This window comes from Pseudomonas sp. SCB32 (genome assembly GCF_009189165.1).
Lineage (GTDB): Bacteria > Pseudomonadota > Gammaproteobacteria > Pseudomonadales > Pseudomonadaceae > Pseudomonas.
On record NZ_CP045118.1, the window covers coordinates 5037689 to 5093632 of the forward strand.

Below are 55944 nucleotides of genomic sequence, written 5' to 3' on the forward strand. Positions count from 1 at the left end.
AGCTGATCACCACCTGGCTGATCTGCGCGCCTTTGTTCAGCGCCTTGCCCTTGAGGCGCAGCAGCGACGGCGTGGTAATCGGGATCGGCTGCTGGTTCGACTGGCGCTGGTTACCCAGTACCACGCTGTATTCGGTGACCTGCAGCAGCTGTTGCTGCTCCGGCTCGCCCTGGCGCAGGCCGGCGTCGTCCGGAGGCAGGAACTGGCTGTGCATCGGCGGCGCGGCGAATGCCACGAGGGGTAGACAGAGCGCCAGCGCCAATGCGGCGCCCGGAATGCGAATGGACATCATCACCTCCGCAGGACAAGGCGCAGCACTCTAGCACGGGCACAAAGCGCCACGACAGGCGCACATGGCATGCCCGCCGATACATTGATAGTCTTCAACACAAATAGCCCCTTGCATCGACAGAGACCGATCACACCATGCTGCACAACGTCTCCGATCTCGACCTGCGCCTGCTCCGCATCTTCGCCTGCGTGGTGCGCTGCGGCGGCTTCTCCGCAGCGCAGGGTGAACTGGGCATGGGGCAGTCGACCATCAGCACGCACATCGCCAGCCTGGAAACGCGCCTGGGCTATCGCCTTTGCGAACGCGGCAAGAGTGGCTTCCGCCTGACCGAGAAAGGCGAGCGGGTGCTGGATTACGCACAGAACCTGTTCGCCGCCCTGGGTGAGTTCCGCGACCAGGTGCAGTCATTGGCGGGGCGTCTTGTGGGTGAACTCCATATCGGAATCGCCGACAACGTTGCCACCCTGCCCGGTGCGCGCATCCATCACACCCTCGCGCGCTTCAACCGCCGCGACCAGGACGTGCGCCTGCATTTCCTCATCGAATCCTCCACCGAACTGGAGCGCATGCTGCTCAACGGACGCCTGAACCTGGCCATCGCCTGCTTCAGCCGGCCCCTGCCGAACCTGCGTTACGAGCCGCTGTACCACGAACGGGTGGCAGTGTTCTGCGGGCGCGAGCATCCGTTGTTCGCCAAGGACGTGACGGATGTCGCGGAGCTGGAGCGCTGCAACTGGATTCAGCACGGCTATGCGGTGGCCGACGTGCAGCTCCCGGCCGATCCGCAGCGCAGCACGGCCTTCACCCAGCACATGGAGGCGGTGCTTCACGCGGTGCGCGCCGGCACCCACCTGGGCTACCTGCCGACCCACTATGCCGAGCGCTGGGTCGACCAGGGCGACATGCGCGCCCTGCTGCCGGACAGCCTCGGCTACGGCATCACCCATAGCCTGGTGGTGCGCGACGAGCCGGGGCACAACGAAGCGCTCCAGGCGCTGGTGGAGGACCTGCGCCTGGAGCACGGGGTAACGCCGGTCAGCGCGGCGCGGTGATGTGCTTGATGTCGAAGAATGCCGACAGGCCCCACGGGCCCAGCTCACGGCCGATGCCGCTGCGCTTGCCGCCACCCCAGGAGGTCTGCGGGAATACCACTTGCGGCGAGTTCAGCCAGACGTTGCCGGCCTCCAGGTTCTCGGCGACGCGCTGGGCGCGCTCCAGGTCGGCACTGCAGACGGTGGCCGCAAGGGCGAAGTCGTTGTCGTTGGCCTGACGCAGGGCATCCGTTTCATCGCTGAAGGTGCGCACGCACAGAACCGGGCCGAAGACTTCCTCGCGCCACAGGCGGCTGTCCGCCGGAACGTCGGTGTAGACGGTCGGCTGGATGAACCAGCCCTCACCCGCTTCGCCGCCGGTCAGGCAGGCCAGTCCCTCGTCGCGGGCAACGGCGAAGTAGTCGAGCACCTTGCGGTACTGCGCTTCGCTGGTCATCGGGCCCATGTCGGTCTCGCCCTGCAGCGGGTTACCCACGCGCAGGCCTTCCACCGCGACCTTCAGCTTCGCCAGCAGCGGCTCGGCGATGGACGCCTGCACCAGCAGGCGCGAGGTAGCCGAGCACATCTGGCCGGCGTTCCAGTAGACGCCGGCGATGATCCACTGCACGGCCTCGTCCAGGTCGCAATCTTCGAATACCAGGATCGGCGACTTGCCGCCCAGCTCCAGGCCCACCGGCAGGGTGCGCGCAGCGGCGGCTTCCATGACCTTGCGGCCCACAGCGTTGCTGCCGGTGAAGGACAGCTTGGCGATGGTCGGATGGCTGCACAGCGCGGCGCCGGCATCGGCCAGGCCCGGCACCAGGTTCAGCACGCCCGCGGGCAGGCCGATGGCGTCGGCGATCTCACCCAGCACCAGCTCGATCAGTGGGGTGATCTCCGAGGGCTTGAGCACCACGGTGCAACCCGCCGCCAGGGCCGGCGCGACTTTCCAGGCGCTGGTCACCAGCGGGAAGTTCCACGGGACGATCAGGCCGACCACGCCGATGGGCTCGAAGCGGGTCTGCGAACGGTAGCCGGCGTCCGGCAGGGCGACTTCGGCGTTCTGCCGGGCGTCGAGCTGGTCAGCCAGTTCGGCGTAGTAGGCGAAGGTGGCGATGGCGTCGCCGATATCGATTTCCGCTTCCAGGCGCGGCTTGCCGCTGGCCTGCATCTGCAGGGCGATCAGGGTTTCGCGGCGGGCTTCCAGTTGCTCGGCGAAGGCACGCAGGTAACCGGCGCGCTGGGCAGCGGTGGTCTGGCGCCAGTCGGCGAAGGCTCGCTTGGCCGCGGCGACGGCACGCTCGACGTCGGATGCGCCGGCACAGGCGACTTCCGGCAGCGCCACACGGGTGGACGGATCGATCGGGCGCAGGACAGCGCCGTTGTCGGCGGCCTGCCATTGGCCATCGATATAGAGAAGACGGGACATGCGAACCTCAGGCGGTTTTCAACGAGGGTCGCAGGATAGGCGGGGCATGCATCGGCAAAAATGCGAGTCAGCCCATGCATGCATCGATATTTCTCAATGCATGACTTGGCGTAGGAGCGGACTCCGTCCGCGACCGATTTACCACCGCTCCGTTAGGCCACAGAGTTGGGCGAAGCTATCGCGGACGGAGTCCGCTCCTACGCGCGTGCAGAATCAGGCAGGAAAGTGCGAGCGCATCCAGGCCAGGTACTCGGCAGCACCCGCCTCACCCTCGCGCGGCGCCCACTGCCCGCGCTCGTCCTCGCCCAGCGGCACGAAGGGGCCGGCCTTGGCTTCGAACATCACGCTGTCGGGCTCCAGTGCGACGATGGCATGGAAGGTGCCCGGCGGCAGGTCGGCACCGACGCACTCGCCACCGGCGCGCAGCTCGCGGGTAGTGAGCAGTTCACCGGAGTCGGAGAAGATCAGCAGGCCCAGCGCACCCTTCACCACCAGCAGGCTCTCGGCCTTGTCCGGGTGGCGATGGCAATGCGGCGGGATATAGCTGTCCGGCTGCAGCGCATTGAGCAGCCGATGGCAGGGTTCGGTCTGCTCATGGAAGTTGTGGTTCTGCCGACGCCGAGGGCTGACAGCGGCCTTGCCCGCGACCTCGTCGAACAACGCGCTGTCGAGAAAACGCGGTCCAGTCATCTCAGAGCCCCTTGACCGCGAAGATGCCGGCGGCGTTGCGCCAGTAACCCTTGTAGTCCATGCCGTAGCCGAAGATGTAGCGGTCGACGCAGGACAGGCCCACGTAGTCGGCCTTCAGGTCCGGACGGGCCTTGCGGTCGTGGTCCTTGTCGATCAGCACGGCGGTGTGCACGCGCTTGGCGCCAGCGTGCTTGCAGAAGTCCATGATCGCCGTGAGGGTGTGCCCCTCGTCGAGGATGTCATCGACGATCAGTACTTCACGATCGATGAAGGAGATTTCCGGCTTGGCCTTCCAGAACAGCTCGCCACCGGTGGTTTCATTGCGGTAACGGGTCGCATGCAGGTAGGAGGCTTCGAGTGGGAAGTTCAGCAGCGGGAGCAGCTTGCCGGAGAAGATCAGGCCACCGTTCATCACGCAGAACACCACCGGGTTGGTCTCGGCGAGAGAACCATTGATGGCCTCGGCCACGCGGGCGATGGCAGCCTCGACCTCGGCGTTGGTGTACAGGCAGTCGGCTTCGGCCATGACTTGGCGGATGTGCGCGAGATCGACGGACATGGGGGGTCTCCGGTGAAAAAGTGCGCAAAGGTACCTATCAGCGTGCCATGGAGCAAGGGTCAGCGGACGAAAGTCCCCGACAATCGTGGCCCAAGATAGCTAGGATGCATTACGCTACCGCAATTTTTTTGCCAGCCCGCCCGGAGACCCCGTCCATGCCCGTCCTCGAGATTCGTCATCCCCTGATCCGCCACAAGATCGGACTGATGCGCCGTCACGATATCAGTACCAAGAACTTCCGCGAGCTGGCCCAGGAAGTGGGCGCCCTGCTGACCTACGAGGCGACCAAGGACCTGCCGCTGGAGAACTACGAGATCGAAGGCTGGGCCGGCCCGGTTCAGGTCGAAAAGATCGCCGGCAAGAAGATCACCGTGGTGCCGATCCTGCGCGCCGGCATCGGCATGCTGGACGGCGTGCTCAGCCTGATCCCCGGCGCCAAGGTCAGCGCCGTGGGCGTTGCGCGCAACGAGGAAACCCTCGAGGCGCACACCTACCTGGAAAAGCTGGCGCCGGACATCGCCGAGCGCCGCTCGCTGATCATCGACCCGATGCTGGCTACCGGTGGCTCCATGGTCGCCACCATCAACCTGCTGAAGAAGGCCGGCAGCAAGGACATCCGTGCCATGGTGCTGGTGGCGGCACCGGAAGGGATCAAGGCGGTCAACGATGCGCATCCGGACGTGCTCATCTATACCGCCTCGATCGACCAGTGCCTGAACGAGCACGGTTACATCATGCCGGGCCTGGGCGACGCCGGTGACAAGATCTTCGGCACCAAGCAGAAGGAAACCTGATTCATGGCCGATGAATACAACGACCCGCTGTGGCGCCAGGTCATCTCGGGCGCGCAGATGCTCTTCGTGGCCTTCGGCGCACTGGTGCTGATGCCGCTGATCACCGGCCTGGACCCGAACGTCGCACTGTTCACCGCCGGCTTCGGCACCCTGATGTTCCAGATCGTCACTGGCCGCCAGGTGCCGGTGTTCCTGGCGTCGAGCTTCGCCTTCATCACCCCGATCATCCTCGCCAAGGGCCAGTTCGGCCTGGCCGCGACCATGGGCGGCGTGGTGGCGGCGGGCTTCGTCTACACCTTCCTGGGCCTGGCGGTGAAGATCAAGGGCACCGGCTTCATCGACCGCCTGCTGCCACCGGTGGTGATAGGCCCGGTGATCATCTCCATCGGCCTGGCCATGGCGCCGATCGCCGCCAACATGGCGATGGGCAAGGCCGGTGACGGCAGCGAGCTGATCCCCTACAAGACCGCCATGTTTATCTCCATGCCGGCGCTGGTCACCACCCTGATCGTCGCGGTGTTCGGCAAGGGCATGCTGCGCCTGGTGCCGATCATCTCCGGCGTGCTGGTGGGCTACGGCCTGTCCTTCGCGTTCGGCGTAGTCGATGTGGCCAAGATCGTCGCCGCGCCCTGGCTGGAACTGCCGAAGTTCACCGCCCCGGAATTCAACTGGCAGGCCATCCTGTTCATTGTGCCGGTGGCACTGGCCCCGGCCATCGAGCACATCGGCGGGGTCATCGCCGTAGGTGGCGTGACCGGCAAGAACTACCTGAAGACTCCGGGCCTGCACCGCACCCTGCTGGGCGACGGTATCGCCACCTCCGCTGCCGGCCTGTTCGGCGGTCCGCCGAACACTACCTATGCGGAAGTAACCGGCGCGGTGATGCTGACCAAGAACTACAACCCGAAGATCATGACCTGGGCGGCGGTATTCGCCATCAGCCTGGCCTTCGTCGGCAAGTTCGGCGCCATCCTGCAGAGCATCCCGGTACCGGTCATGGGCGGCATTCTCTGCCTGCTGTTCGGCACCATCGCCTCGGTGGGCATGAACACCCTGATCCGTCACAAGGTCGACCTGTCCCAGGCGCGTAACCTGTGCATCGTCTCGGTGACCCTGGTATTCGGCATCGGCGGTGTGCTGATCGGCACCGGCACCGGCCCGGACGACTTCGGCCTGAAGGGCATCGCCCTGTGCGCCATCGTCGCCATTCTCCTCAACCTGATCCTCCCGGGCGAGGACGGCTGGGAGAACAAGGCGCTGGAAGAAGGCGCCTCTTCAGCCGAGAAATCCGCCGAGTGAGGCAAGGCGCCGCCATTGGCGGCGCCTTTTCCCGCGCACAGCTCAGCGAATGCAGCATGCCGAAGGCAGTCCACTGCGCATGAATGCCCGCCCCCGACTGGAGACCCGTCTCATCCACCTCGCCTCACCCACCCCGTCGTCATCGCCGCAGGTGCGCCCATGAGCCGCGCCTGGTGGTTGCTGCTGGGCCTGATCGGCGCCTCGCTGATCCCCCTGGCCCTGGGCGGCCGGGAAATGCTCACCCAGGTCCTCGCCTTCCCCCTCGACAGCCTGCTGATCATGTTCGGCATGATCCTGCTGTGCTGGCTGATCAACGCCCAGAAACTACGGGTGCTGCTCAATGGCCGCGCCGGCGATATCGGCCAGGTCCAGTCGGTGGGCATCATCATGGCCTCGGAGTTCGCCTTCTACGCCACTCCGGGTGGCACCGGCGCGCCGCTGACGCTGATGGCCCTGCTGTCACGCCACGGCATGCGCCCGGCGCACAGCAGCGCGATCTTCGCCGTGGACCAGCTGAGCGACCTGATGTTCTTCATCTGCGCCCTGGCGGCGGTGCTGGTCTGGGCCCTGTCCCATAGCGTCAGCCCGAACCTGGAGACGTCGCTGATCACCAGCGGCGTGCTGCTGGGCGGCATATTCTTCGGTGTCGTGCTGCTGGCACGCTTCCAGCGCCGGGTGATCAAGGCCAACGGGCGCCTGCTCACACGTCTGGGCATGAAGCCACTCAAGCGTCTGCACTGGGCACGCAAGTGCCTGCACTTCCGCGACACCCTGGTCAGCAGCCTGCGCCAGCCGAAACGGCGCCTTGCACTGATCTTTTTCCTCACCTGCTGCCACTGGACCCTGCGCTTCTCGGTGCTCTACCTCATCCTGCGCGCAATGGGCGTGGAGCTGCACTGGGCCTGGACCTTCCTGATCCAGTTGCTGTCACTGGCGGCAGGCCTCGCCACGCTGCTTCCGGGTGGCGCCGGAGGCACCGAGCTGACCTCCGCGGCGCTGCTCGCCCCGCTGGTGGGCAAATCCACGGCAGCCGCGGCCATCCTGATCTGGCGCGTGGTGACCTACTACTTCTACCTGGTGATGGGCGCACCGGTATTCGCCCTGATGGCGGGGCGACCGTTGCTGCGCAAATTGATCGGGCTGCGGGAAAAAGCCTGAGACTCAGGCTTCGGAAGGCTTCTCGCCTTCGGAGGGAGTTTTCGGCTTGAGCGAATCCCAGAGTTCAGCGGCGCCGGGAAACTCGGTGCCATCTTCTTCGCTCAGGGCTTCGGGGTCGTAGCGGCGGACACAGCCTTCGCCCAGGGTAGGCGGCGGAGTGGCGGTGCCGGGGTTCTTCGGGTCGCTCATGGTGGCACTCTCCGGTTGGGCGCAGCGCCCGCCGTCAGAAGATGGCAGGCGCATGCGGAGTACCCAGTGTAGCGAACGACCGACTGCGGATCAGTCGAACACCACGGTCTTGTTGTCGTGCACCAACACGCGGTCTTCCAGGTGGGAGCGCAGGCCGCGCGACAGCACCATCTTCTCCACGTCCTTGCCCAGGCGCACCAGGTCCTCGACGCTGTCGCGGTGGCTGATGCGCACCACGTCCTGCTCGATGATCGGGCCGGCGTCCAGTTCCTCGGTCACGTAGTGGCAGGTCGCGCCGATCAGCTTCACACCGCGCAGCGAGGCCTGGTGGTATGGCTTGGCGCCGACGAAGGACGGCAGGAAGCTGTGATGGATGTTGATCACCTGGTGGCGGTACTTCTGGCACAGGTCCGGCGGCAGGATCTGCATGTAGCGCGCCAGCACCACGTTGTCGGCCTGGTGCTCGTCGATCAGGCGCGACACTTCCTCGAAGGCCGGCTGCTTGTTCTTCGGGTCAACCGGTACGTGGAAGTACGGAATGCCGTGCCACTCCACCATGCTGCGCAGGTCGTCGTGGTTGGCGATCACGCAGGGAATCTCGCAGTCCAGCTCGCCGCTGTGCCAGCGGTGCAGCAGGTCGGCCAGGCAGTGCGATTCGCGACTGGCCATCAGCACCACGCGCTTCTTCACCGAAGAGTCGGTGATACGCCATTCCATGGAGAACTCGCGCGCGATGGGCGCGAAGGCCTGGCGGAAGCCGTCGAGGTCGAACGGCAGGGAGTCGGCACGGATTTCATGCCGCATGAAGAACCAGCCGTTGTCATTATCGGAATGGTGACTGGCCTCGGTGATCCAGCCGTTGTAAGTGGCCAGGAAATTACTCACCTTGGCGACGATGCCGACCCCGTCGGGGCAGGCGATCACCAGTCGAAAAGTGCGCATGGGTGTACTCCAGATACATCGCGAAGGCCGCCATTCTAGCGGCTGGAGGGGAAAAGTTCAGCACTGGGCGGGAGTGGCCGACGAGAGCCAATTAGGGCCTGCGCGAATGCTTCGATTAAATCCGCTGGGCTAATAACTTAAATACTTGACTAGTTACCCACGAAAGTTTTCTCCGGAGTTTACTTGAGCAACTCGGCTGACTATTATGTGTGCTACAAACTATCCGCCACCGCTGGACCTCAAGAATAAGGTACCCAACATGTCGCTGATCAACGAGTACCGCGCCACCGAAGAAGCCATCAAGGAACTTCAAGAGCGCCTGAAATCCCTCGAGCAGGACGACAAGCTGAAAAAAGAGCTTGAGTTCGAAGAGAAACTCCGCGCACTGATGGGCAGCTATGGCAAATCCCTGCGCGATATCATCGCCCTGCTCGATCCGGACGCGAAGCTGAGCAAATCGCCGCGTGCCGCGAAGAGCACCGTGAGCAAGCGCGCTCGCAAGGTCAAGCAATACAAGAACCCGCACACTGGTGAAGTCATCGAGACCAAGGGCGGCAACCACAAGACCCTCAAGGAATGGAAGGCCAAGTGGGGCGCCGAGGCCGTCGAGGGCTGGGCTACCCTGCTGGGCTAAGCGCTACGGGCAATAAAGAACGCCAGCCTTGCGCTGGCGTTTTTTATTACCTGTCGAACGCTAGAGGCCATAGCGCTCGCGCAATGCGCGCGCATATTTCGCCCAGGCCTCAAGCACTGCGCGGTTTGCCGCACCGGCATTACTCATCTGTTCGGCCATTGCGCTATCGAAGTTCTCCAGAGTATTCGGCGCCCCCCACTCCGCCGCACTCAGGCGCAGGCGGCAGAAGTCCTGCCATTGTTGCTGTTCGCTGGCCGACAAAGTTTCCGGGAAATTACGTGCCCGGTATCGGAACAAAAGTTCTGGAAGTCGCGGATCATCGAACGGCCATTGCTCATTGGCCAATCGGGCAGGATCTGCCTGACGCACCTGCTCGCACAATCGGCGGTCCCGGTCACCGATAAATCCGTCATACAACTGCTGCTCCGGATCTTCGGTTGCCGTGAAACTTTCCTCGGCATAGATCGGCGCCAGTTTTTCCTGCCAGAGAGCCTTGGCCTGTACCAGTGTCTGCGCGGCCTCCAGGCATCCGTCCAGATCCAGACCGATGCGTTCGCGATCCTGCGGGCGGAGCACGCTCAAGGGCGCCACCACCGGGCAACGGTTGATGTGCAGAAGCTTCAGCGGCACCGGCAGTTCGCCTTCGGCGAGCGCGTCCCGGCGCGTATACAGACGCTGGCGCAGGGTCTCGGCATCCAGCTCCAGCAGCGGCGACGGATCGGCGGCCAGGTCGCAGACGATCAGGGCATTGCGATTGCGCGGGTGCCAGCCCAGCGGCAACACCACCGACAGATAGTGGCGCGCCCCGGAGAAGCGCCCGGACACGTGCACCAACGGCTCGTGCAGGCGGATCTGGTCCAGTACGCCCTGCTTGCTGCGCAGGCGGTAGAGGTAATCGTAGAGCTTGGGCTGACGATTTCGGATCAGCCGTGCCAGGGCGATGGTCGCCCGCACGTCCGACAACGCGTCGTGAGCCTGGCCGTGGTCGATGCCGTTGGCGGCGGTGAGGCGTTCCAGCTTCAGGCTGACTACGCCGTCCTGCTCCGGCCAGACGATACCTTCCGGGCGCAGTGCGTAGCAGGTGCGCACCATGTCGATCAGGTCCCAGCGGCTGTTGCCGCCCTGCCACTCACGGGCATAGGGATCGAAGAAGTTCCGATAGAGGCTGTAGCGCGTCACTTCATCGTCGAAGCGCAGGGTGTTGTAGCCGGCGACGCAAGTGCCCGGCTGCGCCAGCTCGGCATGCAGGCGGGTCATGAACTCGGCCTCGCCAAGACCCTGGGCCTCCAGTCGTTCCGGGATGATCCCGGTGACCAGGCAGGCAGCCGGATGGGGGAGGATGTCGTCACTGGGACGGCAATAGAGATTCAGCGACGGTCCGATCTCATTGAGCGCTTCGTCCGTGCGGATGCCGGCGACCTGCAGAGGCCGGTCGCGGCGCGGGTCGATGCCGGTGGTTTCGTAGTCGTACCAGAAGATGCTGGCGGTCATGGCGCGTTTCCTTGCCTGCGTGCGATTGCGCCGCAGTCTAACAGTGCACCCTGCCGCACTTCCAAGCCGCGGTATTGGCTCGTGGCCAGCTGCCATCCTATGCTTCACCCCGAACGGACTCGTCTGAAGGAAAGGAACTTCCATGCAAGAGATATCCGCGCAGAATCCCTACAGCCCTCCGCAAAGCAACCTGCAACCCAGCTCGTCCGCACTGGCCGTCCCTTCCGTGGAGGAAGCCCTCGCCCGTGGCTATGACTTCTCAATTGGCGAAGTGATCAGCGAGGCCTGGAAGCGGGTCAAGGGCATGAAAGGCCTGATGATCGCAGCCACACTGGTCTACATCGTGGCAATCCAGGCGATCAGCTTCGCCTTCGGCCTCGCACTGGGGCTCGGATTCGGCGTGACGGAATCCCAAACGCCAATGGGACAAGTCGCACAGATAATCGCGAGCATTCTCGCTGGAGCCGTCTGCTATCCCCTGGCCGCTGGCGTCGCCATGCTCGGCATCCGCCGCGCCGCCGACCAGAAGGTCTCCTTCGACGAGATGTTCAGCCACTTCGGACTGTTCGTCCCGCTGCTCGTCACCGGCCTGCTGATGACCCTGCTGATGTACATCGGGCTGTTGCTGCTGATCATTCCCGGCATCTACCTGAGCCTTGCCTATCAGTTGGCGATCCCGCTGGCGGTCGAGCGCAAGCTCAGCCCCTGGCAGGCGCTGGAAGCCTCGCGCAAGGCGATCACCCGGCACTGGTTCAAGATTCTCGGCCTGTACCTGGCGCTGGGCCTGATCACGTTCCTCAGCATGCTGCCGCTGGGCATCGGCCTGGTCTGGACGGTGCCGCTGCTGATCATTTCCGGGGGCGTGCTGTACCGAAGGATCTTCGGCGTACTGCCACCCGCCCAGTGATACCCATTCACCAATTGCCGCCAGCGCGGTTGCCTCGCCGCAGCGCGCTGGCTAGCATCTGCCTTTCAGCCATCGATAGCGACTCCCCTTGACCGCAGCCGCCGTTCCACGCCTGGACGCACGTCCACTCAGCCCCGCGCTGGATACCCGCTACCACGTGGAGACGCCGGAAGGGATCGACCTGCTGCTGCGTCCCGCTGGCGTGATTCCACGGGCGATCGCCTACCTGGTCGACCTGGGCATCCGCGCCCTGCTGATGTTCGCCCTGTTCATGGCGCTGGCCTTCCTCGGCCAACTCGGCACCGGCCTGGGCCTGTTGCTCACCTTCGTCATGACCTGGTGGTACATGGTGCTCTTCGAAGTACTCAACCAGGGCCGCTCGCCGGGCAAGCAGATGATGGGGCTGCGCGTGGTCCACGATGACGGCACGCCGATCGGCTGGTCCGCCTCGCTGCTGCGCAACCTGCTGCGCTTCGCCGACATCCTGCCCTTCGGCTACACCCTGGGCCTGCTCAGCTGCCTGTCCAATCCGGCATTCAAACGCCTGGGCGACCTGGCTGCCGGCACCCTGGTGATCTACCGCGACCCGCTACCGGGCCGCCCGCAACCGCCGCAGGTTGCGCCAGAGCTGGCACCCTGGCCGCTGAACCTGGAGGAGCAGCGCGCGATGATGGGCTTTGCCGAGCGCGCCGGGCAGCTGTCCGCGGCGCGCCGTGAAGAGCTGGCCAGTATCCTCGCCGAACCGCTGGGCGTAACGCCCGAACACGCGGAGGCTCGCCTCAACGCCATCGCCAGCGGCCTGCTTGGCAGCGGTAGGGAGCCCCAATGAAGCAGGCACTCTTCGAGCAACGCCACCAGGGGGCGTGGAAGCGCTTCGGCAAGCGTCTGGAGCAACTGGAGAACGGCAAGCGCAAGGAAGGCTCCGAGCGCCCCGACGAATTCGCCGCGGACTACCGGCGCATCTGCCAGCAACTGGCGCTGGCGCAGGAACGCGGTTACAGCAGCCACCTGATCGATCATCTGCAGCAGCTGGCGATGCGCGGGCACCAGCAGTTCTACCGGCACCGCAGCCACCTCGGCGCGCGCATCCTCGGCTTCGTCACCGCCGGTTTCCCGCGTCTGGTACGCGAGGAGTGGCGCTTCATCCTGGTCGCCAGCCTGCTGCTCTATGGCAGCGTGCTGCTCATGGGGCTGCTGACCTATCACTTCCCCGACCTCACCTACAGCGTGATGGCGCCCGACCGTGTCGCGGAGATGGAGACCATGTACTCGCCCGAGGCACGGCGCCTCGGCCCGATGAGCACACGGGACACCGGCGACGACTGGAAGATGTTCGCCTTCTACATCATGAACAACATCGGCATCGCCTTTCAGACCTTCGCCAGCGGCCTGCTGTTCTGCCTGGGCAGCCTGTTCTTCCTGCTGTTCAACGGCCTGATGATCGGCGCGGCCGCCGGGCATCTGACCCAGATCGGCTACATCGAGACCTTCTGGTCCTTCGTCATCGGCCACGGCGCCTTCGAGCTGACCGCCATCACCTTCGCCGGCGCCGCCGGCCTGAAGCTCGGCTGGGCTCTGCTGGCGCCTGGACGCCTGAGCCGTCTCGATGCGCTGCGCCAGGCCGCCGCCCGGGCCGTGCAATTGGTGGGCGGGGTGATCCTGTTGCTGCTGATCGCGGCCTTCATCGAAGGCTACTGGTCCTCGATCACCCAGTTCCCGGCGACCGTGAAGTACATCGTCGGCGCCTGCCTCTGGCTGTTGGTGGGCGGTTATTTCGTGTTTGCCGGACGGAGCCGTCATGCGCCTGACTGACGCCAGCGTCGCCATCCGCCCGCGCAGCCCGTGGGAAGCCCTGGACCTGGGAATACTCCTGGCGCGCCGCCATGCCGGCCTGCTGATGGCCAGTTGGGCGCTGGTAACCCTGCCGGTGTTCGCCCTGCTCAGCGTACTGCTGTGGAATCACTCGGGCTGGGCGGTCCTGCTGTTCTGGTGGCTCAAGCCAGCCTTTGAACGCCTGCCGCTGTACATCCTGTCGCGCGCCCTGTTCGACGATACTCCCAGCCTCAAGCAGGCCCTGCGGGCCTTCCCAGGCCTGCTCAGGAACCAGTTGCTACCCAGTCTGCTGTGGCGCCGCTTCAGCCCGACGCGCAGTTTCGACCTGCCGGTACTGCAACTGGAAGGGCTCAAAGGCCAGGCACGCAGCCAGCGCCTGGTGGTCCTGGGCCAGCGCAATGCCGGTGGCGCCACCTGGCTGACCATGATCGGCATGCACTTCGAACTGGCCCTCTGGCTCGGGCTTTCCGTGCTGCTCTACCTGCTGCTGCCGCAGCAGTGGGTCACGGACTGGAAATGGCAATCGCTGCTCAGCCTCGCCAACGGCGAATGGGCCTGGATGGAGCACCTGAGCAACCTGATCTACGCACTGCTGCTGATAGTCTGGGAGCCGGTCTATGTGGCCTGCGGCTTCACCCTCTACCTGAACCGTCGTACCGAGCTGGAAGCCTGGGACATCGAGCTGGTGCTGCGCCGCCTGCGCCAGCGCCTGATCGGCAGTGCCTACGCCCTGCTGCTGGTGGCGGCCGCCTGCCTGGCGCCGCTGCCCGGTTCCAGCACCTGGGCGGCGGAACAACCGGGCAACAGCTGCCCACTGCCCGACCAGAACCCCAACGGCCCCCAGGCGTCGCGGCTGCAGAATCAGCGGCTGAACAGCGACCAGTCGCGACATGCCGCCGAGGCCATCCTGGCGGCGCCGCCATTCCGTAACAGCGAGACAGTGACCCGCTGGCGGCTGGGCGATCCTGCCAAGGACAAGACCAAGTCGAGCAAGGACGACGAACAAAGCCTGAAGCGCTTCTTCGAAGCCCTGGAACACTGGCAGGCATTCAAGTACGTCGCACAGATCATCGAAGTGCTGCTGTGGGGTGCGCTGCTCAGCGTTGTCGCCCTGCTGATCTGGCGCTATCGCGAGTGGCTGCGGCTGTTCGCCGGGCGCATCGGCCTGCCGCAGCGCCCGCGCCGGGAAGTGCCGAGCGTCCTGTTCGGCCTGGAGCTGGCTCCGGAAACCCTGCCCGACGATGTCGCCAGCGAGGCCGAGCGCCTGTGGGACGAGCAACCCCGCGCCGCGCTGGGTCTGCTCTACCGCGCCCTGCTCAGCCGCCTGCTGCATGACTTCCGCGTACCGTTGCGCGACTCCACCACCGAAGGCGAGGTAATGGCGCGCGTCGAAACCCTCGACAATCCGCCGCTGGACAGCTTCACCCGCACCCTGACCCTGCACTGGCAGGCGCTTGCCTATGGCCATCGCACGCCCCAGGACGACCTCAAGCAGCAGCTGTGCGAGCAATGGCGCAGCCTGTTCGGCAACGAGGTGCGCGCATGAAACGGCCCGTCGCCCTGCTGGTCACCCTGGCCGTCCTGCTGGTGCTGGCGGCCGTCGGGTACTACCTCTACACCCACCTCACCCCCTATTCCGAGACCATCGAGCATGGCCCCGCGCCGGAAGTCCGCGCCAATCCCTACCTGGCCGCCGAAACCTACCTGCGCGGGCGTGGCTTGAAGGTCAGCGCCGCCAGGGGGCTGGAAGTGCTCGACCAGTTGCCGAGCAAGGGCAACACGCTGATCCTGCTCGGCAGTCGCGAGAACCTCACGCCGAAGCAGACCACCCGCCTGCTCGACTGGACCTCGCGCGGCGGCCATCTGGTGGTCACTGCCGAACGCCTGTGGGACGAAGAGGAAGGCAAGAGCGGCGACCTGCTGCTCGATCGCCTGGGCGTCCAGCAGTTCCTCACCGAGGACCTCGACAAGGACAAAGGCACCGCCAAGCCGGAAGACAAATCCAGCGCGGAACCCTCCACGCAGGAAGAAGCGGCCGAACAACCGACCACGCCCGCCGCCGAAAACGCCGAAACCACTGAATCGGCCGAAGAAGAAGACCCGTACCCGAAGCTGACCAAGCTCTACCTGGAAAACGAGAAGGCGCCGGCCTACATCGACTTCGATACCGAATACCACCTGTTCGACTCGAAGAACCTCGCCTACGCCTGGGCCAACAGCTCGAACGCCACCCACCTGCTGCAACTGCAACAGGGCCAAGGCCTGGTCACCGTACTGACCGATAACTGGATCTGGCAGAACAACCAGCTGAGCGACTACGACAACGCCTGGCTGCTCTGGTACCTGACCCAGGACAACAGCGTGACCCTGGTCTACCGCGCCGACGGCGAAAGCCTCTTCACCCTGCTGGCGCGCTACTTCCCGCAAGCCCTGGTCGCCTGTGCCCTGCTGCTGGCGCTCGCGCTGTGGCGCCAGGGCCTGCGCCAGGGCCCGCTGCAACCCAGCCCGGCACGCGGACGCCGGCAACTGGAAGAGCACCTGCGCGCCGGTGCCGACTTCGTCCTCCGCCAACGTGGCCAGATCGCCCTGCTGCAGGGGCTGCAACGCGACATCCTGCGCCGCGCGCGGCAGCGCCAGCCGGGCTTCGAGCGCCTGCCCGTCGCCGAACAATGGCAAACCCTGGGCCGCATGACGCGGCAGCCGATCAGCGCCATCAGCCAGGCCATGCGCCCCTATCCACAGCAACGCATGACCATCGCCGAATTCACCCGTCAGGTCGCCCACCTGCAAAGCCTCAGGAATTCCCTATGAGCGAACAGATACCTGAACAAGCCAGCCCCTCCTCCAATCCGGTCGCCCAGCGTCAGCGCGCCAGCCAGTTGGCCCAGGCGCTGCGCCATGAGCTGCAGAAGGCGCTGATCGGCCAGCAGGGCGTGATCGACGATGTGCTGACCGCGCTGCTCGCTGGCGGCCACGTGCTCATCGAGGGCGTCCCCGGCCTGGGCAAGACCCTGCTGGTGCGCGCCCTCGCCCGCTGCTTCGACGGCGGCTTCGCGCGCATCCAGTTCACCCCCGACCTGATGCCCAGCGACGTCACCGGCCATGCGGTCTACGACCTCGCCACCGAGCAGTTCAAGCTGCGCAAGGGGCCGGTGTTCACCCACCTGCTGCTGGCCGACGAGATCAACCGCGCGCCGGCCAAGACCCAGGCGGCGCTGCTGGAAGTCATGCAGGAACGCCAGGTCACCCTTGAAGGCCGCGCCCTGCCGGTGCCGCAACCCTTCATGGTGCTGGCCACCCAGAACCCCATCGAGCAGGAAGGCACCTACCCGCTGCCCGAGGCGGAGCTGGACCGCTTCATGCTCAAGCTGCGCATCGACTACCCGCAGGAAGCCGAGGAGCAGAACCTGGTGCGCCAGGTGACCCGCTCGGCGCGCAGCGACATGCTCGACGTCGCGCCGATCCGTCCCCTGCTCAAGGAAAAGGACGTCATGGCGCTGCAGAAGATCGCGTCCGACCTGCCGATCGACGACCAGGTGCTGGACTACGCCGTGCGCATCGCCCGTACCACCCGCAACTGGCCGGGCCTGGCGCTGGGCGCCGGCCCGCGTGCGTCCATCGCCCTGGTCCGCTGCGCACGGGCGCGGGCGCTGCTGCGCGGCGGCGACTTCGTGCTGCCGGACGACGTCAAGGGCAGCGCCCTGGCGGTCCTGCGCCACCGCGTGCGCCTGTCGCCGGAACTGGACATCGAGGGACTGTCGGTGGACCAGGTACTGCAACAGCTGCTCGACCAGGTACCGGCGCCGCGCCTATGAAGCCATCGCGCGCCCTTCTCGCGCTGCTCGGCGTGTTGCTGGCCGCGGCCATTGCCCTCGGCTCGGCGACGGCCCTGGACACGCCGCCGCCGGCATGGCTCGGTCGCCTCTGGTGGGGTGCGCTGTGCGCCCTGACGCTGCTGGCGCTGGTCGATGCCCTGTGGCTGCGCCGCCTGCCCTCGCCGCGCCTGGAAAGGCAGCTGAGCGGCAACCTGCCACTGGGCCGCTGGAGCGAGGTGCGCCTGCACCTGCACCATCGCTACGGGCAGGTGCAGCGCGTGACCCTGTTCGACCACCTGCCCGGCGCCATGGAGGTCGAGCATCTGCCGCAAGTCGTCGAACTGCGTCCGGGCGAGCAGACCGAGCTGGGCTACCGCGTGCGTCCGCTGTCGCGCGGGCATTTCGTCTTCCCACGCTGCGAGATTGAACTATCCAGCCCGCTGCGCCTGTGGAGGGGCCGGCGCTACCTGGAAGAACGCAGCGAAGCCCGCGTCTACCCCGACTTCGCGCGCATGTACGGCGCCGAACTGATGGCGGTCGACCACTGGCTGAACCGCATCGGTGTACGCGCCGGACAGCGCCGTGGCCTGGGCCTGGAATTCCATCAGCTGCGCGAGTTCCGCGACGGCGACACCCTGCGGCAGATCGACTGGAAAGCCACCGCGCGCAAGCGCACGCCGATTGCCCGCGAATACCAGGACGAGCGCGACCAGCAGATTCTCTTCCTGCTCGATTGCGGCCGACGCATGCGCAGCCACGATGGCGACCTCTCGCATTTCGACCACGCGCTCAACTCCAGCCTGCTGCTGGCCTATGTCGCACTGCGCCAGGGAGATGCCGTGGGCCTGATGACCTTCGCCGGGGAGCAGACACGGCACCTGCCGCCGGGCAAGGGCAGCGCGCAGTTAAGCGTGCTGCTCAATGGCGTCTACGACCTCGCCAGCAGCCAGCGCGCGGCGGACTACACGGCAGCGGTGCAGGCCGTGCTCACCCGCCAGCGGCGGCGGGCCCTGGTGGTGATCATCACCAACCTGCGCGATGAGGACGACGAAGACCTGGTGGCCGCGGTGAAGCGCCTGGGACGGCAGCACAGGGTACTGGTGGCCAGCCTGCGCGAGGAAGTGCTCGATCGCCTGCGACAAGCCCCGGTGGAGGGCTATGAAGAAGCGCTGGCCTACTGCGGCACCGTGGAATACCTGAACGCCCGTGCCGGGCTGCACGAGAAGCTGATCGCCCATGGCGTGCCGGTGCTGGACACGCGGCCCAGCCAGCTCGGCCCGGAACTGGTCAGCCGCTATCTGGGCTGGAAGAAGGCAGGTGCGCTGTAGGGCGTATGACGCTGTGCGTCATACGCCGATTGGCCGGGATTTCAGGGCCCATCGAGTTCAGCGACGAGCTCGCCAACACGTGAGGAGTAATGGCGTACAAGTCCGAGCGCTTGTAGGCCTTGTGGTGTTCCGACGGCGGGAACTACCCGGCGTCCTGCCTTCCGCTACCGCCAGATCGGTTCAGCGCGTAATGCGCTTCAGACCGACTCCACCTGGCGGCGAAAACTGAAATAACGGCGTAGTGCATCGACCAGCTCGACGTACTCCGCCGGCGGCGCCACCAGGCTGAAGCCGGAGTCGTAATTGCCCGGATTGACGTCCTCGCGGCACCACTGGCACGTCGCGGAGAACTCGATCAGCTGCAGCTTGCCGTCGTGGCCGGGGATCTTCAGGCGCATGTCGAAACGGCCGCCCACCAGCATCGGCAGCTGGCTGATCAGCAACATCCCGTCCAGCGAGACGTTTCCCAGGTAGCCCATCGGTTTGTCGGTGATGCTGTTGAACACCTTCAGGTAGTAGGGCAGCTGATGGCGCTCGATATGTCGTGAATGGCGCATAATGGCGTTTCGCTATGAGATATCGTCCAGTATGACGATGCCGCCCCCTCGGGGCCAGTCCTAACGACAACCTTCCGCCAGGCGCGCTTCGAGCTCGCGACGGGCGGCGTCGATCTGTGCATCGCTGTAGTAGGTGCGTTTGCCGTCGCTATCCTGCGTGAAGTAGCGACCGCCCAGACTGAGCCCATCCAGGTCACTGCGCCAACGTGCGCACTGGGCGCTCAGGTCGGCCTGTTGCTGGGCCGCCTTGGCCTGCGCGGCGGCCTGCTCGTCACGACGGGCATCATAGAAGCGGGCGGTGCGCTCCTCCCGCTCACGGGTCGCCGCGTCACGCTCGACGACCTGGGGCTTCACTTCAATGCGCTGCGCCCCCGGCGGTGGGGTTTCGCTGAAATGCACCTTGCCCTGCGCGTCGGTCCAGCGATAGATGTCGGCGTTAACCAACAGGGGAAAACACCAGACGCAGAGCCACAGGGCACGCATTTCTTCCTCCTCCGTGAAGTCACTCCATGAGATTAGCCAGCGATCCGGAGCGCTCAAGTTCGCCACCGACCGGCGGTCAGGGCGTGACCGGGTAGCTACGCGCGGTATCGCCAGGCAGACGGCCATTCAGGCGCAGCGTGTCCAGCCGGGCCTTGGCGCGGTAAGCATACTCGCTGGTCGGGTAGCGGGCGATGATGAACTGGTAGGTCTGCGCGGCATCGACGAAGAACTTCTGCCGCTCCAGGCATTGCCCGCGCAGCATGGAAATCTCCGGCTGCAGCCAGGGCCGCGCGCGGCTGTTGCGCTCGGTTTCCGAGAGTTCGAGCATGACCCGCTCGCAATCGCCACTCTTGTACGAGCGGTAGGCATTGTTCAGGTGGTAATTCATCGACCAGCTGGTGCATCCGGTAACACTCAGGAGCAGCAGCAAGGTGGCCAGGGTTCGCATGGGCATATCCTCCGTTGGGAAGTGTATCGGCCTGTCTTGGCCGTACTGAAGCCCACCACTAGACTGGCGCGGATCACGCCCTGGCGCCAAGGAGATGCCATGCGTTCAGCTTTCGCCCTGCCCTTCGCCGTGCTCCTCCCCCTGCTCGCCGCCTGCGCCCCGACCACGCCGCTGTTCGTCGCCCAGGTCACCACCGGCGAAGTCGCCGAATACAAGCAACTGCAGAACAAGCGCATGACCGCCGCGGTGGAAGAGGAAGGCGACCTGCTGACCTACAGCGCCCAGGCCATCCGCGACAACAAGAGCGCCGAAGCCGAGAAGCTCTACCTGACCGGCTACGACAACACCCGCTACAGCCCGGAAGTGCGCGCCATCGCGCTGTACCAGATCGGCCTGATCTACATGAGCCGCTTCAACGACCAGCGCGACGATGCGAAGGCGCTGCAGTACTTCGAGCGCATCGACCGCGAATTCCCCGGCACCCAGGCCGCCGCCCACGCCGACGCGCGCATCCTGGTGATCCGCCAGCGTGCCAAGGACCCGGTGCAGAAGAGCGCCCGCGAGCTGCTGGCGGACTGGAAACCGCAGAACAACCTGGACCTGAACAGGCCCAGCCTCGACCCGGACATGACCCTGCTGTCACGCCGCGCGGTGCTCAAGGACCGCGTCGACGAAGCCGCGCAGCTCTACCTGCTGGGCGCCAACGACCCGGCCATCCCGCCGGAGATCCGCGAGAAGGCGCTGTACCAGCTCGGCCTGATGTACATGGCAAAGGACAACCCGCACGCCAACCGCGACCAGGCCATCGCCTACCTGCGCCGGCAACTGGCCGAGTACCCCAACGGCGATCTTGCCGACAAGGCGGCGCGCCACCTCGATCAGGCACTGAACAGCCAGCGCAATTGAAGGCGGCTTCCCGCGCGCAGCGCTGCCCCAGGTCAAGCGCAACGCGCTAGGCTTGGTCTGCAATGGTCGCAGCCCGCGCGAGGAAGCCGACATGAAACTCCAGCACCTGCTCGTCGTCATCGACCCCACCCGCGAAGACCAGCCCGCGCTCACCCGCGCCCAGTGGATCGCCGAACGCAGCGGCGCGCACCTGGAACTGCTGGCCTGCGAGTTCAACCCGGCCCTGGACAACAACCTGCTGCTGGACCAGGGCGACCTCGAACGCGGCCGGCAGAGCCTGCTCGAGCAGCGCCTGGTGTGGCTGGAACAACTCGCCGCGCCCCTGCGCCAGGCCGGCACCGAGGTGAAGTGCCAGGTGCGCTGGGGCAAGCCGCTGCACCGGCAGGTCGTCCTGCACTGCGAGCAGAGCCAGCCCGACCTGGTGCTCAAGTCCGCGCAACACCACAGTCTGCTCAAGCGCCTGGTGCTGACCAATCACGACTGGCAGTTGATCCGCCATTGCCCGCAGCCGCTTTGGCTGGTGCAGCACGGCCAGTGGCGTGGTGAACGCCTGTGCGCGGCGCTCGACCCGCTGCACGACAGCGACAAGCCGGCGGCACTGGACCATCGCCTGATCGGCGTGGCCCGCGAGTTCGAGCAGCGCCTGAAACTGCAGGCGCACTACCTGCATGCCTACGTCGCCCTGCCGCACACCCTGGCCTTCAATGCCGAACTGCTGGCCGACTACGACAACTATGTGCAGCGCACCGAATGGCACCACCGCGACGCCTTCGACGCCCTGCTGGCGCAATACCCGGCCATCGACCGCGAACGCACCCAGCTGGGTCAGGGCTTTGCTGAAGAGGTGATCCCCGCCTATGTGCGCGACAACGGCATCGACCTGCTGCTGATGGGCGCGGTCGCCCGCGGGCAGTTCGACAACGCGCTGATCGGCCAGACCGCCGAACGGGTGCTCGAAGAAGTGGAATGCGATTTGCTGGTGATCAGACCTGTCACCTGAAACCCTGTCACATGAAACAGAGTAATATGGCGCCCTGGCTGCCTCGGAACCTGTTCAGGTTCGCCCGGCAGCCTGACCGCTGCTTGCTTTCCCCTAGGAGTCCCGCATGTCCCTTCGCCGCACCAAGATCGTCGCCACCCTCGGCCCAGCCAGCAACTCCCCCGAAGTGCTGGAACAGCTGATCCTCGCCGGGATCGACGTCGCCCGCCTGAACTTCTCCCACGGCACTCCCGACGAACACCGCGCCCGCGCCAAGCTGGTCCGCGACATCGCCGCCAAGCACGGTCGCTTCGTGGCGCTGCTGGGCGACCTGCAGGGTCCGAAGATCCGCATCGCCAAGTTCGCCAACAAGCGCATCGAACTGGCGGTCGGCGACATCTTCCGCTTCTCCACCAGCCACCCCCGCACCGAAGGCAACCAGCAAGTGGTCGGCATCGACTACCCGGACCTGGTCAAGGACTGCGGCGTAGGCGACGAGCTGCTGCTGGACGACGGCCGCGTGGTCATGGCGGTCAAGGAAGTGAAAGCGGATGAGCTGGTCTGCGAAGTGCTGATCGGCGGCCCGCTGTCCGACCACAAGGGCATCAACCGCCGTGGCGGCGGCCTCACCGCGCCGGCCCTGACCGAGAAGGACAAGGCAGACATCAAGCTGGCCGCGAGCATGGACCTGGACTACGTCGCCGTGTCCTTCCCGCGTGACGCCAAGGACATGGAATACGCCCGCAGCCTGCTCACCGAAGCCGGCGGCACCGCCTGGCTGGTAGCGAAGATCGAGCGCGCCGAAGCCGTGGCCGACGACGAAGCCCTGGACGGCCTGATCCGCGCCAGCGACGCGGTGATGGTGGCCCGTGGCGACCTCGGCGTGGAAATCGGCGACGCCGAGCTGGTGGGCATCCAGAAGAAGATCATTCTGCACGCGCGCCGCTACAACAAGGCCGTGATCACCGCGACCCAGATGATGGAGTCGATGATCCACAACCCGATGCCGACCCGCGCGGAAGTCTCCGACGTGGCCAACGCCGTGCTCGACTACACCGACGCCGTGATGCTTTCGGCCGAGAGCGCCGCCGGCGAATATCCAGTGGAAGCGGTCCAGGCCATGGCGCGCATCTGCGCTGGCGCCGAGAAGCATCCGACCACCAAGAAGTCCAGCCACCGCCTGGGCCAGACCTTCGAGCGCTGCGACGAGAGCATCGCCCTGGCGGCCATGTACACCGCCAACCACTTCCCGGGCATCAAGGCGATCATCTGCCTGACCGAAAGCGGCTACACCCCGCTGATCATGTCGCGCATCCGTTCCTCGGTACCGATCTTCGCCTACTCCCCGCACCGCGAAACCCAGGCCCGCGTGGCGCTGTTCCGTGGCGTGGAGACCATCCCCTTCGACCCGGCCGCGCTGCCGCCGGAGCGGGTCAGCCAGGAAGCCGTCGACGCGCTGCTGCAGCGCGGCGTGGTGACCAAGGGTGACTGGGTGATCCTGACCAAGGGTGACAGCTACACCACCCAGGGCGGCACCAACACCATGAAGGTGCTGCACGTGGGTGACCTGCTCGTCTGATCCTGCTGTGCCAATGAAAAAGGCCGCCCGAGGGCGGCCTTTTTCATTCCGGGTTGCTCAAAGGGCAACCAATGCGCTGAAAGCCAGGAACTGCGCGGGTTCGGCACCTTGGCCCCAAGCTTATCCACAGCACCTTCCACACCTTATGTGGGCAACCTGCCAGGCGTCGCTCAAATACCGCTCAATTCCCTGCAGGCCGCGAATGCCGTGGGTTCGCCGGGTTACCCCAGAGCTTATCCACAGCGCGTTCCACAGATTGTGTGGGCAATCTGTCCGTCGGAGCGAACTTGCTCGCGAACCCGTCCCGCTCGGTATTCCCCTGTAGGAGCGGGCCGCTTTTTAGAATGGCGATGTGGGCTCGATCGCGCGCATGGCGCGCTCCTACAACGGCCGCTGCACCACTGTTCGCGAACAGTGCGCGGCTGCAGCGCCCTTGTCGTTGGCGACATGGCGAACCCCGGAGTGCATTGAGACCAAGGTCAAACGACGGATAACGTCGAACGTTATCCGCCCTGCATTCTTTGCGTCATCCCCGCGAACGCGGGGACCCAGAAAACAATGCAGGAGCGGACACGGCTCTTACATGAACTTCGAGAAATCCGGCTGACGGCGCTGGGTGAAGGCGCTCAGCGCTTCCTGGGCTTCCGGCGAGTGCAGGCGCTCGACGAAGAGTTGCCCCTCCTCCGCCACCACCTGGCGCAACTGCTCGATGTAGGGCTCCTTGAGCAGGCGCTTGCTCAGCGCCACCGCTGCCGGCGGGAGCTGTTGCAGCGTCTGGCAGACCTCGCGGGCACGCTCGATCGCGGCGGCACCATCGGCCAGCGCTTCGTTGGCGATGCCATAAGCCACCGCCTGCTCACCGGTGAAACCTTCGCCACGCATCAGCAGGCTGGCGGCCTTCACCGGGCCGACCAGGCGCGGCACCAGGAAGCTGGAGCCGAATTCCGGACACAGGCCCAGATTGACGAAAGGCATCTTGAACTTGCTGGCCTGGGCGACGAATACCTGGTCGCAGTGCAGCAGCAGGGTGGTGCCGATGCCCACGGCAGGGCCGGCCACCGCCGCAACAACCGGCTTGGTGAAGTCCATCAGCGCGCGCATGAAGCGGAATACCGGGCTGTCCGGGCTACTGGGTGGCTGCTGGAGGAAGTCGACGATGTCATTGCCACTGGTGAAGCATTCGGCGCCGCCGGTGATCAGTACCACGCGCACGGTACGATCCGTCTGCGCCGCTTCCAGGGCCTCGGCCAGGGCGGAATACATAGTGCGGGTCAGCGCATTCATCTTGTCCGGACGGCTCAGGCGCAGGGTCAGCAGGCCCTGTTCGCGTTCGACGAGAATCTGTTCGCTCATGGCAAATCCTTCTTCTTGGAATTCTATCTGGTGGGGCCGCGCGCCCGCTTCAGGCGTGGGGCAGGAACAGGTCGGCCAGCGTCTGGCCGCGCGGTACGCCACAGAGGTAGAGGCGGCGGGCGAAGGCATCGACGCTGTCGGGGTGGCCGCAGAGTAAGGCGAGGGTCCGTCGCGAAACAAGCCGGAGTTGTGCCATAACGGCGGCCGACTCGGCCGTCGTCATCAGCGTCACCTCCAGCTCCGGGTGTGCTGCGGCAAGCGCTCGCAGCGGTTCGGCCAGGTAGTGACCGGCCTGGTCATGGGCCTGGTGAATGACGCGGATCGGCCCCGCATGACGCTGGCGCAGCGCCTCGCGCAGAACGCCCCAGAGCGGCGCCAGACCGGTGCCGGAGGCCATCAGCAGCAACGGCCGCTCGTGCCATTCGGGGTCATAGTGCAAAGCGCCGCCGCGCAGCTCGCCCAGGCGTACGTTGTCGCCCACCTTCAACTGGCGGGCGAAGTCGCTGAATGCGCCCGGCAGTCGGCAATCGATGTGGAACTCCAGCCAGGGATCGATACCCGGGACGCTGGCCAGCGAGTACGGCCGCGCCACACCTTCTGCACTCCAGAGAATCAGGTGTTGCCCGGCGCGATAGCGCAGAGGACGCTGCGGCATGAGTCGAAGACGCAGCACGTCAGGCGCCGGCCAATCCAGTTCGGCCACGCTGGCAGGCAGGCCATCGCGCTGCGGGTCGAAGACTTCCACGGCCAGGTCTTCGATGACCCGGCACTGGCAGGACAACCGCCAGCCCTCGTCGCGCCGGACTGCGTCGAGGGCTTCGGGCTGTGCGTCCAGCACCTCGCCCCGGGTGCAGCGCACCAGGCAGGCGTGACAACTGCCGGCGCGGCAGCTGTAGGGCACGGCGACGCCGGCCCCGCGCAGGGCATCGAGCAAGTTGACTCCGGGGGCTACCGAAAAGCGTTGCGATCCGGCCTGTATCTCAGGCACGCGTCCACTCCCATGCGGCATCGCAGCGGTTACGTCCGCTGCGTTTCGCACGGTAGAGCGCCTGGTCGGCCCGTTGCAAGGCTTCGTCGAGATCGTCGGTCGGCTCCAGCAGGGTCATCCCCGCCGACAGGCTCAGCACTTCGATGTTCACTCCCACCGGCTCCGCGGCGGCGAAGGCCATGCGCAAGCGCTCGCAGCAGGTGGCCAGCCGGTCGGCGTCGGCATTGGGCAGCAGCAGGACGAACTCCTCGCCACCGTAACGCGCCAGGACATCACCCTCGCGCAGGCAGGCCCGCGCCACCGCGGCGAAGGTCTGCAGCACGCGGTCACCGGCGGCATGGCCGTGGATATCGTTGATGCGTTTGAAGTGATCCAGGTCGATCAGCGCCAGGCCATGCCGCTGGCTGAATTGCATCTCTTCCAGCGCGCGGCCGGCCAGGCGCAGGAAATGGCGACGGTTGAACAGGCCGGTCAGCTCATCGGTGGCCACCAGGTCCTCCAGCTGACGCATCATCCCGCGCAATGTGTCCTGGTGCGCCTGCAGCGCATAGCGGCGTTGACGCATACGCTGGCGCAGCGCCTGGACATAGCCGGCGAACAGGCTGAGCCAGACCAGTACGATGAACAGAACCAGAAGTTGCAGGATCGCCTGGGCGGGCAGCTCGAGGCGCTGCTGGAAGGCCTCCCACAGGTTCAGGCCGGCGAAGGCGATGAACGCCAGCGCCGCGCACCGTGCGAAAACCCTGGGCTGCAGCTGGAATACGCCGAACAGCAGGATCAGCACATAGAACACCATCAGGGTGCCGCGCGCGGTGTCGACATTGGCGAGGAACAGCGTGTGCCAGAGGAGTGCGACCAGAACCTGCGGCTCGGTCATGCTGGGGTCGGAAAAGCGCTGGTTGCGTCCGGTGATGAACAACCAGAAGAAGATCAGCTGGCTCGCCACCACCAGTGAGGTGCAACCCAGCGCGAAGATGATAGTGCCGCGAAAGAAGTCGCCGAAGACCGCCATCCAGAGCAGTAGCTGCACCAGCGCGTAGGTCCCGACGGCCATGCCGAATCGCCTGATGAGTAGTTTTTGTAAGGCGCGCTGTTTCAGCAGTGTGCTCATGGGGCTCCGTCCCGTAATGGCACCTGGCCTTCACTCTACTATCAAAGCGCCCCAGTGCCTAGCCGATCGGAATGTGGGCGATGACAGGCCACCTGGGACCAAGGTCGGATCACTGGCGCGTGCGCGGCAAGCGGCCGCAACGGTATACTACGGCGCCTTTTTTCGCCGCAGCCGTGTCGGCGAACCCCTGATGTAACAGGCGAGAGCCTGTATTACCCGCCTGACTTTCCTGCCTGAAGAGGACCGTGCTCCATGGCCGTGATCAAGCAAGACGACCTGATCCAGAGCGTCGCCGATGCCCTGCAGTTCATCTCCTACTACCACCCGGTTGATTTCATCCAGGCCATGCATGAGGCCTATCTGCGTGAAGAATCGCCGGCCGCCCGGGACTCGATGGCGCAGATCCTGATCAACTCGCGCATGTGCGCCACCGGCCACCGCCCGATCTGCCAGGACACCGGCATCGTCACCGTGTTCGTCCGCGTCGGCATGGAAGTGAGCTGGGCCGGCGCCACCATGAGCGTCGACGACATGATCAACGAAGGCGTACGTCGCGCCTACAACCTGCCGGAGAATGTCCTGCGCGCCTCCATCCTGGCCGACCCGGCCGGTGCGCGTAAGAACACCAAGGACAACACCCCGGCGGTGATCCACTACTCCATCGTCCCCGGCAACACCGTGGAAGTGGACGTCGCGGCCAAGGGCGGCGGCTCCGAGAACAAGTCGAAGATGGCCATGCTCAACCCGTCCGACTCCATCGTCGACTGGGTCCTGAAGACCGTTCCAACCATGGGCGCCGGCTGGTGCCCGCCGGGCATGCTCGGCATCGGCATCGGCGGTACCGCCGAGAAGGCCGCGGTGATGGCGAAGGAAGTCCTGATGGACGAGATCGACATCCATGAGCTGAAGGCCCGCGGCCCGCAGAACAAAATCGAGGAAATGCGCCTTGAGCTGTTCGAGAAGGTCAACCAACTGGGCATCGGCGCCCAGGGCCTGGGCGGCCTGACCACCGTGCTCGACGTGAAGATCATGGACTACCCGACCCACGCCGCCTCGCTGCCGGTCTGCATGATCCCCAACTGCGCCGCCACCCGTCACGCCCACTTCGTGCTCGATGGCTCGGGCCCGGCAGAACTGGAAGCGCCGTCCCTGGACGCCTACCCGGAAATCGTCTGGGAAGCCGGCCCGTCCGCGCGCCGCGTCAACCTCGACAGCATCACCCCGGAAGAAGTGCAGAGCTGGAAGCCGGGCGAGACCATCCTGCTCAACGGCAAGATGCTTACCGGCCGCGACGCCGCGCACAAGCGCATGGTCGACATGCTGAACAAGGGCGAAGAGCTGCCGGTGGACCTCAAGGGCCGCTTCATCTACTACGTCGGCCCGGTCGATCCGGTTGGTGACGAAGTGGTTGGCCCGGCTGGCCCGACTACCGCGACCCGCATGGACAAGTTCACCCGCCAGATCCTCGAGCAGACCGGTCTGCTGGGCATGATCGGCAAGTCCGAGCGCGGCCCCATTGCCATCGAGGCGATCAAGGACAACAAGGCCGTCTACCTGATGGCCGTGGGCGGCGCCGCCTACCTGGTCGCCCAGGCGATCAAGAAGTCCAAGGTCCTGGCCTTCGCCGAGCTGGGCATGGAAGCGATCTACGAGTTCGAAGTGAAAGACATGCCGGTGACCGTTGCGGTCGACACCAATGGCGAGTCGGTGCACATCACCGGCCCGGCCGTCTGGCAGAAGAAGATCGCCGAGAGCCTGGCGGTGGAAGTGAAGTAAGCCTTCACCTTCGCTGCATGAAAAAGCCCGGCCATGTGCCGGGCTTTTTCATGGGTCAAAGCGCGGTTTCCAGGCTCGACTGGATCGCTTCGGTGCGTTCTTCGATCTGGGTAGCGGCCGAAGCCGGCTTGAAATTGATGCTCAGAACACCCTCCTCGAAGGCCACGCCAGTGCGGTAATCACCCGCCGCCGCCCTGCCGGCGTCGTAGCGTATGACGATGCGCTTGAGCTTCTCCTGTACCGCCTGCTTACCCCGTGCATAGGAGGTCAACATATCCAGGGCCTCAGCCAGGGGCACGAAGTACACGTTGGTCCAATAGTCCTCGGCACCATAGTGGGCGGCCTGACCGGGCAAGGCGATGCTCTCCCAGTCCACCTCGACGGCTACGGCGAAGCCGGCGGAGTGGTGGATGTCCCGCAACTGGGCGACAAAGACGCCCTGCTGATAGGCGGCGATGGCTTCACGCTCGGCAGAGCTAGGCTCGGCGAAAGACAGACCCGCGATGCCTGCCCCCAGCACAGCACTGGCGAGTAACGAACAGATCCTGAACAACTTGGGAGACTCCGGACAAGTAGCAATGGCGCAGTCTAGAAAGGCCATGCCACAGTCCGGGATCAGACAATTCGGCAATGCTCGTGGGCAGCGACCGAGTCAGGATGCGCTACGGGTCACCAGGCTGAGCTCCGCCACCTTTTCCCGCCGCTGGGCGAGGAATCGGGTGCAGCTCACCCGCAGGAAGGAAGCGAAGTTCACCACCTCCCCGCGGTAGTCCATCACCTCATCGTAGAGTTTGGCGATCAACTGGTTGGTGGTCATGCCGTCCACCTCGGCGATCTCCCGCAGGATGTCCCAGAACTGGTTCTCCAGGCGCAGCGTGGTGACCACGCCACGGATGCGCAGCGAGCGGGAGCGCGACTCGTAGAGGATCGGGTCGGCCCTTACGTAGAGCTCGCACATGGACGGATTCTCCTGCGTCGATGACAGCGTCAGTTTACAGGCTGATCTTCGTGCCCAGTACGTCGAGGAACTTCGCCAGCCAGGCGGGATGCGCCGGCCAGGCCGGAGCGGTGACCAGGTTGCCATCAACGTGTGCGGCATCCACCGGGATGTCCACGTACTCGCCACCGGCCAGTTTCACTTCCGGACCGCAGGCCGGGTAGGCGCTGCAGGCGCGGCCCTTGAGCACACCGGCGGCAGCCAGCAGTTGAGCACCATGACAGACGGCGGCGATGGGCTTCTTCGCGGCGTCGAAGGCTTTCACCAGCTCGATCACCCTGGCGTTCAGGCGCAGGTATTCCGGGGCGCGGCCGCCAGGGATCAGCAGCGCGTCGTAGTCTTCGGCGCGCACGCCGGCAAAATCGGCGTTCAGGGCGAAGTTGTGCCCGGGCTTCTCGCTGTAGGTCTGGTCGCCTTCAAAATCGTGGATGGCGGTGCGGATGCTCTGGCCTGCCTTCTTGTCCGGGCAGACGGCATGGACGGTGTGCCCGACCATCGACAGCGCCTGGAACGGCACCATGGTTTCGTAGTCTTCGGCATAGTCGCCGACCAGCATCAGGATCTTCTTCGCGGCCATCTGGGGCATCCTCCCGGCAGGGCCCGGCCGTGGTGGCCGGGCATGCGCAAAAGCTTAGTCAGTCGCGCGGGCCGCGGGTAATACGCCGCTACTACACCGCCGCGCGCTGGGCAGGCTTCACGGACGCGCGCTGCTCGGATACCTGACGGGCGTCCTCGAGGATCAGGTCGGCGCCCTTCTCCGCCACCATCATCACCGCCGCGTTGGTGTTGCCGGAGGTGACGTTGGGGAAGATCGACGCATCGACCACGCGCAGGCCGGTCAGCCCGTGCACCCGCAGACGATTGTCGACCACCGCGGTATACGGATTGGCCCCCATCGCACAGCTACCACAGAGGTGATAGATGGAGCCGCAGTTCTCGCGGAAATACTGCAGCATCTGCTCGTCGGACTGGGTGGCCGGGCCCGGCAGCACCTCTTCGACGGTGATCTTCTGCAGCGCCGGGGCGTTCATGATCGTGCGGATCAGGTGGCTGCCCTGGATGGCTTCGTCGATGTCCTTCTGCGTGCTCAGGTAGTTCGGATCGATCAGCGCGGCGTCGGCCGGGTTCTTCGAGGCGATGCGGATTTCGCCGCGGCTGGTCGGCCGGCACGGGTTGAAGCAGAGCAGGAAGCCCGAGTACGGCTCGGGTTTCAGGCTGGCCTTGTTGCTCTTGGGGATCTGGTAGGACAGCGGGTTGAAGTACAGCTGCAGGTTCGGGTGTTCCAGATCATCATCGCTGCGGAAGAAACCGCCGCTCTGGTTCACGCTCATCGACAACGGCCCCTTGCGGGTCAGCAGGTACTCCAGGCCCAGCTTGGCCTGACCGAAGAGCGAGCCGAAGTCGTCGTTGAGCGTGCGGATGTTGGCCTTGTAGTAGTAGCTGACGCAGAGGTGATCCTGCAGGTTCTTTCCCACAGCCGGCAGATGGTGCACCGTGGGAATTGCGTGCTGGTCGAGCAGGTCTCGATCGGCTACGCCGGAAAGCTGGAGTATCTTCGGCGAGTCCACTGCACCGGCGGCGAGAATCACCTCGCGCCTGGCATGGAACTCACGCTGCACGCCGCTCTGCTGCACGCTCACACCCATGGCTCGCTTGTTCTCGTCAAACAGCACGCGCTCTACCAGCGCGTTACGCTCGATGGTCAGGTTGGCGCGGTTCTGTGCCGGGTGCAGGTAGGCGAAGCTGCTGGAGCAGCGCTGGCCATTCTTCGTGTTGACGTCGTAGAGACCGGCGCCTTCGAAGTCCTTGCCGTTGAAGTCTTCGCTCAGCGGATAACCCAGCTCCTGGCAGCCTTTGAGGAAGCTGTCGCAGATCGGGTGGGTGTGGCCCTTCATCGGCGTGATCCGGATCGGCCCGTTGGCGCCGTGATACTCGGTGTTGCCCAGCGGGTGCGATTCCAGCTTGCGGAAATACGGCAGCACGTCCTTGAACGACCAGCCATCGTTGCCATCGGCCGCCCAGTCATCGAAGTCATGGGCCTGGCCGCGCACGTAGATCATCGCGTTGATCGAGCCCGAGCCGCCCTGCACCTTGCCGCGCGGCGCGTAGAGCTGGCGGTTGGCGAGCTGCTTCTGCGGCTGGCTGTAGTACATCCAGTTGAAGGTCGGGTTGTAGTAGAGCTTGGCGAAGCCCACCGGGATCTTGAACCAGTGCGAGCTGTCCTTGCCGCCGGCTTCCAGCAGCAGGACGCTGTGTTCACCCGATTCGCTGAGGCGGGCGGCGAGGATGCAGCCGGCGGAACCGGCGCCGACGATGATGTAGTCGTATTTCATGGATTGCGTACCGCGGTGTTGGGTAAAACCCCGCTCCCCCGTCCTTGACGGAAAGGGGGCGGGTCCGGCATCAGCCCTTGGCTGGTGCGTTGTCTCTCACGTCGACGGGGTCCGGGCCCATCTGCAGGTGCAGACGCTCGCCGGTGTAGGGGCTGTGGGCGCGCACCACGTCCATGTCCAGCTCGACGCCAAGGCCGGGCTCGCTGGACGGGATGATGTAGCCGTCTTCCCACTGCAGCGGCTTCTTCAGCACCTGCGCGTGGAAACCGTCCCAGGTGCCGATGCTTTCCTGGATCAGGAAGTTCGGCGTGCAGGCCGCCAGCTGGAAGCTCGCCGCCGCGCCGATGGGGCCGTTGTAGAGGTGCGGGGCGATCTGCGCGTAAAAGGCTTCGGCCATGGAGGCGATCTTCTTGCCTTCGAGCAGGCCGCCGCAGCGCCCGACGTTCATCTGCAGGATCGACGCGCCGCCGGCCTGCAGCAGCTTGAAGAATTCGTACTTGGTGGTCAGGCGCTCGCCAGTGGCGATCGGGATGCTGGTCTTGCCGGCCACCTGGCCCATGGCGTCTTCCTGGCCCGGCGGGATCGGCTCTTCGAACCACAGCGGGTCGTACTTCTCCAGACGCTTGGCGAGGCGGATGGCCGAGGACGGCACCATCTGCCCGTGGGTGCCGAACAGCAGGTCGCACTTGCTGCCCACCGCCTCGCGGATCTTTCGGCAGAAGGTCTCGCAGCGCTCCAGCACTTCCAGGGAAATCTGGTGGCCGGAGAAGGCGGTGTAGGGGCCGGCCGGGTCGAACTTCACGGCGGTGAAGCCCAGCTTCATGTTCTCGATGGCGCACTCGGCGGCCAGGTCCGGATCGGAGTAGTCATACTCGCCCTGGGTATTCTTCGGGTACAGGTAGGTGTAGGAGCGCAGGCGCTCGTGGACCTTGCCGCCGAGCAGCTCGTAGACCGGCTTGTTCGCCGCCTTGCCGATGATGTCCCAGCAGGCCATTTCCAGGCCGCTGACGATGCCCATCATGGTCAGGTCGGGGCGCTGGGTGAAACCGCTCGAATAGGCGCGGCGGAAGAAGCGCTCGATGTGGTGCGGGTCCTGGTTCTCCAGGTAGCGGCCGAACACGTCTTCGATGGCCGGGACCATGACCTTGGGATGGAAGCTGGCGGCGTAGATCTCGCCGACGCCTTCGATGCCGCAGTCGGTCTTCAGCTTGACGAACAGCCAGTACATGCCGCCGATGTGGGGCGGCGGAACAGCAACCACATGGGTTTCGAGGGAGACGATCTTCATGCTTGTTTCGCTCGCTTCTGGATGCGCTTGTTCAGGATCAGGGTGGCGACCACGCCCAGCAGGCCCATCACCACGACGTAGGAGAAGTAGATCTGGTAGCCGACGAAGCCGGGGAAGCGGTCGGTGATGTAACCGTTGAGCAGCGGCAGGTAGGCGTCCGGGGCGTAGCCCAGCACCGAGATGATGCCGATGGCGAGGCCCGTGACACGCAGCGGGATATGGCAGTCGTCGAGGATCGCCCAGTAGAGTCCGCGGATCGCGTAGGTCATCAGGCCGATGAAGATCACCAGGAAGATCAGTACGGCGAGCACGTGCAGGCTCGGCAACACGATCAGGCCTATCATGCCCAGCGCCGCCAGCAGCATCGCCCAGGTCAGTACGCCGGTGCGGGTGAAGCGGTCGCCCAGCCAGCCGCCGCCGATACCGCCCAACGGGCGCATCCACAGCTTGATTGTGGTGATGAGGCCGGCAGCGGTGGCGGAGAGACCGAAGCCGCCCTCCTGCAGGTAGGCCGAGAAGCTGTAGGTGGCCCAGAAGAAGTGGTAGCCGCAGAACACGATGGCGGTGACCAGCCAGAGTTCGGGGATGCGCAGCAGAGTGCGGAGGTCCTCCAGCAGGTTGCCCTTCTCGGTTCGGGCGTCCTTGCCGCTCTTCTGCGGATCGCGCACCAGCATCAGCGCGGCACCGAGCACGATGCAGCAGATGGCGTACAGATGGATGACCAGTTGCAAGCCCTGGGCGTTTTTCTCCCCACGGGTCTCGGTGACGTAGGCGAACAGCGCGATGGCCACAGTCGCCAGCAGCGCCTCGACCAGCCCGCGCCCACCGTCGAGCACGCCGAAGAAACGGCCCTGCTCGTCCTCGCCGGCGAGCATCTTCACCCGCTTGATCAGCGCGGCCCAGAAGGTCAGGCCGGTGGTGATACCGAAGCCGCAGAAAATCACCAGCAGCGTGTTGAAGCCCGGCAGCAGGGCGTACCACATGCCCAGGGCGCCGGTAGCGATCAGCGAGAAGCTGATGAGGAAGCGCGGCGACAGGCGGTCCGCCAGCCAGCCGCTGGGCAGATAGCTGAGCAGGAAGGCGGTGCCGAGGATCGAGTAGAGGTAGCCCAGTTCGCTGTTGTTGATCGCCAGCGCTTCGAGCATGGTGCTCTGATACACCTGGCGCAGGTACAGCATCGGATAGATCGCCCCCGCCGCGAGCACCAGCAGGGCGAGCTGGATGTAGCGGGTGAGGTTCGCGTTGGCGGGCGCAGCCATGGGGATGGCCTGTGCACTTATTGTTCTTTTCATCATGCATCTCGAAGCCGGATCGGTCACCGGCGGATGGTGGAGCCGCAGTTGAGAAAAGGGGCCCAGGCAGCGGCCCCCAGGGTTTGAATCAGAACTTGAGGACAACCAGGCGCGTCTGGGTGAACTCCAGCATCCCGTGCTTGCCGTCGTCGCCGCCCAGGCCCGAGCGCTTCCAACCGGCGTGGAAGCCCTGGTAGGGGTCGGCGGGCGTACGGTTGATGTAGATCTCGCCCGCCTCGATGTGGTTGGCGACCTTCATGGCATTGCGGTAGTTCTCGGTGAACAGCACCGAGGACAGGCCGAACTGGTGGTCGTTGGCCATGCTCAGCGCGTCGTCGAGAGTCTCGTAGGACAGCACCGGCAGCACCGGACCGAAGATTTCCTCCTGGACGATTTCCATGTCCTGGCGGCAGCCGCTCAGCAGAGTCGCCGGGTAGAAGTGGCCGGCACCTTCGGGCAGCACGCCGCCGCACTCCAGCACCGCGCCTTCGGCCAGCGCGCGCTGGACCTTGGCGTGTACGTCCTGGCGGGCACGGGCGTTCTGCATCGGCCCCATCCGGCTAGCGTCCTGGGCACGATTGCCGATGCGCACGGCGGCCATCTTCTCGCGCAACAGGGCGAGGAAGCGGTCATGCACGCTGGCCTGCACGTAGACGCGTTCGATGGCGGTGCACAGCTGGCCGCAATGGGTAGTCTTGGAGCCGACGATGGCGGCGGCGGCCTTCTCCAGGTCGGCGTCCGCCTCGATGATCGCCGGAGTCTTGCCGCCCAATTCCAGGGACGGCTTGGCGATGTTGGCCTTGCAGTAGTCGAGCACGATGCGGCCGGCACCGACGCTGCCGGTCAGGGTGATCAGACCGATCTGCGGCTGCTGGCAGAGCACGCCGGCCACATCGTGGTTCATGGTCAGCACGTTCAGCACGCCGGCGGGCAGGCCGGCCTCCTCCGCGCAACGGGCGATCTCGAAGGCCGAGGTCGGGGTGTTGTTGCTCGGGCGCACCACCACGGTGTTGCCGGTGATCAGCGCCGGCGCGACCTTGCGCAGGAAGGTGTAGACCGGGTAGTTGAACGGGATCAGCGCCGCGACCACACCGATCGGCTCGCGCTGCAGCAGGATGGTTTCGTCGGTGGAATCGCTGGGGATCACTTCGCCTTCGATGCGACGCGCCCATTCGGCGTGGTAGCGGGTGATCTGGCCAGCGTAGAAGGCTTCGCTGCTGGCATCGGCCAGACTCTTGCCGGACTCCGCAGCCAGGGCGGCGCCGATGCGCTCGGCGTTACGCTCCAGCGCCTCGGCGAAGCGGCGCAGGTGCTCGCCACGCTCGATGGCCGGCAGGCGGGCCCAGCTACGTTGAGCGCGGGCGGCGGCTTCGACGGCCTTGCGCACATCGGCTTCGGTGGCGGCCGGCACCTGGGCGACCTGCTGCTCGGTCGCCGGGTCGAACACGGCGATATGGGCGGAGGAGGCGTCGGCGAAACGGCCGTCGATGAAGTTACGATCTGTACGCATGGTCATGTCCTGTCGTTCAAGCAAGGCTTCGGGCCGATGGCGGCCCCGCGGAACGACAAGGTGCAGGCTGACTCATGCAGGCGACGGGCAAGGTGGCGCGGCGCAGGCATGGGGGTGACTCTTGTCGTTATCGAATGGCCGAAGTTTCGATAGGCACCGAAGGAGCGACAAGCGATTAATAGACCGCAGTAACTTGCGAAAAACGCAGGTTACTGCGCATAGGAAAATAGCCACTTCCTACTGGAAGTGACTCGGATTCTTTCAGGAAAGACTGACGAAGGAGCCCGATCCAGCCAGGTTGCGCTCGGCCATCCACACCTCCTGCTGCAACCACTCATGGAAGCGCTGGACGTGGGGCGGCAGCTCCTGCTCGGGCCGGCTGACCCACCAGTAGGACTGGTGCCCCTGCACCTCGACGTCGAGCATCTGCACCAGCTGCCCCGCTGCCAGTTCGCGGGCCACCATCTGCCGGTCGGCGATGGTGATGCCCAGGCCGTCGATGGCCGCGCGAATGGCCATGTCCAGCAGGTCGAACTCGTAACCGCCCCGCAGGTCGACGCCCTGGATCTTCGCTGCGTCCAACCAGTGCCGCCAGGTCAGGAAGCGCTGGTCGTCGCGGGCCAGCACATGCAGCAGGGTCATACTGCGCAGGTCGATGTCCTGCTCCTCGCGCTGCGCCAGCAGGCTGGGCGCGCACACCGCGATGTGCCGCTCGTGCATCAACAGCGAGCTGTCCAGGCCGTCCCATTCGCCATTGCCGAAGCGGATCGCGCAGTCCAGCGTGCTGCTCTGCGCGAGGCTGTCCTGCAGGTTGGTGGTCAGGCTCACTTCCAGGTCGGGATGCGCTTCGCGCAGGCGCGACAGGCGCGGCAACAGCCAGCGCAGGGCGAAGGTCGGCGGCGCGTTGACCCGCAGGCGATTGAGGTGGTGACGCTGCTGGATGCCGCGCACGGTCAGCTCGATGCGGTCGAACGACAGCTGCAGTGCGCGCAACAGTACGCGCCCCGCTTCAGTCAGTTCCAGATGGTGATGACGACGGACCAGCAGGGACTCTCCAAGCTGCTCCTCCAACTGACGCACCTGGCGGCTGACCGCGCTCTGGGTCACATTGAGCAGCTCGGCAGCACGGGTAAAGCTACCGGTGCTGCCGGCCACCTCGAAGGCTTTCAGCGCGTTCAGCGCCGGTATCTTGCGTTTCACCCAACCTTCCCTGCCCACAGGCCGCCGCCGCGCGAGCTTCGTCTGCATGCTTATCAGAAGTAATAGCCGATGTTGGCATACAGCTGGTTCTCCCAGTGGTCGGTGCCACCTTCGGCCAGACTCCGGGTGTAATTGCTGCCGCCAATGTAAGGATCGTTGCGACCGTTCAGCCACTCCACGGCGATGTACACCGCCTTGACCGAGAACGAAGTACCGAGGATGAAGCGCTGTGAGGTCTTGTAATCATCGGCGGACTTGTCGAAGGCGCTGTAGTTGCCATAGACCTTCACGCCGCTGATCCAGCCCTCAAGGAAATTTCCTGGGATGCTGTAGCTCAGGTCGCCGACATAGAGGTTACCGCGACTTGCGACGTTGAATGTACCGTCGTACCCACCGAATGTGACTACCTTGTCGCTACCAGAATTCCTAGGCGACATTTGCTGCCGGGCGGCTTGCAATTGCACGCCCCATGGGCCGTTCTGGCCGGCGTAGTGGATGGCGTAGGCATTGCGTCGACCGTTGTCGTTGGTGTCCTGGTTCTCCAGGCGCGAGGTCAGCGCGGACAGGCCGACTTCGGACTTCCAGTCTCCCAGCTGCAGCGAGCGCGCCACGCGGCCAACCAGAATCTGCCGCTCCTTGTTGCGGTTGCCATCACCCACGTAATCATCCGCCGAGGTCACCACGGTGGAATAGGTATCGCCGTTGCTGGTGCCATTGCCCGGCCAGGAGGGACGGGCATAGGCGCCGACCTGGACGTTCCAGTCACCCTGCTGCTGGATGTACTTCACCCCCACATCGTTCACATCTTCCAGGCCGATGACATTGCCCAGGGTCTCGTAAAAGGTACTGCCGAAGAGCGGCTGCAGACCGAACGGAATCTGGTTCAGACCGACCTGCACCTGTTTGTCCGGATCGAAGCGATAGCCGATCCAGGCATACTCGGCAAAATTGATGTCGCCGAAATGATCGGTGTACTGATACGGGTACGCCTTGCCGTACCAGCGGTAGCGTGCGGCGCCGATCCAGGTGTCGGAGGTGTAGGTCACGCGCAGCATCGCGGTATCGATACCGAATTTCTCGATATCGCGGTCCGGATCATGATCGAAGCGCGTTCGGACAGCTCCGCCAATGTCCAGGTTGTCCGTGACCGGCACGGCGAAGGCCGCTGAACTCAGGACGAACAGGACAGGCAGCAGGACGGACGATGGGCGGAGCGGCAGGTAGGGTATGGCCACGTTTGGAAGTGCCTCGGCAGGTTTCTTGTCGTTATGCGGTTCCCCCGGACCGGCAAGCTCCGGCCCCTGGGCGCGGCCGAAACTAGCCCTGGCCGATACATCCGACAAACGACTAAATCGCGGGCGAAACCCGAGGAAAACGCATGCTCCGCCACCATCGGCACCGCTAGAATCGGGGCGAGAAAACGCGCCCAAGGCGCCCTTCCGGATGGTCCCGTCATGCGCAACCTACCGCCCTTGACCATGCTCCGCGTCTTCGAGGAAGTCGCTCGTCATCGCAGCTTCAACCGTGCTGCCGATGCGCTGAACGTCACCCAGGGCGCGGTCAGTCGGCAGATCAAGCAACTGGAGGACTACCTCGGAATAAGGCTTTTCCTACGAACGCCCCGCGGTCTGACGCTGACCGAAGCCGGTGGGGCATTGTCCACGCATCTGGAAGATGCATTCGACCAGATCGAACGGGCCCTGCAGGCAGTGCGCGTCCCCAATCTGCGTCAGCGCCTGCGCATCCTCGCCCCACCGACCTGGGGAACACGCTGGTTGTCGCCGCGACTGCGAGGGTTTCTGCAGCGCTATCCGGACATCAACCTGAGCATCACCAACCAGTTCGACGCCGACAGCCACAACGAGCTGGATTGCCAGATCCGCTTCGGCCTGGAACGGGCCATTCACTGCCACAGCGAACTGCTGGTGATGGAGCGGCACCTGGCGGTCGCCAGCCCCGATCTCTTCGAGGGTGACCGACCGCCAGAACTGAGCGCCCATCCGCTGCTGCACATCCTTCACGAAGGCAAGCGCCTGAAGGTCTGGGAGAACTGGCTGGAGACCGTAGGCCGCATCGACATCGACGCTGCCAGCGGCATCGAATTCAGCACGCTGGATCAGGTCATTCACACGGCTCTGGCTGGCGGGGGACTGGCGGTGATCGACCGGCAGATGATCGAACGAGAACTGGTCAGTGGCAGCCTGTTGCCGATCGCCCCTGTGGAAGTGATCGGCCCCTACGGTTACTGGCTGGATATCGCCAGTGACAAGCTGGGTCTGTCGAAGGTGGAGCGCTTCCAGCAGTGGCTGAACCAGGAGAGAAACCCCTGATAACACCCCCTGCAGGGCAGGCAGGCGTGCCTCACTGAAAAAATGGCCAGACTCCTGATTCGCCACCGGAGCCTGGCCGAGTATCAGAGGCAAGAACACCACAGGAGCACTCACTTTCAAGCCTCTGAGCATGCCCCCAATCGGCATGCCGCTGCACTCTTCAGGTTTCGTCCGGCCTCGCGCTGCCGGAAGCGCCCTAGAGATAGGCACGATATTTCCTGTGCTCGTTCCTCCCCAGAGTATCCCTCGACGCTTCCCCTTAACCTCGTACGACAGGCTCGCCAGTGAAGGTGCGCCTGTGCAACAGCTCCCATTGTCGAGGTACAGAGAAAATGAAATCAGCAACATCCTGGATCGCCGCCCTCCTGGTCACCTTTTCCCTCAGCGCCTGCTCAACAGTCGATGCGGGCGACGGCGGGCCGGGTGAGGTGGAGATTCGCTCGGGCCGCATCGAGCAGATATCCCTGCCCCAGATGCAGACCAACCATGACAGCGGCGTCGGCGCCGTGCTCGGTGGCGTGGGCGGCGCTCGGCAGCCTGATCGGCCACGGCACCGGCCGGGATGTGGCGATGGTCGCGGGCGCGCTCGGTGGCGCCCTGGGTGGCAACTACGCGGAGAAGAAGCACTACGACCAGCCCAAGGAAGCCCAGCAGATCATCGTGCGGATGAAGAATGGAGTGCTGGTATCGGTGACCCAGCCGGTCAGTCCGGGACTGGCGACGGGCATGCCGGTATACATCGAGGGCAGTGGCAACGAGGCGCGAGTGGTTCCACAGGGTTAACCGATCAAGGCGCCTTTCCCGGAGAAAGGGAAAGGCGCCGCTTACGGACGTGAGCCGAAGTCAGGGAGTTTTCAGCTTGTCGATCAACTCCGTGCGCCATACACCAATACAGCGAGGCGCACGAATGGAAAGACGTACCATCACGCCCTTCAAGGGGTCTCGGGAAAGTGGCGTGTAAACGCCGTCAACCCTCACTACCAAGCCCTCGCCACGCACCGCAAGCAGTATTTCCTCGTCACTCACTTCGTCGCCACAGAAGATTCGAATTTCCTCTCCAGGTCGACGCGACAGTGCCAGCGCCATTGATCTACCTCCCACGAGCCGCTATAGGCTTGACGAGCAACGATGCATCCGCGCCGACGTCGCCGCCAACCGACAGGTACAACGCGTTGAAGGCGTTCAGCGACGCCAATCGACTGTTAACTTCCTGCAGTTGCCCTTCGAAGAGTTTTTCTTCCGAGGTGGTGACCTCCAGATAGGTCGAATATCCCCCCTCGTACAATCGACGCGCCTGCCTGGCGTAGGTCTGCAACGCACTGATCTGCTGCTCGACAGCAGTGAGCTGTGCCGCCGACTCACGGGTATCGACCAGGGCGTCGTTCACGTCCGCCAAGGCCGACTGGACGGCTCCCTGGTAGGCCAGCACCGATTGCTGGTACTGGGACTTCGCCTGCAGGACCTGACCGGAGATCGCACCCGCATCGAATACGGTCTGGTTGATGCCAAGCGCCAGGTTCCAGATTTTCGATGCGCTCTCGAACAGCTGTCCGCTCTCACCGCGGCTGAAACCGATCATCCCCGACAGGTTAAGGTCCGGCAGATACAACGCTTCTGCCGCCCCGACCATCGCATTGCTCGCCACTACCGCCTGCTCCGCCTGCAGCAGGTCCGGCCGCCGTGACAACAGACTGGCAGGCAGGACTGTCGGCGTCGCCGGCGCGCGCAACGAGGACAAGCGCTCAGAGCGCACGATAGGCCCCGGAGCACGGCCGAGCAGAACCGACAGTGAGTTCTCCGCTGCGGCGATCTTTGACCTCAGTGGCGGAATGGCCGCCTGGGTCGACCAGTAGTCGTTCTGTGCCTGGCTGAGTTCGAGCTGGCGAACCACACCTCGGTCATAACGCTTCTGGAAGATATCCAGCGCATCCTTGCGCGCCTGCGCCGTTTGCTCTGCGATAGCCAGCTGCTCATCCAGCGCGAGCAGATTCAAATAGCCTTCACTGATCGAGCTGGCCAGGCTGAGTGCCACGCCACGCTGCGCATACTGCGCGCCCAGCAGTTGCGCGCTTGCCGCTTCGCCCTGCCGGCGCAGCCGTCCCCACAGATCGATCTCCCAGCTGGCGCTCATCCCCGACTGATACTGATTGGTAACGCCATCAAAGCTCGAGAACGGCGTATCGACGAACTGATCGCGGCGTCCACGCTGGGCTCCCAGGCCCAGGCCGAGTTGCGGGAACAAGCCTGCGCGGACGGTCTGCAGTTGCCCGCGGAACTGCTCGATGCGTGTAGTGGCACGCTGCAGGTCGAGGTTGTTGGTCAGGCCTTCGTTCACCAGTGCTGCCAGCGTTGGCGAGCCGAACTGCCCCCACCAGGGGCCGGCCACGCCAGCGGAGGTATTCGTCAGATGCGCCCTGAAGGTGGACGGCACACTGACCTCCGGCCGCTGATAGTCCGGTCCGATCATGCAGCCCGCCACGCTGGACACGGCCAGCGCCAACCACAGTTTTCTGGCATCCATCAGTGGGCCTCCGGGGCAGTGCCGCTATCGGCTTCGCTTACGCCGACGGATGTCGAGGCAGCCTCCTTCTGCTTATCCTTCCGCTCGCCAAGCCGCTCGACGAGGTAGGAGAACAGCGGCACGAACAGCAGCGCCAGACTGGTGGCGGCGAGCATCCCGCCAATGATGCCGGTACCGATGGAATGACGGGAATTCGCCCCCGCCCCCGTGGCGATGGCCAGCGGAACCGCACCGAAAATGAACGCCAGGGAGGTCATGATGATGGGGCGCAAGCGCAGCTGGGCGGCCTTGAGAACCGCGTCCATGGGCGAGAGCCCCGCCTGGCGCTGGAGGATGACGAACTCCACGATCAGGATCGCGTTCTTCGCCGCCAGCCCCACAAGGGTGACCAGGCCGATCTGGAAGTAAACGTCGTTGGGAATGCCACGCGCCCAGATCGCCACCAACGCGCCGAAGATGCCGAATGGCACGGCGCTGAGTACCGTCAGCGGCAGCGACCAGGATTCGTACTGTGCCGCCAGGATCAGGAACACCATGATGATGCCGAAGATGAACACCAGCACCGTGGTATTGCCCGACTTGTTCTGCTCGAACGCCTCGCCGCTCCACGCATAGCTGTAGCCGGCAGGAAGCTCCTGAGCGGCGAGTTGCTGCATGGCCGTGATGGCATCGCCTGAGCTGTAGCCCGGGGCCGCGCTGCCAGTAATCTTGGCGGCGGGGAAGTTGTTGAAGCGGGTTACCAGGCTCGGGCCGGAGCTGAACTCCGTCTTCACCAGCGCGGACAGGGGGATCATCTTGTCATTCTTCTGTTTCACGTACAGATAGCCCAGGTCGGTCGGTGAACTGCGGTACTGCGGGGCACCCTGCAGGATCACCTGCCACACCCTGCTGCCCAGGACATACTGGCTGACGTACGAGGAGCCGAACTGAGTCTGGAGCGCGCCATAGACATCAGCCATCGGAACGCCGAGGGTCTCCGCCTTCGAGTTGTCGACGGAAATCCGCATCTGCCGGGTGGACGCCTGGAAGGTACTGATCAGGCCAGACAGCTCCGGGCGCTTGGCAGCGGCGCCGATGAGTTTCCAGGTCGCTGCCTGCAATTCCTTGGCGTCGCCATTGCCACGGCTTTCCACCCAGAATTCAAAACCGCCCTGGGTGCCCAGACCGGGAATCGACGGCGGGTTGATGGGGATGACCCTTGCCTGGGGAATGCTCGCCAGCTTCGGATAAAGCGCCCTGATCACACCGTCGGCGGAAAGCGCGAAGCCCTTGCGCTGCTCGGACGGCTTCAGGTTGATGAACACCGTTCCCATGTTGGTCTGGTTCTGCCCGTCGATGAAGCTGTAACCGGAAATCGCCGAGGCATCCTGTACGGCAGGGTGTTCGCGGAACAGGGAGGCCACCTGTTCGGTGGTAGCCTCGGTGCGATCGAGGCTCGCCGAGTCCGGCATCATCACGGCCACCAGCAGGTAACCCTGGTCCTCTTCGGGAACGAAGCTGGTCGGGATCTTCGAGAAGAGCGTCCAGATGCACAGCAGCATCACCGCAAACAGCGCCAGTGCCAGCACCATGCGCCGGACCACCAGGGACACCAGGCCGACGTAGCCGTGAGTCAGCTTGTCGATTGCCTGGTTGAACCACTGGAAGCCTTTCCAGCGGGCATGCTGGCCGGGCTTGAGAATCAGTGAGGCCAGCGCCGGCGACAAGCTCAGGGCGACGAAGCCGGAAATCACCACCGAGCAGGCGATGGTCAGGGCAAACTGCCGATACAACAGGCCGGTCGTACCGCTGACGAAGGCCACGGGGACGAACACGGCACAGAGAACCAGCACGATGGCGACCACCGGCCCGGTCACTTCCTCCATGGCCTTCACGGTTGCATCGCGGGCGCTGAGCTTGAGCTCCTCCATGTTCCGCTCGACGTTTTCCACGACGACGATCGCGTCGTCCACGACGATGCCGATGGCCAGCACCAAGGCGAAAAGCGTCAGCAGGTTGATGGAGAAACCCAGTGCCAGCAAGGCGCCGAAAGTACCCACCACCGCCACGACCACCGCGGCAACTGGAATCAGGGTACTGCGCACGCTCTGCAGGAAGACGAACACCACCATCACCACCAGCGCGATGGCGATCAACAGCGTCACCTCCACCTCGTGGATGGAGGAACGTACGAACTCCGTGGTATCCAGCGAGACCACGGAGTCGATCCCATGCGGGAAAGTCGTGGACATCTCGGCCAGTGCCGCGCGAACGTTCTTCGACACTTCCAGGGCATTCGAGCCGGCCTGCTGGTAGACGGCGATCAGGGTGGCGGTCTTGCCGTTGATGGACGAGCGCATGGTGTACTGGTTAAGGCCGATTTCCGCGCTGGCGACGTCCCCCAGGCGAACGATGGCCGTCCCCGTGGAGTCGACGCGCAGGATAATGTCCTCGAAGTCCTTGGCCGTTTTCATCCGCCCCGGAGTCACCAGCGGATAGGTCAGCTCCATCTGCCCCTGGGAAGGGGCCTGGCCGATGTTGCCGGCACCGAACTGCTGGTTCTGCTGGCTGACGGCGTTCTGCACGTCCGCCGCCGTGATCCCCAGCTCGGCCATCCTGTCGGGCTTGAGCCAGATGCGCAGGGCGAGGTCGGCGTCGCCCATGATCTGTGCCTGGTTCGCCCCCTGGATGCGCTTGATCGCATCCAGCACGTACAGGTTCGCGTAGTTGCCGACGTACTGCTGGTCGAAGCTGTCATCAGGGGAATAGATGGCCAACAGCATGAGGAAACTGGAAGAGCGCTTCTGCACGTTGACGCCGTTCTGCTGGACGGACTGCGGCAACTGCGCCAGCGCCTGGCTGACTCGGTTCTGTACCTGGACCTGGGCGATGTCGGGGTCGGTACCGGTATCGAAGTACACGTTCAGGGTCATTTGTCCCGTGGGCGAGCTGACCGACTGCATGTACAGCATGTTGTCCACGCCGTTGACCTGCGTCTCGATGGGCGCTGCGACGGTGGATGCGATGGTCTGCGAGTCGGCGCCCGGATAGGTCGCCGTCACAGTGATCTGGATGGGGGTGATGTCGGGATACTGCGCCACAGGCAACGCGAAGATCGACACGCCACCGGCGATGATGATGATCAGCGACAGCACCATGGCGAAGATCGGGCGCTCAATGCAGAAGCGGGAAAGCATGGCCGGCTCCTCACTCTGACTTCGCGGCGGGAGCGCCGAAGCTGTCGGCCTGCGCCACGCCGGTCACTTTCAGTGGCGCACCTGGCATCAACTTGCCAGCGCCATCGACGACCACCTGCTCTCCACCCTTGAGTCCGTCTTCGACCCGCCAGAAATCACCGGACGGTTCGGCCATCTGCACCGGGCGGGCCTCGGCCTTGCCGTCGGAACCGGCAACATACACGAAGTCCCCTTTCGGCCCGTGCATGACTGCCCGCTGCGGGACCTGGACGGCATTGGCGTAGCTCGCGCCCTTGAGCGTGATGCGCACGAACTGCCCCGGATGCAGCTCACCCTTGGGATTGGCGAAGTCGGCGCGAACCATGAAGGTGCCGGTCTGCTGGTTGAACGTGCTGGAGGTGAAGGTCACCACACCGGTATGCGGGTAGCTGGAGCCATCGGCCATCAACAGATCGGCTTCCATGCGCCCATCGGCCGGCAAGACCAGCCGGCCGCTCTCGCTCAGGTTGCGCACGGCGAGGAACTGCTCCTCGCTCACGCTCAGGACAACCCGCATGGGGTCCAGGGTCGAAACCGTGGTCAGCAGACTGTTGCTGGTGTTTACGTAGGTGCCGTCATTCACCTGCGCGTAGTCACTGACGCCCTCCACCGGTGAGCGGATGTAGGTGTAGGACAGATTCAGCTCCTGGGTTTTCACCTGGGCCAATGCGGCCTGCATGGAGGCTTCCGCCGCCTTGGCGCTGCCGATCGCATCATCTCGATCCTTTGGGCTCAGTGCCTTCTCGGCCGCCAGCGGCAGGACTCGATCAAGGTTGGCCTTGGCCCGTTCATAGCGAGCCTTCTGCGCCTCGTACTCGGCCTTGGCCGAGGCGAGGTCGGCCAGGAATGGGGCGTGATCGATTTCGAAGAGCAGTTGGCCAGCCGTCACCACGCTCCCTTCCGTGTAGTTGCGCTTGAGGAGGAAGCCATTGACCCGGGCACGAATATCCACAGCCTGAGGGCTTTGGGTCTGGCCGACGAAGGTAATGCTCGCCGGTAAGCTCTCGGGTTTCGTCGTCACGGTAGTGACATCGATCGGAGCGGCGCCGGCAGGGCCCTTTCCATCCGGCCCGCAGGCTGTCAGGCAGGCAGCGGCAAATAACACTGCGCAATGGCAGCCGAGATCAGTCAAACGCATGGTGGATTCCGTTGGTCATCGCGGAGCAGCAAAAAAACGAGGCAAGGGCCTCTGCGGTCTGGCAGGAGCCCCGGAGTTGCATCAGTTGGTGGACTTGGTCGGGGCCTGAGCGCCCGGATGGGCAGTCACGATCTGCAGGGTGTCCTCATAGGTCACGTTCAGCGTCTGGCCAGCCTTCAGCTCACCCAGCTTGCTGCGCAGTTTCGGGTCGTCGACGGAAACGACCTTGGTGGTGCCGTCCGGACCTTCGAAGGTGAGCTCATGCTTCTTGACGTTGATCCCGACGATCTTCAGTTGCACGCGCGCCATGCGGAATGCGTCGCCGCCCGGATGCAGGTTGCTCGGGGTCGCCAGGGCAACGCCTTCGGCCTCGATACCGCCCGGTGCCTGGCTCTGAACCTTGGTATCCAGATCGAACGCGGCGGAGTGGATGACCAGCGCGGCGATAGCGTCGCCCGCCTTCAGATGCCCCAGATCCTGAGCAGCATCGGTGACCTGTACGGTGATCGGCTTGCCCGCCGCGTCCTCGACCACGATACGGCGATCCTTGGCATCGACGGAAACGACCTTGGTCACGACCTCATCGGCCTCGACGGCGGTGCCCAGCGGAATGTCGGCAGCCATCACAGGGGCGGCGATCGCCAAAGCCAGGGCGCTGATCATCGGCAGGGATTTGAGGATATGCATGAGTGAACCCTCCTTGGGCTCGGTGTTGTGGAAAATTGGAAGCGCGAATGGCGCTCTCGGCGCTACTTGGAAATCCGGGCGGTATCGCTGATCGCATTGCAGGTGTTCGGGTCCAGGCAGTAGGTGATGTAAACCGCCTGGCGCCCGCAGCCGCGCGCCCCGATGGTGTATTCGGTACGGTTGTTGGCGTAGGCGATCTGAACCTGAGTGACCTTGCTCGACAGGACGGACGCCGAGACATCCGGGCAGTCGAGCTCGAACTTCGCGCGGGAAACGGTGGCGTTGATGGCTGCGTTCTGGTTCTGCGCGAGGAACTCCTGATCGGTCATGCAACCACTCACGGCGGCTGCAAAGGCACAGAGCGAAACCAGCAGATAGCGTGTCTTCATAGGGGAACCTTCGACGACGATGTCCGTTGCCACGCGTGAGCGCGTGGCACTCAGAAAGGAATTACTCGGCCAGGGGAAGCGATCGATTGGTCTGGATCAGCGCGAGGGCGTCGAGTTGCGTCTCGATCTGCAGGAAGCGCAGTGCACGCACCGGCGAGACCTCCTTGGAGATACGCCCCACATAGGTTTCCTTCAGCTTCTGGCGTCGGTCTTCCAGCTGGAAGACACGCATCTGCAGGTCTTGGGCCTGGTCCTCGCCAACCGTGCCCGCCTGCAGGCTGCGGACGAAGTCGAGGCTCAGCGCCATGGCATCGGTATCGACCTTGTCGGCCTCACCGCGGTAGCTGTTGTAGATGGCCCAGAACGGCTCGGCCTCTGCGGGCGCCAACTGGATGTTGCGATCCATGACGCGGCGGCGGTTGTATTCCACATCTGCCAGTTGGTTCTTGATTTCCTCCTGATGCTGACTCATCTCGTCGCGGGCCTGCTCGCTGGCCTCCTCGGCGGCGGCGAACAACGGCAGGCAACTGAAAGTCAGGGCGGCAACAGCGGGACCAAAGTGCATAGCAACTCCTTGCTGGGGAAATATCGCCTTCGGGCGTCATGGCGCCTGATGGGGCCATGACTGACCGGTCATCCGAGGCGGAAGCCGCTACCTTAATCGGCATCCGGGGCACTGAAATCGGGGGGGAAATCGATAAGGACAGACCTCCCGTCAGTTGCGCCAATTTCCTACAGGCCTTGGTCAAGATCCTGAGGAACGGCAATGCACACACGCCCTCTTGCCCCTGAAAAACAAACGGGCGCACCGATTTCCGGTGCGCCCGCTGGGCGGTTCGCCGCGGCTGGATCAGGCCAGCCTGGCGGCCTTGTCCGGCACCTTGGCAGCTCCGTCGCCGGCATCGCTGCGACAGGCATCCGTGAGGGTGAGGTACTTGGTCTCCGGCGCCCAGGCGATGGAGATGATCGCCCCCAGCAGCAGGATGCCGGCGAGGATAGCCATGGTCGGGTTGAGGCCGATCCCCGCCACGCTGACCGGCAGCAGGAAGGTGCTCAATGCGGAGCCCAGGCGGCTGGCCGCGGTGGCCAGGCCGATACCGCCGGCGCGCACCTCGGTGGGGAAGCTTTCCGCCGGATAGACGCCGACCAGGTTGCTCACCGCCGACAGCACCAGGGTGAACAGCCCGAAGGTGGCGACCATCAACCAGGCCATGCTGCCCGGCAGAAGTACCAGCAGGAACAGCGACGCGGCGAGGATCAGGAAGGAATTGATGAGGAAGCCGCGGCGGCTGAACTTGATAGTGCACCAGATGCCCAGCAGGGCCCCGACCACCAGCAGCGCGTTGAGCATCATCTCCGTGCCGAACCCTTCGGACAGCCCCATCTTCTGCAGGATCGACGGCAGGAAGGTGTAGATGGCGAAATACGGCATGACGATGCAGATGAAGAACAGGCAGTTGAACGCCGTGCGCTTGCGGTATTCACGGCTGAACAGTGCCGCGTAGCCACTGTGCTTGCGCGTGATGACTTCCTCGTCGATCTCCACGTTCGCGCCCAGGTGCTTGTGCACGATGGCGCGGGCCTCCTCGATACGTCCCTTGTGGATCAGCCAGCGCGGCGACTCCGGCGTGCCGATGCGGGCGATCAGGATCATCGCCGCGGGAATCGCCGAGGATGCCAGCATCCAGCGCCAGGCATCGTCGCCCAGCGGCAGCATGGCCGTGCCGACGAAGGTCGCAGCGACGTAGCCGAAGGTCCAGATCACGCTGAACGAACCCAGCAGCACACCACGGTGCTTACGCGGTGCGAACTCGGCGAGCATGGCGTGGCCGACGCTGAAGTCGCCCCCCAGGCCGATGCCGATCAACACCCGGCAAAGGAACAGCTGCATCGCGGACTCGACGTAGAACTGCATCACCGAGGCAACCGTGATCAGCACGAAGCTGATGAGGAAGATCTTCTGCCGGCCGAGGTGGTCGGAAATCCAGCCGAAGAACAGGCTGCCGAGGAACAGGCCGAACAGCGCCGAGCTGCCGATCAGGCCCTGCCAGAAAGGCGCCAGCGCCATCTGTGGATTGATCAGGGTGAAGGCGATGCCGATGAGGCCGAGGATGTAGCCATCGGTGAAGTGCGCGCCGAAGGTGAGGCCGGCGATCTTGATGTGGAACCTGCCAATGGGCAGGTCATCGATTTTGACTGTTTGACCCGACATGATCGTCTCCGATTTTTTTTATTGGAAACACAGCGAGGTTGAGGCGCCGCGCCCTGAGCGACGCGGCGGATGGGCAGAACGCCTTGACGGCGTCAGGCGGACAAGCCCCCCATGAGCAGGTACTTGATCTCCACGTAGTCCTCGATGCCGTACTTCGAGCCTTCGCGGCTCAGGCCCGACTCCTTGATGCCGCCGAAGGGCGCCACCTCGGTGGAGATGATTCCCTCGTTGATGCCGACCATGCCGGCTTCCAGCCCCTCGGCCATGCGCCAGACGCGGCCGATGTCGCGGCTGTAGAAATAGGCGGAGAGACCGTAGGGCGTATCGTTCGCCAGATTCAGGACTTCGACCTCGTCGTGGAAACGGAAACAGGCGGCCACCGGGCCGAAGGTTTCCTCACTGGCGATCAGCATGTGCTGATTCGCCTCCGCCAACACGGTCGGTTCGTAGAAGGTGCCGCCCAGCGCATGCCGACGACCGCCACACAGCAGCCTGGCGCCCTTCTCCAGCGCGTCGCCGACGTGCTGTTCGACCTTGAGCAGCGCCGCCTCATTGATCAACGGCCCCTGCTCGGTTTCGCCGTCCAGCGCGTTACCCACACGCATGGCGCGAACCGCATCGGTGAGACGGGAAACGAAAGCGTCATACACCCCATCCTGGATGTAGAGGCGGTTCACGCAGACGCAGGTCTGACCGGTGTTGCGGAATTTCGAGGCCATGGCACCGCGCACGGCGGCGTCGATATCGGCGTCGTCGAAGACGATGAAGGGCGCGTTGCCGCCCAGCTCCAACGAGACTTTTTTCAGGGTCTCCGCCGCCTGGCGCATCAGCAGCTTGCCGGTACGGGTCGAGCCGGTGAACGACAGCTTGCGCACGGCGCCGGAGGCTTGCAGCGCGCCACCGATCGCCGGCGCATCGCCAGAGACGATGTTGAACACGCCCGCCGGAATGCCCGCCTCTTCCGCCAGCACCGCCAGGGCGAAGGCCGACAGCGGGGTTTCCTCGGAAGGTTTGAGGATCAGGGTGCAGCCGGCGGCCAATGCCGGGCCGACCTTGCGGGTGACCATCGCCAGCGGGAAGTTCCACGGGGTGATCGCGGCGACCACGCCGATGGCCTGCTTGATCACCACAATGCGCGCATCGCCCTTGTGCGAGGGAATCACATCGCCGTAGACGCGCTTGGCTTCTTCGGCGAACCATTCGAGGAAGCTCGCCGCGTAGGCGACCTCCCCCTTGGCCTCGGCCAGCGGCTTGCCCTGCTCAGTACTGAGCAGGCGCGCCAGTTCATCCTGGCGCTGCAGCATGAGCTCGCCCCAGTGGCGAATGCGCGCGCTGCGTTCCTTGGCGGTCAGCGCGCGCCAGCCCGGCAGCGCACGCTCGGCAGCGGCGATGGCGGCGTTGGTTTCCTCGGCGCCGCCAAGGGCGACGTCGACGATCAACGCGCCAGTGGCCGGGTTACGCACCGGGTAGGTCGCGCCGCCGGCTACCCATAGGCCATTAATGTAATGGCCGGTTTTCAACAGCGCGCTCATGCCACCGCCTCCGTCAGCGCGAAGGCTTCGCGCATGGGCCGGGCGGCGCGCAGGATGCGCTTGCCGGCGTTGTAGTCGTTGATCACGTCGCAGGGCGTGTAGTTACGCTCCAGCTCAAAGATTTCCTCGTCGTCCAGACGCGTCTCCAGCGCGGTCAGCGCGCTGTCGAACTGCGCGGTGGTGTCGGCGCCGACCAGCATGCAATCCACGCCCGAATGCTGCAGGACCCAGGCCTGGGCGATCTGCGCGTTGGATACGCCACGGCGCTGGGCCACGCGCTGCACGGAGCGGGCGATCTCGAAGGAGGCTTCGTCGGCGTACATCTGCTGGGTGAAGAAGTCGGTCTGGTTGCGCGTGGAGCTCACGTCACCGGTCAGCAGGCCACGCGCCAGCGGGCTGAATACCGAGACACCCAGGCCCTGGTCGCGGCAGAACGGGATCATCTCGCGCTCTTCCTCGCGGTAGGCGCAGTTGAGCTGCAGCTGCATGTTGATCGGCTTGACCCAGCCGTTGCGCTCGCAGGCCATGAGGATCTTCGCCAACTGGCCGGTGAGCATGGTCGACACGCCGATGTAGCGGGCCTTGCCGGCGCGGACGATGTCGTTCAGCGCGCCCATCACCTCTTCCACCGGGGTGTTCACATCGTAGAAGTGCAGCATGTAGATATCGACGTAATCCATGCCCATGCGCTTCAGGGAGGCATCGATGCCGTCCATGATGTGCTTGCGGGAATGGCCGCTGGCGTTGACGCCGGGGCGGGTGCCGTAGCCGACCTTGGTGGTGATCACCACGTTCTCGCGGCGCACCAGGCGCTTGAGGATGCGGCAGACCACTTCCTCGCCGACGCCGGCGGAATAGAAGTCGGCGAGGTCGATGAAGTTCACGCCGGCATCCAGCGCGTGCTTCACGATCGGCTCGCTCCTGGCTTCATCGAAGATCCACGGCTTCCAGTCCGGGGTGCCCATGTTCATGGTGCCCAGGCACAGCTTGGAAACCTGCAGGCCGGAGTTGCCGAGACGGATGTATTGCATGGTGCGGACCTCAGGCCTTGGGGGTGTAGAAGGGGTTGGCGATGGCATTGACCACGTCGGCCAGCTGCGCGCGCTCGGGCTTGCAGCTCAGCGCCGCACGGATCGCGGTGCGGCAGGCGTTGTAGTTGTTCAGGTAGACGGCATCCAGGTCGTCGCACGCCGGGTTGACCCAGTTGGCGGTGACGATGGCCCACTCGTCCTCGGCTTCCGGCGGCAGGGTGCCGTCCAGCAGCGCTTCGGTGACGGCCTTGGCGATGCCGGCCTGGGACGCGCCCCAGTTGGCGTTGGCGTGCATGTCGCCGTTGATCTCGGCCTTGTTCACATAGAGGGTCATGGGTTTGACCGGGATATTTGGCTGGGCGATCACCATGAACGGGCAGTGACCCTGGCTGGGTGAAGCGAGGCTGCTGGCAAAGGCCTGGCCGGCCGGACCATTGCGCGGGCCGATCAGGATGTTGATGTGCGCGGCGTTGACGCCAGGGCCTTCGAAACCTTCACCGATGTACAGGTCGAGCTTTTTCATGGAGTACCTCATGGAACGTGGGGGTGTAGAAAAGCCCGGGCCTGCTGGCGCGGCCCGTGGCAAAACCGGCAGGAGATGCCGGGGGAAAGTCAGTAGGGATCAGGAATCGAGGGGCGAGTCGGGCAGGTGCGCAACGGCACCGGACAGGCCGGAACGAAGAGGACGGATCGAGGGCAGGGAAAGCAGGGAGGTGATCATGTCGCGTCGCTCTTTGTTGTTGTCGATGAGCTGGTGCGACGATTTTTAGCACCGGGCCAAAGCGGCCCGGTAACCATAAAAACTCAAGGAGTTATGAGCTGAACTCATAACATCGCATACGGGGTCGATTCACAGTCCGATGCGTTCGAAGAAGCCCGGCTTTCGGATCTCCTTGCCGCTGGCGGCGAAGCTGACAGGTTCCTGCACCTGGCGCGTCGCAGGTATCTCCCGAGAGCCGAGCTCGTTGCCCACCAGGTTGAGCGGACCGGCACCCTCCCCGGCGTTGTGCTGGAATTTGGGCGCCGTATGGGTTTCGTCGTAGCGCAGGTAGTAGACCTGGCCGGCCTTCGCCTCCAGGGCGAAGCCGGAAATCAAAGTGAAGTCCAGGGTGCCGCCGGCGAAAAAGGTCCAGAAGCTGCCCAGCAGGGGGCGGCGCATCTGCAACGGATAACTGCCCGGCTCGAAGCGCATGGCGAAGTAACCATTGCTCGGCAGGCTGCCGATCAGCTCGTTGTTGAGGAACAGCCCCGGCGCTTCCAGCTCCTCGTCGGACCACTGGTTCTGCGGACGGTAGATGTACACCGTCGCATGCTGCGGATCGCTCGGCTGTGCGCTGAACATCGGGCCGTCCAGCGCCCCGAAGAACGCGCCGGGCGAACTGCAACCGGCCAGCAACAGGAGGATGGCGCACAGAGCCAGTCGGAGCATGGCATGTCCCTCTTATGGTTATGCCCGGAGCATAACCACGGCACCGCGCCTTGCCACCCGTCGAAAGTCCGGGTCTTCTCAGCGAAGGATGCTCAACCGTCCCGGCGTGAACTGCTCCGGCCAATCGCGACGAGTGAACACCTGCCCCTCGCGACGCACACGGCGTACTTCGTCCAGGTCCAGGTCATGCACCAGCCAGCGGCTTTCCGCGGGTACCAGTTCCTCGCTCAGCGCCAGCACGCCATTGGCGGGCATGCCGTAGTCCGGCGGCACGTACAGGCCGGCGCGGCCGACGTTTTCGTCCAGCGCCGGCGACCAGGGCGCGAGGCCTACCGTAGGCGAATGCAGCACGGCGATCTGGTTCTCCAGCGCACGGGCCTGGGCACCGATGCGCACGCGGTGATAGCCGGCCTCGGTGTCGGTACAGCTGGGCGCGAGTATCAGGTCCACCTCCTGCTCGGCGAGGGTGCGCGCCAGCAGCGGGAATTCGTTGTCATAGCAGATCAGGATGCCCAGCCGGCCGAACTGGGTCTCGAACACGCGCAGGCCCTCGCCGCCGACGATGTTCCACTGCTCCCGTTCGAAGCGCGTCATCAGCAGCTTGTCCTGAGTGCCGAGCAGGCCATCCGGACCGAACAGCCAGGCACGGTTACGGTAGTGGCCATCCGCATCGAGCACCGGAGCCGAACCCGGGACGAAATAGAGATTCATGCGCCGGGCGATGGACTCGCACAGCGCCAGCCATTTCGGCAGCCACGGCTGCAGGCCGGCGATTGAGCCGTGCAGGTCACTGCGCACCTCGGCCGGTAGCAGGCCGCTCAGCACCAGCCCGGCATACTCTGGCAGCACCAGCAGGCGCGCGCCCCGCCCCGCCGCCTCGGCGCACAGGTCTTCGAGGTGCTGCGCGTAAGCCTCCCAGCTCTCGTGCAGTTCGATGGCGTACTGGCAGGCGGCAACGCGGATCATCAGGTGAGCTCCTTGAGCCAGAAGGACATGGGTTTGGCGGATTCGAACGGGTCGCCGACATCACGCCAGTGGTATTCGGTGCGCAGCTCCGGCCGAGGGCTGAAGCCCCGGTGCAGCCAGAACTCGTCCAGCGTCCGGTAACCGACCGGGCGCGCCGGGTGGTCCAGTGGCCGCTGCACTGCACAGAAGGCGCACCAGTCGAAGCGCTGCAACCCGCGTGCATAGCGCTCACGCTCCTCGAAGAAGCGCAGGCCCAGCCCGGTATTGCGGTAGGCCGGCAACAGCACTGATTCGCCGAAGTAGAAGATGTGCCCGGGATTCCAGCCCTGTTCGAGGAAGGGCCGCTGGAACTCTTCGGTCTCGTCCTGCAGCGGCAGCCCGGTGGAGGCGCCGACCACCCGGCCCTCGTCGAGCACCAGCACGCACAGGCTCCAGGGGCAGCGCACATAGGTATCGAGGTAATTCGCCTCGTATTCCGGGCTGCCGTCGTAGAGATAGGGGAATTCGCGGAATACGGTGATCCGCAGGCGCGCCAGGTCATCGATGAAGGGGCGGATGGCGCCGCCGCTGAGCAGCCGGATGTCCGTGGGCATGGTCGTTTTCGTCCGCAGGATGCCGCTAACGGCAAAGTGATGGCCGACAGCTCAACCTATCATGACCGACGAATCCGCCTTAAGCCCTACCCGCGACAGGAGCATACCCATGCACGCCAAGGCCCTGATCAATGCCTACTACGCCGCCTTCAACGCTGGCGACATGCCTGCTTTCCTCGGCTTGCTGCACGAGGAGGTGGTGCACGACATCAACCAGGGCGAGCGCCAGCATGGCAAGGTGGCGTTCTCGCGCTTCATGGAACACATGAACCGCTGCTACCGCGAACGACTGGCGAACATCGTGGTGATGGCCAGCGAAGACGGCACGCGCGGAGCGGCCGAGTTCGTCGTGCATGGCGAGTACCTCAGTACCGACGAGGGCCTGCCGCCGGCCAACGGGCAGACCTACGTGCTGCCGGCTGGCGCCTTCTTCGAGATCCGTGACGGCAAGGTCGCGCGGGTGACCAACTACTACAACCTCAATGACTGGCAGGCACAGGTAGGGTGAATTTCAGGCAAGGGATTTTCGTAGGAGCAACGGTCTTTTGTGCCCTTGTAGGATGGCGTAGAGCGAAGCGAAACCCATCAACATCGTGCACCGACAGCATGGGTATCGCTTCGCTCCACCCATCCTACGAATTGCGGCAACTCCAGTCCTGGTGCACGACTCCTGTAGGAGCGGACTCCGTCCGCGATGCTTCGGCGCAATG

Annotated in this window: 54 protein-coding genes and 1 pseudogene (1 of these 55 running past the window's edge); 19 read left to right on the forward strand and 36 right to left on the reverse strand. The window is 64.7% G+C overall.

What is annotated here, in order from left to right; genetic code table 11:
* Positions 1–289, reverse strand: partial view of a hypothetical protein gene (locus GA645_RS22990; RefSeq protein WP_152225778.1) — the 5' portion only. Its footprint begins 197 nt before the window's first position; only the first 289 of its 486 coding nucleotides appear in the window; the start codon lies at positions 287–289; the stop codon falls past the left edge of the window.
* A 137-nt stretch (positions 290–426) separates the two neighbouring features.
* Between GA645_RS22990 and GA645_RS22995 the strand changes: the two genes are divergently transcribed.
* The gene (locus GA645_RS22995) at positions 427–1344 is read left to right on the forward strand and encodes a LysR family transcriptional regulator (protein WP_152225780.1); all 918 of its coding nucleotides are present in this window, start codon (positions 427–429) and stop codon (positions 1342–1344) included.
* On the opposite strand, the gene GA645_RS23000 is transcribed toward GA645_RS22995, so the two are convergent.
* The 3 genes from GA645_RS23000 to GA645_RS23010 form a co-directional block, all read right to left on the reverse strand.
* Positions 1328–2752, reverse strand: a complete 1425-nt coding sequence (locus tag GA645_RS23000; protein WP_152225782.1) for an aldehyde dehydrogenase family protein — start codon at positions 2750–2752, stop codon at positions 1328–1330. The genes GA645_RS22995 and GA645_RS23000 overlap by 17 nt on opposite strands.
* 213 nt (positions 2753–2965) lie before the next feature.
* Complete coding sequence (locus GA645_RS23005; protein WP_152225783.1) at positions 2966–3442, reverse strand: WbuC family cupin fold metalloprotein; 477 nt, start codon at positions 3440–3442, stop codon at positions 2966–2968.
* Between the two features lies 1 nt (position 3443).
* Positions 3444–4001, reverse strand: a complete 558-nt coding sequence (locus GA645_RS23010) for a hypoxanthine-guanine phosphoribosyltransferase (protein WP_152225785.1) — start codon at positions 3999–4001, stop codon at positions 3444–3446.
* 155 nt (positions 4002–4156) lie between these two features.
* On the opposite strand from GA645_RS23010, the gene upp reads away from it, so the two are divergent.
* From upp to GA645_RS23025, 3 genes are all read left to right on the forward strand, one after another.
* Positions 4157–4795 carry a uracil phosphoribosyltransferase gene (upp, locus tag GA645_RS23015; RefSeq protein WP_152225787.1) on the forward strand — a complete coding sequence of 213 codons (639 nt, stop codon included), beginning with the start codon at positions 4157–4159 and terminating at the stop codon, positions 4793–4795.
* Between the two features lie 3 nt (positions 4796–4798).
* On the forward strand, positions 4799–6094 hold the full coding sequence (locus tag GA645_RS23020; protein WP_152225789.1) for a uracil-xanthine permease family protein: 1296 nt from the start codon (positions 4799–4801) through the stop codon (positions 6092–6094).
* Positions 6095–6253: 159 nt separating this feature from the next.
* On the forward strand, positions 6254–7252 hold the full coding sequence (locus GA645_RS23025; protein ID WP_152225791.1) for a lysylphosphatidylglycerol synthase transmembrane domain-containing protein: 999 nt from the start codon (positions 6254–6256) through the stop codon (positions 7250–7252).
* Positions 7253–7255: 3 nt separating this feature from the next.
* Here GA645_RS23025 and GA645_RS23030 read toward each other — a convergent pair whose 3' ends face one another.
* Together GA645_RS23030 and purU are read right to left on the reverse strand one after the other, a co-directional pair.
* Entirely contained in the window at positions 7256–7441 is a 186-nt protein-coding gene (locus GA645_RS23030; protein ID WP_152225793.1) for a hypothetical protein, read from the reverse strand.
* A gap of 90 nt (positions 7442–7531) precedes the next feature.
* Entirely contained in the window at positions 7532–8383 is an 852-nt protein-coding gene (gene purU, locus GA645_RS23035) for a formyltetrahydrofolate deformylase (protein ID WP_152225795.1), read from the reverse strand.
* Positions 8384–8642: 259 nt separating this feature from the next.
* On the opposite strand from purU, the gene mvaT reads away from it, so the two are divergent.
* On the forward strand, positions 8643–9017 hold the full coding sequence (gene mvaT / locus GA645_RS23040) for a histone-like nucleoid-structuring protein MvaT (protein WP_152225797.1): 375 nt from the start codon (positions 8643–8645) through the stop codon (positions 9015–9017).
* Positions 9018–9077: 60 nt separating this feature from the next.
* On the opposite strand, the gene sbcB is transcribed toward mvaT, so the two are convergent.
* On the reverse strand, positions 9078–10508 hold the full coding sequence (gene sbcB / locus GA645_RS23045; RefSeq protein WP_152225799.1) for an exodeoxyribonuclease I: 1431 nt from the start codon (positions 10506–10508) through the stop codon (positions 9078–9080).
* A gap of 142 nt (positions 10509–10650) precedes the next feature.
* Here sbcB and GA645_RS23050 point away from each other — a divergent pair, with 142 nt between their 5' ends.
* From GA645_RS23050 to GA645_RS23080, 7 genes are all read left to right on the forward strand, one after another.
* Positions 10651–11415 (forward strand): hypothetical protein, encoded by a 765-nt coding sequence (locus GA645_RS23050; RefSeq protein WP_152225801.1) that lies wholly within the window; start codon positions 10651–10653, stop codon positions 11413–11415.
* Positions 11416–11572: 157 nt separating this feature from the next.
* The gene (locus GA645_RS23055) at positions 11573–12244 is read left to right on the forward strand and encodes an RDD family protein (RefSeq protein WP_152228270.1); all 672 of its coding nucleotides are present in this window, start codon (positions 11573–11575) and stop codon (positions 12242–12244) included.
* Positions 12241–13227 (forward strand): stage II sporulation protein M, encoded by a 987-nt coding sequence (locus GA645_RS23060; protein WP_152225804.1) that lies wholly within the window; start codon positions 12241–12243, stop codon positions 13225–13227. The genes GA645_RS23055 and GA645_RS23060 overlap by 4 nt, the downstream gene beginning before the upstream one ends.
* Positions 13214–14794, forward strand: a complete 1581-nt coding sequence (locus tag GA645_RS23065; protein WP_152225806.1) for a DUF4129 domain-containing protein — start codon at positions 13214–13216, stop codon at positions 14792–14794. Before GA645_RS23060 ends, GA645_RS23065 begins: the two co-directional genes overlap by 14 nt.
* Positions 14791–16059 (forward strand): DUF4350 domain-containing protein, encoded by a 1269-nt coding sequence (locus GA645_RS23070; RefSeq protein WP_152225808.1) that lies wholly within the window; start codon positions 14791–14793, stop codon positions 16057–16059. The genes GA645_RS23065 and GA645_RS23070 overlap by 4 nt, the downstream gene beginning before the upstream one ends.
* Positions 16056–17063, forward strand: a complete 1008-nt coding sequence (locus GA645_RS23075) for a MoxR family ATPase (protein WP_152225810.1) — start codon at positions 16056–16058, stop codon at positions 17061–17063. Before GA645_RS23070 ends, GA645_RS23075 begins: the two co-directional genes overlap by 4 nt.
* Positions 17060–18391 (forward strand): DUF58 domain-containing protein, encoded by a 1332-nt coding sequence (locus tag GA645_RS23080; protein WP_152225812.1) that lies wholly within the window; start codon positions 17060–17062, stop codon positions 18389–18391. Before GA645_RS23075 ends, GA645_RS23080 begins: the two co-directional genes overlap by 4 nt.
* Before the next feature lie 197 nt (positions 18392–18588).
* Here GA645_RS23080 and GA645_RS23085 read toward each other — a convergent pair whose 3' ends face one another.
* The 3 genes from GA645_RS23085 to GA645_RS23095 form a co-directional block, all read right to left on the reverse strand.
* Positions 18589–18948 carry a PilZ domain-containing protein gene (locus GA645_RS23085; RefSeq protein WP_152225814.1) on the reverse strand — a complete coding sequence of 120 codons (360 nt, stop codon included), beginning with the start codon at positions 18946–18948 and terminating at the stop codon, positions 18589–18591.
* Positions 18949–19008: 60 nt separating this feature from the next.
* Positions 19009–19431 (reverse strand): DUF4124 domain-containing protein, encoded by a 423-nt coding sequence (locus GA645_RS23090; RefSeq protein ID WP_152225815.1) that lies wholly within the window; start codon positions 19429–19431, stop codon positions 19009–19011.
* 76 nt (positions 19432–19507) lie between these two features.
* On the reverse strand, positions 19508–19879 hold the full coding sequence (locus GA645_RS23095) for a tol-pal system YbgF family protein (RefSeq protein WP_152225817.1): 372 nt from the start codon (positions 19877–19879) through the stop codon (positions 19508–19510).
* A 99-nt stretch (positions 19880–19978) separates the two neighbouring features.
* Between GA645_RS23095 and GA645_RS23100 the strand changes: the two genes are divergently transcribed.
* The 3 genes from GA645_RS23100 (at position 19979) to pyk (ending at position 23343) form a co-directional block, all read left to right on the forward strand.
* On the forward strand, positions 19979–20785 hold the full coding sequence (locus GA645_RS23100; RefSeq protein ID WP_152225819.1) for a tetratricopeptide repeat protein: 807 nt from the start codon (positions 19979–19981) through the stop codon (positions 20783–20785).
* 91 nt (positions 20786–20876) lie between these two features.
* Entirely contained in the window at positions 20877–21785 is a 909-nt protein-coding gene (locus tag GA645_RS23105; protein ID WP_152225821.1) for a universal stress protein, read from the forward strand.
* Positions 21786–21891: 106 nt separating this feature from the next.
* Complete coding sequence (gene pyk, locus GA645_RS23110; protein WP_152225823.1) at positions 21892–23343, forward strand: pyruvate kinase; 1452 nt, start codon at positions 21892–21894, stop codon at positions 23341–23343.
* 579 nt (positions 23344–23922) lie between these two features.
* Here the strand turns inward: pyk and GA645_RS23115 are convergent.
* Genes GA645_RS23115 through GA645_RS23125 form a run of 3 tightly spaced genes read right to left on the reverse strand, consistent with a single transcriptional unit; the run spans position 23923 to position 26795 of the window.
* Positions 23923–24696: an enoyl-CoA hydratase-related protein gene (locus tag GA645_RS23115; protein WP_152225825.1), complete on the reverse strand. Its 774-nt coding sequence runs from the start codon at positions 24694–24696 to the stop codon at positions 23923–23925.
* 49 nt (positions 24697–24745) lie between these two features.
* On the reverse strand, positions 24746–25684 hold the full coding sequence (locus tag GA645_RS23120; RefSeq protein WP_152225827.1) for an iron-sulfur-binding ferredoxin reductase: 939 nt from the start codon (positions 25682–25684) through the stop codon (positions 24746–24748).
* A complete protein-coding gene (locus tag GA645_RS23125) occupies positions 25677–26795 on the reverse strand; it encodes a diguanylate cyclase (protein ID WP_152225829.1) in 1119 nt (372 codons plus the stop codon). Before GA645_RS23125 ends, GA645_RS23120 begins: the two co-directional genes overlap by 8 nt.
* A gap of 252 nt (positions 26796–27047) precedes the next feature.
* On the opposite strand from GA645_RS23125, the gene GA645_RS23130 reads away from it, so the two are divergent.
* Positions 27048–28571, forward strand: coding sequence for a fumarate hydratase (locus GA645_RS23130; RefSeq protein WP_152225831.1), 1524 nt, complete (start codon positions 27048–27050; stop codon positions 28569–28571).
* 55 nt (positions 28572–28626) lie between these two features.
* On the opposite strand, the gene GA645_RS23135 is transcribed toward GA645_RS23130, so the two are convergent.
* From GA645_RS23135 to GA645_RS23175, 9 genes are all read right to left on the reverse strand, one after another.
* Complete coding sequence (locus GA645_RS23135) at positions 28627–29124, reverse strand: hypothetical protein (RefSeq protein WP_152225834.1); 498 nt, start codon at positions 29122–29124, stop codon at positions 28627–28629.
* A gap of 99 nt (positions 29125–29223) precedes the next feature.
* Positions 29224–29529, reverse strand: coding sequence for a ribbon-helix-helix domain-containing protein (locus GA645_RS23140; protein ID WP_152225836.1), 306 nt, complete (start codon positions 29527–29529; stop codon positions 29224–29226).
* Between the two features lie 34 nt (positions 29530–29563).
* Complete coding sequence (locus GA645_RS23145) at positions 29564–30145, reverse strand: DJ-1/PfpI family protein (protein WP_152225838.1); 582 nt, start codon at positions 30143–30145, stop codon at positions 29564–29566.
* Between the two features lie 91 nt (positions 30146–30236).
* Entirely contained in the window at positions 30237–31901 is a 1665-nt protein-coding gene (locus GA645_RS23150) for a GMC family oxidoreductase (protein WP_152225839.1), read from the reverse strand.
* 70 nt (positions 31902–31971) lie between these two features.
* Complete coding sequence (locus tag GA645_RS23155) at positions 31972–33189, reverse strand: mandelate racemase/muconate lactonizing enzyme family protein (protein ID WP_152225841.1); 1218 nt, start codon at positions 33187–33189, stop codon at positions 31972–31974.
* Positions 33186–34481, reverse strand: coding sequence for a nitrate/nitrite transporter (locus tag GA645_RS23160; protein ID WP_256676003.1), 1296 nt, complete (start codon positions 34479–34481; stop codon positions 33186–33188). Before GA645_RS23160 ends, GA645_RS23155 begins: the two co-directional genes overlap by 4 nt.
* A gap of 88 nt (positions 34482–34569) precedes the next feature.
* Positions 34570–35991 carry an aldehyde dehydrogenase gene (gene aldA, locus GA645_RS23165; protein ID WP_152225845.1) on the reverse strand — a complete coding sequence of 474 codons (1422 nt, stop codon included), beginning with the start codon at positions 35989–35991 and terminating at the stop codon, positions 34570–34572.
* A gap of 261 nt (positions 35992–36252) precedes the next feature.
* Positions 36253–37191 (reverse strand): LysR substrate-binding domain-containing protein, encoded by a 939-nt coding sequence (locus GA645_RS23170; RefSeq protein WP_152225846.1) that lies wholly within the window; start codon positions 37189–37191, stop codon positions 36253–36255.
* A 53-nt stretch (positions 37192–37244) separates the two neighbouring features.
* On the reverse strand, positions 37245–38387 hold the full coding sequence (locus GA645_RS23175; RefSeq protein WP_372239816.1) for a hypothetical protein: 1143 nt from the start codon (positions 38385–38387) through the stop codon (positions 37245–37247).
* Positions 38388–38645: 258 nt separating this feature from the next.
* On the opposite strand from GA645_RS23175, the gene GA645_RS23180 reads away from it, so the two are divergent.
* Together GA645_RS23180 and GA645_RS23185 are read left to right on the forward strand one after the other, a co-directional pair.
* Entirely contained in the window at positions 38646–39521 is an 876-nt protein-coding gene (locus GA645_RS23180; protein ID WP_152225848.1) for a LysR substrate-binding domain-containing protein, read from the forward strand.
* Between the two features lie 332 nt (positions 39522–39853).
* Positions 39854–40304 (forward strand): annotated as a pseudogene (locus GA645_RS23185) (hypothetical protein).
* 60 nt (positions 40305–40364) lie between these two features.
* On the opposite strand, the gene GA645_RS23190 reads toward GA645_RS23185, so the two are convergent.
* The 14 genes from GA645_RS23190 to GA645_RS23255 all read right to left on the reverse strand — a co-directional run bounded on the left by GA645_RS23190 (position 40365) and on the right by GA645_RS23255 (position 55234).
* Positions 40365–40607, reverse strand: a complete 243-nt coding sequence (locus GA645_RS23190) for a hypothetical protein (protein WP_152225850.1) — start codon at positions 40605–40607, stop codon at positions 40365–40367.
* 4 nt (positions 40608–40611) lie between these two features.
* Positions 40612–42042, reverse strand: coding sequence for an efflux transporter outer membrane subunit (locus GA645_RS23195; RefSeq protein ID WP_152225852.1), 1431 nt, complete (start codon positions 42040–42042; stop codon positions 40612–40614).
* On the reverse strand, positions 42042–45218 hold the full coding sequence (locus GA645_RS23200; protein WP_152225854.1) for an efflux RND transporter permease subunit: 3177 nt from the start codon (positions 45216–45218) through the stop codon (positions 42042–42044). The genes GA645_RS23195 and GA645_RS23200 overlap by 1 nt, the downstream gene beginning before the upstream one ends.
* A gap of 10 nt (positions 45219–45228) precedes the next feature.
* Positions 45229–46278: an efflux RND transporter periplasmic adaptor subunit gene (locus GA645_RS23205; RefSeq protein ID WP_218572339.1), complete on the reverse strand. Its 1050-nt coding sequence runs from the start codon at positions 46276–46278 to the stop codon at positions 45229–45231.
* 198 nt (positions 46279–46476) lie between these two features.
* Positions 46477–47082 carry a hypothetical protein gene (locus GA645_RS23210; protein WP_256676004.1) on the reverse strand — a complete coding sequence of 202 codons (606 nt, stop codon included), beginning with the start codon at positions 47080–47082 and terminating at the stop codon, positions 46477–46479.
* Between the two features lie 62 nt (positions 47083–47144).
* A complete protein-coding gene (locus tag GA645_RS23215) occupies positions 47145–47471 on the reverse strand; it encodes a hypothetical protein (protein WP_152225858.1) in 327 nt (108 codons plus the stop codon).
* A 61-nt stretch (positions 47472–47532) separates the two neighbouring features.
* On the reverse strand, positions 47533–48036 hold the full coding sequence (locus tag GA645_RS23220) for a transcriptional regulator (protein WP_152225860.1): 504 nt from the start codon (positions 48034–48036) through the stop codon (positions 47533–47535).
* A 285-nt stretch (positions 48037–48321) separates the two neighbouring features.
* A complete protein-coding gene (locus GA645_RS23225; RefSeq protein WP_152225862.1) occupies positions 48322–49683 on the reverse strand; it encodes an MFS transporter in 1362 nt (453 codons plus the stop codon).
* A gap of 92 nt (positions 49684–49775) precedes the next feature.
* Positions 49776–51215, reverse strand: coding sequence for an NAD-dependent succinate-semialdehyde dehydrogenase (locus tag GA645_RS23230; RefSeq protein WP_152225864.1), 1440 nt, complete (start codon positions 51213–51215; stop codon positions 49776–49778).
* Positions 51212–52246: an aldo/keto reductase gene (locus GA645_RS23235; protein ID WP_152225866.1), complete on the reverse strand. Its 1035-nt coding sequence runs from the start codon at positions 52244–52246 to the stop codon at positions 51212–51214. The genes GA645_RS23230 and GA645_RS23235 overlap by 4 nt, the downstream gene beginning before the upstream one ends.
* 10 nt (positions 52247–52256) lie before the next feature.
* Positions 52257–52769 carry a formaldehyde-activating enzyme gene (gene fae, locus GA645_RS23240; protein WP_152225868.1) on the reverse strand — a complete coding sequence of 171 codons (513 nt, stop codon included), beginning with the start codon at positions 52767–52769 and terminating at the stop codon, positions 52257–52259.
* 327 nt (positions 52770–53096) lie between these two features.
* Positions 53097–53675 (reverse strand): DUF2846 domain-containing protein, encoded by a 579-nt coding sequence (locus GA645_RS23245; protein ID WP_152225870.1) that lies wholly within the window; start codon positions 53673–53675, stop codon positions 53097–53099.
* A 78-nt stretch (positions 53676–53753) separates the two neighbouring features.
* On the reverse strand, positions 53754–54641 hold the full coding sequence (locus tag GA645_RS23250; RefSeq protein WP_152225872.1) for a carbon-nitrogen hydrolase family protein: 888 nt from the start codon (positions 54639–54641) through the stop codon (positions 53754–53756).
* On the reverse strand, positions 54641–55234 hold the full coding sequence (locus GA645_RS23255; RefSeq protein WP_152225874.1) for a GNAT family N-acetyltransferase: 594 nt from the start codon (positions 55232–55234) through the stop codon (positions 54641–54643). The genes GA645_RS23250 and GA645_RS23255 overlap by 1 nt, the downstream gene beginning before the upstream one ends.
* A gap of 109 nt (positions 55235–55343) precedes the next feature.
* Here GA645_RS23255 and GA645_RS23260 point away from each other — a divergent pair, with 109 nt between their 5' ends.
* Entirely contained in the window at positions 55344–55742 is a 399-nt protein-coding gene (locus tag GA645_RS23260) for a nuclear transport factor 2 family protein (protein ID WP_152225876.1), read from the forward strand.
* The last annotated feature ends 202 nt before the right edge of the window (positions 55743–55944 follow it).

Excerpts from the sequence above, each read along its gene's own strand:
- GA645_RS23260 (WP_152225876.1), top strand. The coding sequence starts at position 55,344 with ATGCACGCCAAGGCCCTGATCAATGCCTACTACGCCGCCTTCAACGCT.
- GA645_RS23250 (WP_152225872.1), bottom strand. The coding sequence starts at position 54,641 with ATGATCCGCGTTGCCGCCTGCCAGTACGCCATCGAACTGCACGAGAGC.
- GA645_RS23105 (WP_152225821.1), top strand. The coding sequence starts at position 20,877 with ATGAAACTCCAGCACCTGCTCGTCGTCATCGACCCCACCCGCGAAGAC.
- GA645_RS23065 (WP_152225806.1), top strand. The coding sequence starts at position 13,214 with ATGCGCCTGACTGACGCCAGCGTCGCCATCCGCCCGCGCAGCCCGTGG.
- GA645_RS23130 (WP_152225831.1), top strand. The coding sequence starts at position 27,048 with ATGGCCGTGATCAAGCAAGACGACCTGATCCAGAGCGTCGCCGATGCC.
- GA645_RS23090 (WP_152225815.1), bottom strand. The coding sequence starts at position 19,431 with ATGCGTGCCCTGTGGCTCTGCGTCTGGTGTTTTCCCCTGTTGGTTAAC.
- GA645_RS23235 (WP_152225866.1), bottom strand. The coding sequence starts at position 52,246 with ATGCAATACATCCGTCTCGGCAACTCCGGCCTGCAGGTTTCCAAGCTG.
- sbcB (WP_152225799.1), bottom strand. The coding sequence starts at position 10,508 with ATGACCGCCAGCATCTTCTGGTACGACTACGAAACCACCGGCATCGAC.
- GA645_RS23080 (WP_152225812.1), top strand. The coding sequence starts at position 17,060 with ATGAAGCCATCGCGCGCCCTTCTCGCGCTGCTCGGCGTGTTGCTGGCC.
- GA645_RS23085 (WP_152225814.1), bottom strand. The coding sequence starts at position 18,948 with ATGCGCCATTCACGACATATCGAGCGCCATCAGCTGCCCTACTACCTG.
- GA645_RS23010 (WP_152225785.1), bottom strand. The coding sequence starts at position 4,001 with ATGTCCGTCGATCTCGCGCACATCCGCCAAGTCATGGCCGAAGCCGAC.
- GA645_RS23155 (WP_152225841.1), bottom strand. The coding sequence starts at position 33,189 with ATGAAGATCGTCTCCCTCGAAACCCATGTGGTTGCTGTTCCGCCGCCC.
- GA645_RS23195 (WP_152225852.1), bottom strand. The coding sequence starts at position 42,042 with ATGGATGCCAGAAAACTGTGGTTGGCGCTGGCCGTGTCCAGCGTGGCG.
- fae (WP_152225868.1), bottom strand. The coding sequence starts at position 52,769 with ATGAAAAAGCTCGACCTGTACATCGGTGAAGGTTTCGAAGGCCCTGGC.
- mvaT (WP_152225797.1), top strand. The coding sequence starts at position 8,643 with ATGTCGCTGATCAACGAGTACCGCGCCACCGAAGAAGCCATCAAGGAA.
- GA645_RS23095 (WP_152225817.1), bottom strand. The coding sequence starts at position 19,879 with ATGCGAACCCTGGCCACCTTGCTGCTGCTCCTGAGTGTTACCGGATGC.
- GA645_RS23020 (WP_152225789.1), top strand. The coding sequence starts at position 4,799 with ATGGCCGATGAATACAACGACCCGCTGTGGCGCCAGGTCATCTCGGGC.
- GA645_RS23190 (WP_152225850.1), bottom strand. The coding sequence starts at position 40,607 with ATGGCGCTGGCACTGTCGCGTCGACCTGGAGAGGAAATTCGAATCTTC.
- GA645_RS23150 (WP_152225839.1), bottom strand. The coding sequence starts at position 31,901 with ATGAAATACGACTACATCATCGTCGGCGCCGGTTCCGCCGGCTGCATC.
- GA645_RS23075 (WP_152225810.1), top strand. The coding sequence starts at position 16,056 with ATGAGCGAACAGATACCTGAACAAGCCAGCCCCTCCTCCAATCCGGTC.
- GA645_RS23140 (WP_152225836.1), bottom strand. The coding sequence starts at position 29,529 with ATGTGCGAGCTCTACGTAAGGGCCGACCCGATCCTCTACGAGTCGCGC.
- GA645_RS23125 (WP_152225829.1), bottom strand. The coding sequence starts at position 26,795 with ATGAGCACACTGCTGAAACAGCGCGCCTTACAAAAACTACTCATCAGG.
- GA645_RS22995 (WP_152225780.1), top strand. The coding sequence starts at position 427 with ATGCTGCACAACGTCTCCGATCTCGACCTGCGCCTGCTCCGCATCTTC.
- GA645_RS23160 (WP_256676003.1), bottom strand. The coding sequence starts at position 34,481 with ATGAAAAGAACAATAAGTGCACAGGCCATCCCCATGGCTGCGCCCGCC.
- GA645_RS23115 (WP_152225825.1), bottom strand. The coding sequence starts at position 24,696 with ATGAGCGAACAGATTCTCGTCGAACGCGAACAGGGCCTGCTGACCCTG.
- GA645_RS23180 (WP_152225848.1), top strand. The coding sequence starts at position 38,646 with ATGCGCAACCTACCGCCCTTGACCATGCTCCGCGTCTTCGAGGAAGTC.
- GA645_RS23220 (WP_152225860.1), bottom strand. The coding sequence starts at position 48,036 with ATGCACTTTGGTCCCGCTGTTGCCGCCCTGACTTTCAGTTGCCTGCCG.
- GA645_RS23225 (WP_152225862.1), bottom strand. The coding sequence starts at position 49,683 with ATGTCGGGTCAAACAGTCAAAATCGATGACCTGCCCATTGGCAGGTTC.
- GA645_RS23060 (WP_152225804.1), top strand. The coding sequence starts at position 12,241 with ATGAAGCAGGCACTCTTCGAGCAACGCCACCAGGGGGCGTGGAAGCGC.
- GA645_RS23200 (WP_152225854.1), bottom strand. The coding sequence starts at position 45,218 with ATGCTTTCCCGCTTCTGCATTGAGCGCCCGATCTTCGCCATGGTGCTG.
- upp (WP_152225787.1), top strand. The coding sequence starts at position 4,157 with ATGCCCGTCCTCGAGATTCGTCATCCCCTGATCCGCCACAAGATCGGA.
- GA645_RS23030 (WP_152225793.1), bottom strand. The coding sequence starts at position 7,441 with ATGAGCGACCCGAAGAACCCCGGCACCGCCACTCCGCCGCCTACCCTG.
- GA645_RS23000 (WP_152225782.1), bottom strand. The coding sequence starts at position 2,752 with ATGTCCCGTCTTCTCTATATCGATGGCCAATGGCAGGCCGCCGACAAC.
- GA645_RS23230 (WP_152225864.1), bottom strand. The coding sequence starts at position 51,215 with ATGAGCGCGCTGTTGAAAACCGGCCATTACATTAATGGCCTATGGGTA.
- purU (WP_152225795.1), bottom strand. The coding sequence starts at position 8,383 with ATGCGCACTTTTCGACTGGTGATCGCCTGCCCCGACGGGGTCGGCATC.
- GA645_RS23245 (WP_152225870.1), bottom strand. The coding sequence starts at position 53,675 with ATGCTCCGACTGGCTCTGTGCGCCATCCTCCTGTTGCTGGCCGGTTGC.
- GA645_RS23050 (WP_152225801.1), top strand. The coding sequence starts at position 10,651 with ATGCAAGAGATATCCGCGCAGAATCCCTACAGCCCTCCGCAAAGCAAC.
- GA645_RS23005 (WP_152225783.1), bottom strand. The coding sequence starts at position 3,442 with ATGACTGGACCGCGTTTTCTCGACAGCGCGTTGTTCGACGAGGTCGCG.
- GA645_RS23145 (WP_152225838.1), bottom strand. The coding sequence starts at position 30,145 with ATGGCCGCGAAGAAGATCCTGATGCTGGTCGGCGACTATGCCGAAGAC.
- GA645_RS23070 (WP_152225808.1), top strand. The coding sequence starts at position 14,791 with ATGAAACGGCCCGTCGCCCTGCTGGTCACCCTGGCCGTCCTGCTGGTG.
- aldA (WP_152225845.1), bottom strand. The coding sequence starts at position 35,991 with ATGCGTACAGATCGTAACTTCATCGACGGCCGTTTCGCCGACGCCTCC.
- GA645_RS23210 (WP_256676004.1), bottom strand. The coding sequence starts at position 47,082 with ATGCATATCCTCAAATCCCTGCCGATGATCAGCGCCCTGGCTTTGGCG.
- pyk (WP_152225823.1), top strand. The coding sequence starts at position 21,892 with ATGTCCCTTCGCCGCACCAAGATCGTCGCCACCCTCGGCCCAGCCAGC.
- GA645_RS23255 (WP_152225874.1), bottom strand. The coding sequence starts at position 55,234 with ATGCCCACGGACATCCGGCTGCTCAGCGGCGGCGCCATCCGCCCCTTC.
- GA645_RS23025 (WP_152225791.1), top strand. The coding sequence starts at position 6,254 with ATGAGCCGCGCCTGGTGGTTGCTGCTGGGCCTGATCGGCGCCTCGCTG.
- GA645_RS23100 (WP_152225819.1), top strand. The coding sequence starts at position 19,979 with ATGCGTTCAGCTTTCGCCCTGCCCTTCGCCGTGCTCCTCCCCCTGCTC.
- GA645_RS23215 (WP_152225858.1), bottom strand. The coding sequence starts at position 47,471 with ATGAAGACACGCTATCTGCTGGTTTCGCTCTGTGCCTTTGCAGCCGCC.